Genomic DNA, 57,671 nt, shown 5'->3' with positions numbered 1-57,671 from the left:
GGAAAGAAAGAATTATTGCTGAGACTGGAGCCGGGCAACATGGAGTAGCTACAGCTACAGCAGCTGCTATGTTTGGCCTGGATTGTGAGATTTTTATGGGCGCAGAGGATATAGAAAGACAACAATTAAATGTATTTAAAATGAGGCAATTAGGGGCCAAGGTTACTCCTGTTACTCAAGGAACAGCTACTTTGAGTGATGCTGTAGATGCAGCAATTAGAAATTGGGTTCAGACTGTGGAGAATACCCACTATATTATTGGTTCGGTAGTTGGGCCTCATCCATTTCCAACAATGGTGCGTGATTTCCAAGCAGTTATTGGTCAAGAAGCTAAAAAACAGATCTTAGAAGCTGAAGACCAATTACCTGATTATTTAGTTGCTTGTGTAGGTGGGGGCAGTAATTCTATAGGCTTATTCCATCCTTTTGTTAATCAGGAAGAGGTTGCAATGATTGGTGTAGAAGCAGCTGGAGAAGGTGTTGATACTACCAAGCATGCTGCTACGATGACAGAAGGAAGTAAGGGTATTTTACATGGTTTTAAAAGTTATGTCCTCCAGGATGAAGAAGGTCAGATTCAACCGGCACATTCTATTTCGGCTGGTTTGGATTACCCAGGAGTTGGCCCGGAGCATAGTTATTTAAAAGATAGTGGGCGAGCAGATTATAAATCTATTACTGATGATGAAGCTGTAGAGGCTTTCCAATTATTATCCGAAGTAGAAGGAATCATCCCTGCTTTAGAGAGTTCTCATGCTCTTGCTTATATTAGGAAGTTGGCCCCGGAATTAGATCAGGATCAAGTAATTATTGTTAACCTTTCTGGTCGGGGCGATAAAGATGTTTATACAGTAGCAGATGAATTGGGAGTTGAACTTAATGAGTAGGATTCAAGATACTTTTAGTAGTTTACAGAAAGAGGAGGCTAAAGCCTTTATTCCTTTTTTAATGGCTGGAGATCCTACATTAGAGCTGACCAAAGAGTTAGTTTTAGAAGCTGAAACTCAGGGAGCAGATATAATTGAATTAGGAATTCCTTATGCTACTCCTTTAGCTGACGGGCCAACTATTCAACAAGCAGGGCAGCGTAGTTTGGCCCAGGGGACTAACTTAAGTGATATATTTACTTTAGTAACTGAGATCAGACAAGAAAGTGAAATACCACTTATTCTAATGGGCTATTATAATTCAATTTTTAATTATGGTTTAGAGGAATTTGTTACTAAGTGTGAAACAGTAGGAGTTGATGGGGTGATCATTCCTGATTTACCCTTAGGTGAAGGCCAGGAGTTAAGAAGTTATAGTAACCAGTTGGATATTATTTTACTAGTGGCTCCTAGTAGTCCAGAAGAAAGAATTAAAAAAGTAGCTACTTCTTCGGAAGGATTTATCTATGCAGTATCTACTCTTGGGACTACAGGGGCTAGAGCCGAAGTATCTACTCAGATAGAAGCAGTTGTCCAACAACTTAAAGAAGAAACTACTACTCCTGTAGCAGTAGGTTTTGGTATTTCTACTCCTCAACATGTAAAGGAAGTAGCTGGTTTTGCTGAGGGAGTGATTGTTGGGAGTGCTATTATTAAGCGGATAGAAGCTAATCTGGATTTAGTACCTGAAAGTAGTTATGATTTGGTTAAGCAGGTAGGAGAATTTGTAGGAGAGTTAAAGGAACCATTAAAATAAAGAGATCTAAGTTAGGTATAAAATTTTGAAAATAATGTTAAGCAAGTTGCATTTTGAGTATTTTGTGTTATAATATGACCAGCAGTGTCTATGGGCTGGTCATTTTTTATGTTTAATGTGTTTTGTATAGTAGTTTTGTTAATAATAAGTATAGGTATAATAGAATGGGGTGCTAAGATTTGTTAAAAGATCTATTTAGCAGCAAATCAAAGTATGTAACTGTAGAACAAAACCGACCTTCTCGTCGTAAAGAAGAGGATACAGATAAAAAAGAAATGCCAGATGATTTATGGACCAAGTGTAAAGAGTGTGAGGAAATCATCTTCAATAAAAAGTTGGCTAAGAATTTAAAAGTGTGTCCTGAGTGTGGATTTCATTTTAGGCTAACTGCTACTGAAAGAATTTCTTTATTGGTAGATGAAGGTGTCTTTGAAGAATACGATAGTGATTTAGAACCAGGTAATCCACTAGATTTTCCTAATTATGAGCAAAAGATTGATAAGTACCAGGATAAGACAGGACTCAAAGATGCTATAATAGAAGGAATTGGAGAATTAAATGGTTATCGAACTTCTTTAGCTGCTCTTGATTCTAGGTTTTTGATGGGCAGTATGAACTCAGTAGTAGGAGAAAAAGTAACTAGAGCAATTGAACGAGCTTTAGATGAGGACTTACCGCTAGTAATTGTAGCTGGTGGTGGCGGTGGTGCTAGAATGTATGAGGGTATGCTTTCTTTGATGCAAATGGCTAAAACAAGTGCTGCATTACATAAATTTGACCAGGCTGGAGGATTATTCGTTTCTGTTTTAACTGATCCTACTTATGGTGGAATTTCAGCTAGTTTTGCTTCCTTAGGAGATATTAATATTGGAGAAGCAGGAGCTAAAGTTGGTTTTGCAGGACCAAGAGTAATTAAGCAGACTATTAATCGAGAATTACCAGAAGGTTTTCAAACATCTGAATTTTTAGAAGAGCATGGAATGGTAGATAAAGTAGTTAATAGATCTGAATTGAAAGATTTAATTGATAAAATTATAGATCTTCATTATCCTAGAGGTGACAAATAATGGGTAAACATTTAGATTTCGAAAAACCTCTGATTGAATTAGAAGAAAAGATTAATGAGTTGAATAGTTTCATGAAGAAAAAAGATATTGATTTAAGTGATGAGGTTGAGCGGCTAAAAAATAGGGCTGATAAGTTACGTAACGAAATATTTTCTGATTTAGAGCCATGGGAAATTTTAAAAATTGCTCGGCATCCTGAACGTCCAACAACATTAGATTATATAGATTTGATATGCGAAGATTTTATTGAATTGCATGGAGATAGAGAATTTAGTGATGATAAGGCTCTAGTAGGAGGGATTGGAAAGATAAATAGTACTCCAGTTACCATTATTGGTCATCAAAAAGGAAAGAGTACTAAAGAAAATATTGAGCGTAACTTTGGGATGGCTCATCCAGAGGGATACCGTAAGGCTTTACGATTGATGAAGCAAGCAGAAAAATTTGGGCGGCCTATTATTTCCCTAATTAATACTCCAGGTGCTTATCCTGGTATAGGAGCTGAAGAGCGGGGACAATTTGTAGCAATCGCTGAAAATATGATGGAGATGACAGGAATATCAGTTCCAATTATTATAGTAGTTACTGGTGAAGGAGGTAGTGGTGGAGCCTTAGGTATTAGTGTTGGTGATAGAGTATTTATGTTAGAATATACTTATTATTCTGTATGCAGTCCTGAGGCCTGTGCTAGTATTCTGTGGAAGGATGCAGATGAAGCTGAAGCCGCTGCTAAAGCATTAAACTTGACAGCCAGAGATTTATTAGAGTTAAATATTATAGATGATACGATTGCTGAACCTCCTGGAGGAGCACATAAAAATTATCAACGTAGTGCTCAATTATTGCGAGAGAGAATTTTACAAGAAATTAATAAATTACAAAGCCTTGATACAGAAAAATTATTAGAGAAAAGATACGAAAAATTTAGAAAGATGGGCCAAGTTAAAAAGCAAGCAGAAGAAGAAATTACTGAATAATGAGTACTAAGTATTAGGGAGGTTATATAATGAATAAGATAGGAGTTTTAACTAGTGGGGGGGACGCCCCAGGTATGAATGCTGCTGTTAGAGCAGTAGTTCGGAAAGCCCTTAGTGAAGATGTTGAAGTTATAGGAATCAAACGGGGTTATGCGGGGGTAATTGACGGTGATTTTACTAATCTAACTCGCGATTCTGTTGGAAATATTATTCAGCGCGGAGGAACTTTTTTACGTTCTGCTCGTTGTGATGAATTCAGAACTAAGGAAGGCCGCCAAAAGGCTGCTGAAAAGTTACGTGATGAAGGAATTGAAGGGTTAGTAGTAATTGGTGGTGATGGTTCTTTTACAGGAGCTAAGTTATTAAGTGAAGAAACAGGTATTCAGACTATTGGGATTCCGGCTACTATTGACAATGATATTGCTTGTACTGATGATTGTATTGGTTACGATACTGCTATGAATACAATTATTGATGCTATTACTAAAATTCGGGATACTGCTAGTTCTCATGAGCGTGCTTTTGTAATTGAAGCAATGGGCCGGCACTCTGGATTCTTAACCTTAGCTGCTGGATTGGCTGGGGGAGCAGAATCAATCTTAGTACCTGAAGTGGACTTTGATATGAATGAGGTTTGTGAACAAGTCCAAAAAGATTATGAAGCAGGTAAGATTCATAGTATTATCTTAGTGGCTGAGGGAGTAGAATTTGGTGATATAGATTTTGAAACTAATAGAAATCCTGATGAAAGTCCTGCTTTTGTTGTAGGTAGAGAGATTAATGAACGAACCGGGTTTGAGACTAGAGTAACAATTTTAGGTCATATTCAGCGTGGTGGTACTCCAACTGGTCGTGATAGATTATTAGCTAGTAGATTAGGAACTGCTGCAGTTAGCCAATTATTAGCTGAGGAAAGTAATAAAATGGTTGGTTTAATTCATAATCAAGTAGAAGTAGCTCCTATTGAAGAAGCAATTCAAGGAAATAAAAAGCTAGATATGGAATTATACAAATTAGCTAAGATTTTAACTTAATTAAGGAGGAATTATTAATGAGAAAAACAAAAATAGTCTGTACAATCGGTCCTGCTAGTGATGACCGAGAAACATTATCAGATTTGATTGATGCGGGGATGAATGTAGCCCGACTTAATTTTTCCCATGGTAATTTTGAAGAGCATGGAGCTAAGATAGATAAGATTAGAGATTTATCAGAAGAAAAAGAAGAACCAGTTGCTTTATTACTAGATACTCAGGGGCCAGAGATCAGAATAGGAGAGCTAAAGAATGACGAAGATGTTTTCTTAGAGACAGGCCAAGAATTCACTTTAACAACTGAAGATATTAAAGGGGATAGTAATCGAGTTTCTGTTTCTTATAATCAGTTACCAGAAGATATGTCGATTGGTGATACAATTTTAGTTGACGATGGATTGATTGGTCTTGAGGTTATAGAAATTAACGAAACTGATGTTGTGTGTGAAGTGATTAATGGAGGAAAGTTAGGTTCTAAAAAAGGGGTTAATCTACCTGGAGTTTCTGTTAGTCTACCTGCAATTACTGATAAGGATGCGCAGGATATTAAGTTTGGTATTGAACAAGGAGTAGACTTTATTGCAGCTTCTTTTGTCCGTAAAGCTGCTGATGTATTAGCTATTAGAGAGATTCTAGAAGAACATAATGCTGACATGCATATTATTGCTAAGATTGAAAATCAAGAAGGTGTAGAAAATGTTAATGAAATTTTAGAAGTAGCTGATGGATTAATGGTAGCTCGTGGTGATCTAGGAGTAGAAATCCCAGCTGAAAAGGTACCAGCTGCTCAGAAGATGATGATTAATAAATGTAATAGGACTGGCAAGCCAGTTATTACGGCTACCCAAATGTTAGAATCTATGATCGATAATCCTCGAGCTACTAGAGCGGAAGCTAGTGATGTTGCTAATGCTATTTATGATGGTACTGATGCAACAATGTTATCTGGGGAGACTGCTATGGGAGATTATCCTGTTAAAACAGTTGAAACAATGGCTAATATTGCTATAGAAACTGAAAAATCATTAAAATATAGACAATTATTAGATAGAGAAACATTGAATCCTGCTAAAACTATTACTGATTCAATCAGTTATGGTACTTGTAAGACAGCTTATGAATTAGGGGCTTCTGCAATTATTACTTCCACTAGGTCTGGTTATACAGCTAGAATGGTATCTAAGCATCGACCTTATGCATCAGTAGTAGCAGTAACTCCTAGTAAGCGAGTCTTTCATAAGTTGATTTTATCGTGGGGTGTGAAGCCAGTTTTATCAGATCTGACTGATTCGACTGACGAAATGATTGAAGAATCGATCTCTGCTGCTAAGGAATCTAATTATGTAGAAGATGGTGATTTAGTAGTTATGACTGCTGGTGCTCCAGCTGGTATTCCAGGAACTACTAATTTATTAAGAGTAGAAATTGTAGGAGAAGTTGCCCTTCGTGGTGTAGGTGTCGGTAATAAAGCTGCAAGCGGTAAAGTATGCATGGTACAAAATGCTAGTGAAGCTAGAGAAAAAATCAAACAAGGTGATATTTTAGTAACACCAGAAACAAATGATGATTATCTACCTGCTCTTAAGAAAGCAACAGGATTGATTACCCAAAATCCTGGTTTAACTTCTCATGCAGCTATTAAAGGATTGAAGTTAGATATTCCAGTTATAGTAGGAGTTTCTAATGCAGGAAACAAATTACAAGATGGTGATCTAGTAACAATTGATAGTATTCGCGGATTAATTTATAGAGGAGAAGCTAAAATTTTATAGATTAGAATATAAAAATGCGCAGCATTTAATGCTGCGTGTTTTTTATTTTTAGATTTTGAACTGGCAGACTGCACATAGCACACGACACATGACTCATAACTATTAACTACTAATAAAGAAGGTGATTGATATGGTACGATTATTGTTACTTTTTTCTGTAGTGCCTTTATTGGAATTAGCTTTTTTACTTAAAGTAGGAGAGTATGTTGGGTTCTTACCAACTGTTATTTTAGTAGCGGGAACAGGAATAGTTGGTGTTTCCTTAGCTAGAAAGCAAGGTTTGGCTATTATTTCTAAAGTAAAGCGGAATTTAAACCAGGGCCAACTACCTAAGGATAGTTTATTAGATGGTTTATTAATCTTAATTGGGGGAGTAACATTATTAACGCCAGGCTTATTGACTGATATTACAGGTTTTGTTTTGATTATTCCAGGCACTAGAGAGGGCATTAAAGGGTTGGTTAAACGGAAAATAAAAGATAAAATAATAATTGAAGATTATAATTATAATCAGCGCTGGCAGGAGACTAAAGAAGAACCAAAGGAAGAGGAGATTGAAGAAGATATAATTATAGAGGATTACGAAGAAATAGATGAGGATTAGTTAAATAATCTAAAAGATTTAGCTGACCAGAGAAGAAGAGAGAGTTGGGCCTTTTTTCTCTATTTTCTTGACAAATAGAGAATTCATCTGTATAATTATATTAGAAATTAGTTATATACTTATAAAATTAATCAGTTTTTTTAACACAAATATAACTATATTAGAATATTATTATATTAGAGGAGGAGCCCAAATGTCTTTACTTCCTAAGTTAAAGAGTGAATTATTTAAAGCGTTGGCCCATCCAACTAGAATCCGGATTCTAGAATTATTAAAAGAAGGGGAAAGATGTGTCTGTACTATTTATGAAGAGCTTGAACAAAGTCAACCTAATATTTCTCAGCACTTGAGTAAATTAAAGAATGCTAACTTGGTTGAGAGTAGAAAAGATGGCTTGCAGGTTTATTATAAATTAAAAGGTGAAGGGATTTTAGAGATTTTACAGTTGGCTAAAAATATTATAGTCAAACAAATAGATGAAACTAGAGAAGATATAATAGAGGAGGATTAGAAAATGATTAAAGCGTTGGCTGATTTAATAGTTTATAATTGGTTAGGATTTGATCAGGCTACTCGTTTAGGTGAGTCAGTCCATTTCTTTGTCTATGATACTACTAAGATATTATTTCTATTGTCAGTAATGATTTTCTTTATTTCTATTGTACGGAGTTTCTTTTCTCCCGAGAAGACAAGAGAAGTGTTAAGTCATAAGAATAAATATGTAGGTAATTTTGTGGCTTCAGTAATGGGGGTAGTTAGTCCCTTTTGTTCTTGTTCTACAGTACCAATCTTTATTGGCTTTGTAGAAGCGGGGATTCCACTCGGAGTAACTTTTTCCTTCTTGATTACTTCCCCAATTGTTAATGAAATAGCTTTAGTGATGTTGTACTCATTATTTGGGTGGAAAATTGGTACACTATATTTAGTAAGTGGGATGGCAGTAGGAATTGTTGGTGGGATAGTGATTGGAATTTTAGGATTAGAAGATGAAGTAGAAGAGTATGTATATCAGATAGAAGCTGATGGAGATAATACTGAAGAAGAAGAGATGAGTTGGGAAGAAAGAATTGAGTATGCTAAAGGAGAAGTCAAGGATATAGTAAGTCGGATCTGGAAGTATGTAATTATCGGAATTGGTATTGGAGCCTTAATTCACGGTTATGCGCCAGCAAAGTTATTAGCTCAGTATGCGGGCCAAAATAATCCTTTGGCAGTACTGATAGGAGTTGGATTAGGGATTCCACTTTACTCTAATGCTGCAGGAACGATTCCTATTGCTGAAGCTTTATTGAATAAAGGAGTAGCACTAGGAACTACTTTGAGTTTTATGATGGCTACTGTAGCCTTATCTATACCACAGATGGTGATTTTAAGAAAAGTGATTAAACCTAAATTGATTGGAATCTTTATTGCAGTAGTAGGAGCAGCCATTGTAGGGGTTGGTTATATGTTTAATTTTGTTGATTTAGCTTTTAATATAGCAATGTAGTATAATAGTTGATAATTGACAATTGACAGTTTACAATTAAAAGTCAAAACTGTATAATCTTTTGATTTATAATGGGTTTAAGGAATTTTAATTGTCAATTGTCAATTCTAAATTGTAAATTAATTAATAAAAGGAGGAGATTAATCATGAAAATTACTGTTTATGGTCCAGGTTGTAGTAATTGTGTTAGTTTAGCAGAAAATGCTCAAGCTGCTGTTGAGGAGTTAGGAATTGATGCTGAGGTAGAAAAGGTAGAAGACGCAGCTGAAATAGCTAAAGCTGGTGTGATGAGTACCCCAGGATTAGGTATTGATGGTAAGGTTAAAGTTAAAGGTAGAGTACCTAATAAAGATGAAATTAAAGAATTACTTAAGTAGTTTTTAGTAGAGGGGGCTAGTTGGCCCTCTCTTATTTCTGTAAGTCTTTACTATCACGATATTTTCATAAAGATAATTTCTTTTATAAATACATAAGACCATTGAGATATAGGAAGTTTACCTTTAATCTCAATGGTCTTATAAAACCAGTTATTCCGATGCAGTTTTTAATGCTTCATCATAAGTAACTCTATCTTTAAACTCTTCTAACTTGCCGGTATTCCAGTTCTCTGTAGGAGTAATGAACCCGACGACGCGGGAGTATGTCTGGCATCTAGTTCTTTCTTCATTTTCATTATTATTGCTCATCAAAAACACCTCCTTTTAAAGATTAATTTCTAATCAAGACTTCTTCAACATATTCAAGCAATATGTTTTTAAACTCCTCTAGTTTTGTAGGAGGAAATTCTTTGACCTCAAGAAATTTTGGATCTAAGGTATTTTTAGGTCTGAAATTTTGAATATAATGTTGGTTAGCCCCACTAATTAATTTACCAATTTCATCAATTATTTTATCATCATGAAGAGTGGGCACAACAGTAGTACGAAACTCATAGTCTATAATTGAGTTTTTTATTATTTCAATACTTTTAGATATGGAACTTTCAAATCCTGATTTACCTATAATTAATTCGTTTTTAGAAAAAGGAGCTTTAACATCCATAGCAATATAATCAAGCAGTTCTTGATTGATTAAGTTAGAAAGCAATTCTGGATTACTGCCATTGGTATCCAACTTAACTTTTAACCCTTTATCTTTAACTTGGTTTATAAAATTAAATAATCCTGGTTGTAATGTAGGCTCTCCACCTGTAATGACTATACCATCAATTAATTCTTTTCTGTGGTCTATAAAGTGCCATATTTCATCTAGTGGTATAAAATCTTGTTCCTCCTTAGCAGAAGCAATTAAATTAGGATTATGGCAGTAAGGACACTTCATATTACATCCTTGCGTAAAGATAATACTAGCAATTTCTCTAGGATAATCAATTAAGGTTGTCTTTTGCACACCGGCTATTTTCATAGTATCAATCCTTTATTATTCTTCTTTATAACCTATTTCAGCATCACATTTAGGACAGTATTCATGCTCTCCAGCTAGATAACCATGTTTCGGACAAATGCTAAAAGTAGGTGTAATTGAATAATATGGTAGTTCAAAGTTATTAGCTAACCTACGGACTAATTTTTTAGTGCTTTCATTTGAAGGCATTCTTTCTCCTAAGAAACCGTGTAAAACCGTACCCCCATTGTATAATTTTTGTAATGGATCCTGTAATTGGAATGCTTCAAAGATATCAGTTGTATAATCAACAGGAAGCTGAGTAGAATTGGTATAATATGGATCCGCATTTTCTGTTTTAACGCGTTCTTGATTAGCACAGATAATTTCATTACCAAATTTCTTTTTATCCAAATTAGCAAAGCGATAAGAAGTACCTTCTGCTGGTGTAGCTTCTAGATTGTAAATATTACCTGTTTCTTCTTGGTACTCCACCAATTTATCTCGCATTGCTTCCATAACTTCTATAGCAAATTCTCTACCTGCTGGAGTACTGATATCTTGGCCCATAAAGTTAAGTAAGGCTTCATTCATGCCATTAAGGCCAATTGTGTTAAAGTGATTTTTCCAGTACTCATCGAAACGTTCTTTAACTTCACGTAGATAAAATTTACTATAAGGATATAATCCTCTATCAGTTAATCTTTCTAGCACTTTACGCTTGATCTCTAAACTCTTTTGAGCTAAGTCCATTAGTTCATAAACTCGATCAATAAATTCTTCTTTATCTTCTGCCTGATAACCAATCCGCGGCATATTAAGAGTAACTACTCCAATGGATCCGGTCATAGGATTAGAGCCAAATAGAGCTCCACCACGCTTACGAAGTTCTGTATTGTCTAAGCGCAATCGGCAGCACATACTTCTGACATCTTCGGGATCCATATCCGAATTAACCATATTATTAAAATAAGGAATTCCGTATTTAGCTGTCATCTCCCAGACTGGTTCTAAAACTTCATTATCCCAGTCAAAATCTTCAGTGATATTATAAGTAGGAATTGGAAAAGAGAAAACCCGACCTTTTTTATCCCCTTCTAACATAACTTCAGCAAAGGCTCTATTAAACATATCTAACTCTGCTTCAAATTCTCCGTAAGTTTCGTTTTGGTATTCGCCACCAATGATTACTGGTTCATCTTGCATCATCTGTGGTACATTTAAATCCATAGTTATATTTGTAAATGGAGTTTGGAAACCAACTCTAGTAGGAACATTTAAGTTAAAGATAAATTCTTGCATACCTTGTTTAATTTCTTTATAACTTAAATCATCATAGTGGATAAATGGTGCTAAGTAAGTATCAAAATTAGAGAAGGCCATTGCTCCTGCTGCTTCACCTTGTAATGTATAGAGAAAGTTAACTGCTTGCATTAGAGCAGTATTAAAGTGTTTAGGAGGTGCACTTTCTACTTTAGTAGAGACTCCTCCAAAACCATTTAATAATAGATCTTTTAGATTCCAGCCACAACAATAGACAGAAAGATTGTCTAAGTCGTGAATATGTAAGGAACCGGATTTATGTTCTTCTCTAACTTCTTTAGGATAGATTTCTTGTAGCCAGTATTGAGCAGTAACTTCTGCGGAAATATGATTATTGAGTCCTTGCAAAGAATAGCCCATATTACTATTTTCATTTACTTTCCAGTCACTACGGTCTAAATAATCATCAATTGTATCAATAGCATCATTAAATAATTCTTCCGTATTTCTTAATCTAGCATGTTGATCTCTATAAAGGATATAAGATTTAGCTATATCAGATTTACCTTTATCTATTAGAGTTTTTTCTACTAAATCTTGGATTTGTTCTACAGTAGGAACAGGGTCCGATTTAGCAATAATTTTTAAATGAGATACCACTTCTTGGGTTACTTCTGTAGCTAATTGTTGTCTTTCTTGATTTACTGCTTGACTAGCTTTAATAACTGCTTGTTTAATTTTTTCTTGTTTAAAAGTAACTTGTCTACCGTCACGTTTTTTAATATAATCAATGCTCATTAATCTGCCTCCTTTGCGACAATGACGATTTTATCTTATTTTGGAGTGGATGTCAACTATATATAGTGCATTTATCCTTGAATAACACAATATATAGTAGGTGGAAGAGGATTTAAGCTTCTTTTTCTAGCTCAAACTGTTTTTTTTATTTTATATCTAGAGCAGTATTGATTGTAACGTATCTAGTAAAAAAGTTCAATCTCATGATTAGTATTTTTTTAGAATAATAATATTTATAAGAATTCAATCTTCCTAGTTTATTCTATTTGCGAATTAAAAAGATGAGTGATACAATTAACTTAACTACTAGTTAAATAAAGAAAGGTTGGGTTAATTGATGTCCAAAACAAAACGTAGATTAGGCATTTTATTAATAATAGTTATGTTATTTGCTGCCGGAATGACAGGCTTTTTCTTTCATAAAGTGCAAGCTGATGATCAAATAGTTAACTCACAAGAAGAAACTCAAGAGTTAAATCCACTCAAGAAGTTATATCTTGTCTTAAATGTGGTTAAGAAAAATTATGTAAAGAAACCTGATGTTGATAAGTTAATTACAGGAGCTATTGATGGTTTATTAAATTCATTGGAGGATCCATATACAGTTTATTTTTCACCTGAAGAATACGAGAATATGAAAGAAGAAATTTCTGGTGAGTATAGTGGAATCGGGATTGTAATTACAATGAAGAATAACCAACTAACAGTTGTATCTCCTTTTGCTGGTACTCCAGGAGATGAAGCTGGCCTTCAAGCTGGTGATCAGATTATGGAGATTAATGGTAAAGCTACTGCAGATATGACAATGAAGAAGGCAGTTAGTCGGATGAAGGGGCCAGCTGGTACTGATGTAAACTTAAAAATCAAACGTAAGTTAGAAAAGAACAAAGATGATGCACCAGAAGTGAAGGAGTTGGAGTTAGGGATTACTCGGGCAGAAGTAGAAGTGCCTTATGTAACTTCAGAATTAAAGCAAGAGAAAATAGGTTATATTAGATTAAGCCAGTTTGTAGAAGAAGCAGGAGCTAAAGTTTCCACGCGGATTAATAAGTTACATAAGCAAGGTGCTCAAGCTTTTATTTTAGACTTAAGGAATAATCCCGGAGGTATTTTAACTCAGGCTCGGACAGTGACTAGTAACTTTATAGATCAAGGACCAGTGGTTCATATTAAAGATAGAGCAGGAAATAAAAAAACTTATTCTGTAACAGATAAAATTGATGCTACTGCTGCTCCGTTAGTTGTCTTGACTAATAAAGGTAGTGCTAGTGCTTCAGAAATTGTAACAGGAGCTGTTCAGGATCACAAGCGAGGCACTGTAATTGGGGAAAAGACATTTGGTAAAGGAGTAGTCCAGAGTGTAGTACCTCTACCAGATGGTTCAGCAGTTAAATTAACTACTCAGCGGTATTATACGCCTGAAGATAGATATATTAATCACGAAGGTATTAATCCAGATATAACAGTTGAACAAAATCTTGATACAGAAGAAGATGAACAATTACAAAAAGCAATTAAGGTGTTAGAGCAAAAACTAAACTAGAGAGGAATTAGGTTGATGAGGTGGCAAAAAATAAGTGCTTTATTAGTTAGTTTGTTGTTGGTTAGTCTGGTAGTAGCTTGTACCCAACAGAGTCAACCAGTAACTGACCAGGATAAGCCAGAAGATAAAACAGAGTCTAATATTAAAGTAGATTACGAATCGGAAGTAAGTAAGATAGATAAAAAAGTAGATCAGATATTAGCAAGATTGGATCTAGATCAGTCGCAAGAGTTATTGGTTACAGAAAAAGAACGTCAGAAAGTGACTAATGATTATCAGTTTAGCTGGGATTATAACCATCGTAAGTTAGAAGTCCCTCTATTTGGTCGGCAGGGTAAACTATTATCCAGCTATCGTAAAAAGATCATTAGTCAGTTAGAAGAAGATTTTTTAGTGATTAGTACTAGTTGGCAACAAGAAGAAAAAAACAAACTGACTGTTAAATTAGGCTTAGCAGCTCAACGAGAGTTAGATCTTGTAACTCATAAATTAGAGTTTGTCCAACAACCTCCAGCTGCTAAAATGGCTGTGATTATTGATGACTTAGGTTTTAATCGGGCTGGGACTACAGAGTTATTAAGTATTGAGCGACCTTTGACGTTAGCAGTTTTACCTGGTCGTCCTTATTCTGAATATGATGCTCAATTGGTAGCTGAAGCAGGTCAAGAGTTGATTTTACACCAACCTTTAGAACCGTTAAATGCTGTAGCTGATCCCGGTTCTGGAGCTATAAATACTTCAATGAGTGACCAGGAAATCAAGACTACTTTAGAGGATAATTTGGATCAATTACCAGAAGTTACAGGCATCAATCATCATATGGGCTCTAAAGCATCAGCTAATAAACGAGTAATGAGAACAATAGTAGAAGTCTTAAAAAAGCGAGGACTATATTATGTAGATAGTAGTACTTCTGGTCAGTCAGTAGGTTTTGAGATGGCTAGAGATCATAAGTTATCAACAGAAGTTAATTATCTCTTTATTGATAATATTGACCAGCAAAACAAGATAGAAGAAATGATATTGCGATTAGGAAAGATTGCTCTCGAAAAGGAAGAATTAGTGGTGATTGGTCATGTGAAGAAGAATACAGCCCAAGTTTTAAAAGAGACGATTCCTCAACTAGAAGACTGGGGCATAAAGTTAGTTCATGCTTCTCAATTAGTTGATTGATTTAAGCACCTTACTTTGTTAAGGTGCTTTTTCTTTATGTGTGCTCTGTAGATTATGAAAATAGTAGATGAGAATTCTATCCATGCTGTTTTCGTCGTATCGGTGTGTGAAACCAATAGTAACAGGGTGTCTATCGTGAGATAGAATCTGAAGAGTTTGAGGTGAATAGTCAGCCTAAAACAATATGTGAACCGTCGGTGGCATTTAGTAGTGGCGATTCACCATAAAAATGAAGAAGTCCAATGTCGACTTGGGGGATGCAGGTGGCTCTGGATAAAAAGCGAGATAACGAGAGTGTCCATGTCGAATTACTAGGTGTGATTATGGTTGGGATGGCTATAATAGTTTTCGTAATTGACCAGAGGAGTCTCTAATATAGTTCTGTATAGAAATCTATAGAGATAAATGATGGTATAACCTAAAATGGGAAAGCCAGAGTGAGGATATATTAGAGTTCAGAAGCTATCATAGTAGCGAAAAAAATCAATGAAAGTTGATTACAGTGAAGGATAGTCAGGTTATTGAAGTTAAGAATAGACTGTCAATGATATCTTAATAAGAATGGTTTAGACGCTATTAAAGATAGTGAGCTCTAAAAGAAATATAGACAGGAAATAATAACTGAAAATATGATGAATTTAGGGAATACCATGACTTAAGTAGTAGTGAACTAAGAGGTGCGATTGGTGAGAGCCTAAAGACGTGCTTAGGAGTACTATGAAGATAAGGGTTAAGATATCGAGACAGGAAAGAAAGAACTGGTAAGTAGTGAAATTAGGATAGGTGAAAAAAATTTTCGAACCTTATACAGTCTGAAAGATTTAATCACAGATAAATGGCGAATGCATAAGGCAGGACAAAAAGTGCTGGCTAATGGTGGTTGTGGTGGAATTGATAATGTAAGTATCAATGAATATAGAAATAACTATAAACTGAATATGCAAGAATTATATAGGCAGTTAAGAGAGGATAGATATGAGCCACGACCAGTACTAAGAACGTATATCTCAAAAGAAAATGGAGAAAAGAGACCACTAGGGATTCCAGTAATTAAAGATAGGATTGCCCAACAAGCAGTCAAACAAATCTTAGAAATATACTTTGAGAGATTGTTTTGTGAATGTTCTTTTGGATTCAGACCTAACAGATCAACCCATGATGCAATAGAGAAAATAGAAGAATATAAACAGCAAGGTTACGATTGGGTAGTAGATGCAGATATAAAATCTTATTTTGATACTATAAACCATGATTTATTAATGGATTTTATAGTAGAATATATAAGTGATGGATGGGTATTAGACTTAATTAGATCGTGGCTAACTGCAGGAGTCATGACCGAAGAAGGAAGAAAAGAGACTAAAGAAGGAACACCTCAAGGAGGTGTGATCTCTCCTTTATTAGCTAATATCTATTTACATTACTTTGATAAGAAGATGACTCGAAGGGGATATAAACTAGTTCGCTTCGCTGATGATTTTGTAGTATTGACCAAAAGTAAAGATAAAGCCAAAAGAGCATTACAAGTAACTCGTCAGATAATAGAAAATGAATTAAAATTAAAACTCCATCCTGAGAAGACAGTGATAACAAACTTTTATGATGGGTTTAAATTTCTAGGATTTAGATTTCATCATTGGTATTATAAAAGTCCAAGAGATAGAGCAATAAATAACTTTAAAGATAGAATAAGAGATATAACTAGAAGAAATAGACCTCAGAAATTGGAAATAATAATTGATGAGTTAAATTTAGTACTAAAAGGCTGGGGACATTACTTTAAAATAGGCAATATCAAAACATTATATAGGAAATTAGATAAATGGATAAGAATGAGAATACGTTCTTTCATAGAAGGAAAGAAAGCGATAATTCATCAGAATTATCGCTTATCGAATAAGTTTTTAAGAGAAGAAGGACTAGATTCACTGCTTACTGATGTGCTGTAATCGAGAGTGAAATATACATCTATGGTAACATAGAGTCGCTGACTTACTCTCTGATATGGAGCACCAATAACCGAAAGCTGTATACGGGAAAACCGTTCGTGCAGTTTGATAAGGGGTCCCAGCTGTGAAGCTGGTCCTACTTTATTAGTGTCAGTAAAGTAGTTATTTATCTTAGTAAATAGTTGAATAATATTGATATATTGTGTCACCATAGGTGACACAGTCGTGAGTCATGTGTCGTGAGCTGTGGGCTAAATCAAAATCTTCAAACTCAAAATCAAAACCACTATAACTTTTAAACTTTAGGGATTGAATTAAATTTTGACTTTGAATTGGCTCATGACTCATAACTCATAGCTCACGACTATTGATATAATGTGTCAATGACACATTATATCAATTATACTTCAACTATAAATTGTAGACTGAATAAAGGAGGTAATAGAGATGCCGGAGTTTCAATTAGTATCTGAATATACTCCTCAAGGTGATCAACCTGAAGCTATTGAGCAGTTGACTACAGGAATCAAAAAAGGTATGTCAGAACAGACTCTATTAGGAGTAACAGGTTCGGGGAAGACTTTTACTATAGCAAATGCAATTGAAAAGGTGCAAAAGCCGACTTTAGTGATTGCTCATAATAAAACATTGGCAGCTCAATTATGTAGTGAATTTAAGGAATTTTTTCCCCATAATAGGGTTGAATACTTTGTCAGCTATTATGACTATTATCAACCAGAAGCCTATGTGCCGCAGAGTGATACTTATATTGAAAAAGATGCTTCAATTAATGAAGAAGTTGATAAATTACGTTTATCTGCTACTAGTGCCTTATTTGAACGTGATGATGTAATTATTGTAGCTAGTGTATCTTGCATTTATGGGTTAGGTAATCCAGCAGATTATTTAGATTTAACTTGTCATCTAGAGTCAGGGATGATTAAGGATAGAGATGAGATTGTTAAAGAGCTAGTTAATATCCAGTATGAACGAAATGATATGAATCTCCAGCGAGGAAGTTTTAGAGTCCGAGGCGATACTATTGAAATCATGCCTGCTTATGAGGATAGAGTTTATAGAGCAGAGTTATTTGGTGATCAGATTGATCGGATCAGCCAGATTGATGCAGTTACTGGTGAGATACTAGACAAATTGACTGAAGTAACTATTTATCCGGCTAGCCACTTTGTTAAACCGCAGGATAAAGTTAATCGGGCGTTAAAATATATTGAGCAGGAATTAGAAGAAAGATTAGAAGAATTACGAAGTGAGGGAAAGTTAGTAGAAGCCCAGAGGTTAGAAGAGCGAACGCGATATGATATGGAGATGTTAGCTGAAGTTGGATCTTGTTCCGGGATTGAAAATTACTCTAGATTGCTAGAAGATAGACCACCAGGGTCTCGACCACAAACATTATTGGATTATTTTCCAGATGATTTCTTATTAGTAGTTGATGAATCCCATAAGACTATTCCTCAGATTGGAGGTATGTATGCTGGGGATCGTTCCCGCAAGGAGAGGTTAGTAGAACATGGTTTCAGACTACCATCTGCTTTAGATAATCGGCCCCTAAAGTTTGCTGAATTTGAGAAATTAGTCAATCAAGTTATTTATGTATCTGCTACGCCAGGAGAATATGAATTAGAGGGCAGTGGACAGGTAGTAGAACAGATTGTAAGACCAACTGGTTTAGTTGATCCGGAAATAGACGTGAGACCAATTGACCATCAGATTGATAATTTATTATCTGAAATCCAAGGTGTAATTGCTCAGAATGAACGAGCACTAATTACTACTCTAACTAAGAATATGGCTGAGGATCTAACAGATTATTTGGCTGAGGCAGGAATTAAGGTCCAGTATCTTCATTCTGATATAGATACAATTGAACGATTAGAGATTATTAGAGACCTGCGTTTAGGTAAGTTTGATGTATTAGTAGGAATCAACTTGTTGCGCGAGGGATTAGATATTCCAGAAGTTTCACTAGTAGCTATTTTAGATGCTGATAAAGAGGGCTTTTTAAGATCCACTACTTCTTTAGTGCAGACAATTGGCCGAGCTGCTCGAAATGTAAATGGGAAAGTAGTTATGTATGCTGACGAGATGACTGCTTCAATACAAGAAGCACTAGAGGAGACAAGGAGAAGAAGAGAAGTTCAGTTAGAATTCAATCAACAACATAATATTATACCGCGAACAATTACTAAGCAAGTTCGTGATGTATTACGGCCAGTAGATATGGTAGCTGAATCAGAAGCTGAATATAATAATGAAGAAGAAGCAGAAGAGATGGCTGAAGAAGAGATAGAAGCTAGAATTGCAGAATTGGAGATAGAAATGAAGGAAGCAGCAGAAACTCTTAATTTCGAAAAAGCTGCTGAATTACGAGATAGAATTGAAGAGTTACAAAAGAAATAATAATTTTATGTATCTAATGAGGAGGGGTAATCATGAAAATTGTAGTATTAGATGGTCATGCTTTAAATCCAGGGGACTTAAGTTGGAATCCTTTGGAAGGATTTGGTGATCTAACAGTCTATGATCGAACACCGCAAGAGAAAATTGTAGAGCGAATAGGAGAAGCTGAGATCATTTTTACCAATAAGACTTCTTTAACCAAAGAAATTTTTGCTCAGGTTCCCCAAGTTAAGTATATTGGAGTGTTAGCAACGGGCTATAATGTGGTTGATCTAGATGCGGCTCAGAAGAATGATATTGTAGTTACTAATGTTCCTGCCTATGGTACTAATGCAGTAGCCCAGCATGTATTTGCTCTATTATTGGAGTTGTGCAATCATGTCGGAGAGCATAGTCAAGCAGTTCAAGAAGGGGTTTGGGCCAACTCTCCTGATTTTTGTTTCTGGAATCACCCAGTAGTTGAATTAGCAGGAAAGACAATAGGGATTATTGGTTACGGAAGAATCGGACAGCGGACTGGTGAGTTAGCACAAGCCTTTGGGATGGATGTATTAGTTTATGATAAACAGCAGAATCAGGAGTTAGAAAGTGATACGATAGAGTATGTAGAGTTAGCAGATTTATTACAGAATTCAGATGTGATTAGTTTACACTGTCCTTTATCAGAGAGTACTAAGGGGCTGATTAATAAAGATGCTATTGCTCAGATGAAAGAAGGAGTAATGATTGTTAACACAGCAAGAGGAGGATTAATTGTAGAAGAAGACTTAGCAGCAGCTTTAAATAATGGTCAGGTAGCCGGAGCTGCTGTTGATGTTTTGTCAGTTGAACCTGCTCAGATGGATAATCCTCTTCTCAAGGCTAAAAATACTATTATTACTCCTCATATTGCTTGGGCCTCCCAAGAGTCAAGACAGCGGTTAATGAATATTGCAGTTGATAATTTAGAACAGTTTTTAGCAGGTGATCCAGTGAATGTAGTGGTGGCACCATAGGTGACACAGTCGTGAGCTATGTGCTATGAGCTATCAGCCAATTCAAAACCTTTAAATTCAAAATCTAACCCCTTAAAATTACTATGTTTTAAGGGGTTGAATTAGATCTATGGTTTTGAATTTGATTTGGCTCACGACACACCCTACAGGTCTGGAAAACAGATCTTCCGTAATAAAAACCATTTGCAGACAGCTGATAGCTGTGGCACGAAAGTGCCACACTATATCAATAAAGTTTTACTTGTGTGATGTAGTTAACAGAAAAGTAAAGAAGATCCGGATATAATATAAGTGACGATGATAAAACAGAAATTAATAATTCAAATATAAATTTTGAAGGGAGCGATAATAATGGCTACACGAGAGATTATTAGTATTGATGAGGATAAATGCACAGGATGTGGAGAATGTATTACTGGTTGTCATGAAGGAGCTTTACAGCTTGTAGATGGGGTAGCAAAGTTAGTTAATGAGGAATTTTGTGATGGTTTTGGTGATTGTATTGGTGAATGTCCTACAGGAGCTTTAACAATTGAAGAACGAGAAGCTAAAGAATTTGATCTAGAATCCACTGAGGAGCATGTAAAAGAACTAAGAGGTGAAGATGCTGTAGAGGAAATGATGGAAGCTCAAGAAGAGCATGCTGAAGATCAAACTATAGATCATAATCCTGATCACGGCCACGGTCATCAAGGTGGTTGTCCTGGTAGTAGAATGAGAAAGATGAATAAGTCGCAACCTAAATCAGATCAAGAGGAAGTAGAAGTTGAGTCTCAATTGGAACAATGGCCAATCCAAATTAATTTATTACCAGCTACTGCACCTTATTTTAAAAACGCTGATTTGTTGGTGACAGCTGATTGTGTACCAGCAGCTTATGGTAATTATCATCAAAAGATGTTACCAGGAAAAGCAGTAGCTATGGGGTGTCCTAAATTGGATGATGGGCAGGCTTATGTTGATAAATTAACAGCGATTATAGAAGCTAATGATTTAAATAGTATTACTATAGCGCGAATGGAAGTTCCTTGTTGTGGGGGATTAGTTAGAATTGTGGAGCAAGCGATTGAAAATGCTGAATCTGACCTAGATTTAGAGATAGAAACAGTAGGGATAAATGGAGAATTAAAATAGAATAAATTAATAAAGCTCCCTGAATTCAGGGAGCTTTATTATATATTTATTAATTATCTAGTGAAAGTAGGGGTGTTTGATTTATCTTTAGCACCAGCAATTAATTCTACAGTTCGATTAACGTCTTCAATATCAAACTGGGATAAGTCGCCACCTTCTTGAATTGTATTATAAATCTCATCGAATGTTCTATAGTCAATACCAAACTCTTTTTCGTCTCTATCACTTTCATCTCCTCGGCAACCACCTGTTGGAGGACGATCAATAATCTCTTGTGGAACGCCGATTTGGTCAGCTAATTCCCAAACTTCTGTTTTAGTAAGATCGCCTAGAGGACGCATATCAGTAGCACCATCACCATGTAGAGTATAGTAACCAGCGATGATTTCGCTTAGATTACTAGTACCCATTACAACATAATTTTTCTTTTCAGCTATATAGTAAAGAGTCATCATTCTTAATCTTGTCTGGATATTCTGTTCTGCTGGATTAGGTGTAGGAATCTTAGTCTGTGGCCAATAGTCTCGTTCAGTCTTTTCTATATCAATACTTTGGAACGTACTTTCTAAAGCGTCATTAGCTTCTTCCATGTTTACTTTAATTGTATCTAGGTCAAAAGTTCCAGCTACTTTTTGAGCGTATTCTACATCTTTAGTGATTGTTCCTCCGGCAGGTAACATAACTCCTAGACTATTGTCTGGAAAAGCCTTCTTAACTAAACCTGCTGTAACAGAAGAATCAATTCCACCACTAAGTCCGACTACTGCTCCATCTGCATTTCTTGCTGCAACTTGTTCTCGCATCCAGTCTACTATTTCATCTTCAAGACCTTTTTTTAACATTAGTAAATTAACCCTCCAAAGTAAGTTTCTTCATATGATTACTTATTTTGAGTTTTAGTAATCATGATTATTAACTTTCAAAAGAGATTATAGGGGAATTACCCCCTATTGTCAAGCTATATAGAAAATAATTTAAATTATTTTCTAGTCTATTTTTTGTCCTTCAGGTAACCACTGATTAACGACATCTAGGTTATTATCAACGAATTGAGTTGCTGCTTGTTCTGGTTTAGTACCTTGCTGAATAGAGTTCGTAATACTTCCTAATTGCTCGGTTGTTACTGCAAAGTTCTCTAGAATTTTGGCTGCCTGTGGTAGATCTTTTTTAATTCCTTTTCTACCTAGACTTTTAATCATTTCCGCTTGGCCATAACTTTCTTTAGGATCAGCTAAGAATTTAAGGTCAAAAGCAGACCATTTCCAGTGAGGTGTCCAGCCAGTAACTACAATTGGTTCTTCTTTTTCGATAGCACTTTTTAGTTCAGTAGTCATAGCTGCGCCACTACTTTTAACTAATCTCCAATCTTGTAGTCCATAATTAGGAATTGTTTGCTCGTTAGTTGTTTGCATGATGCCAGCGCCGGGATCGACACCGATAATTTCACTATTGAATTTAGCAGCTTTCTCTTTTAGTTCCGGGATGCTGTCCACATCTACATAGTCAGGAACTACTAAGCCTAATTTAGCATTTTTGAAGTTAGCGCCTAAATCGACTAATTTATCTGAATATTGTTCTAAATAAGATTCATGTGTTTTAGGTAACCAAGCACAGACTATACTATCAATGTCTCCTTGGGCCAACCCATTATACATAGCTCCAGGCTGGAGATTTGATATCTTAGCTTGATAACCTGCTCTATCTAGTACTTCCTGCATTAAATAAGTGGAAGCTTCTGCTGAGGCCCATTGAACATAGCCTAATTCTATTTTCTTAGTAGTCTGTTGTTCTGTCTGATCTTGATTTGTGTTTTGAGCACATCCAGCACCTACTAAAATTAATGACAAGATTGAAATAAATATTACTAGTTTTTTCATGATTAATCCCTCCTTTATATCAGTTATTCACTTGTTTAATCACAATTAAGCCTACGATTGAGAAAAGTCAAAATGATATATTTTCCAATAGCATTATAAGTAAATTTTATGGTAATGTCAAGCAATGATTGATACTTGTTGTACTCACAAATGATTATATTTTTCTGGCTCTTTAATGCTCTTTAATGCTCTTTAATGCTTTATAAAATAATATTATTTGTGCTAATCTGTTGGTAAAAAATATAATTAAAGATAATAATATATTAAAAACCCTGGCTATTAGCAGAGCTAAATACCAGGGAGGAGGTAAGTAAATTAATATTTATTTGTAATTAGAGAATGAATTTATAATTTTACGGATATGACTAATAATTATTTGAGTTGCTTCTTTTGCTGAATAATCGACTCGTTGGTTGATAAATAGAGATAGCATTCCTTGATAAAGCAACCTAATCATTTGATTAATCTCTGTAGCTTCTTGTTTGGTAAAATACCCCTCTTCAATACAAGGTTTAAGCACTATTTGACATCGTTTAGCAAAATTTGATTCCATGATCATGGGAGTTAATTCGGAAGGATAGTTGTCTATTTCTTCGGGAAATAGTGCATAATAATTACGAGTTAAATTATCAGGTCGATTGCCGATATTTTCAGTAAAGACTGCATAATAAAGTTTAGGATGCTTAAAACAGTATTCAAAAAAGCAGTCCCAAATGGCTAAAAATCTTTCTAAAGCATTATCAGCTTGGTCGATATAGTCAGGGAGAGCTTGTAAGTAGTGGGTGTTGATGAATCTTGTAGCCGCAAAGGAGATTAGTTGTTTGCTATTATCAAAATAGTTGTAGATAGTAGCGCTATTATACCCTGCAATTGCTGCTACTTTTCTGATAGTTACTGCTTCAATACCTTCCTCTTCAATGATTTGAGCGGCTGCGTTAATAAATACTTTTAAAGTACGCTTCTTGTTAATATCACACTGTTGAATGTTAATCATAGTTATTAGCTCCTTTAATAATAGTTTGGATCTTCTTTTAAAGTATATAATAGATTTTTTCTTTAAGTCAAGGATGGGAGATTAATCGCATTTTTTATTTAAATTTCTTGTAAAGTGGTGTATAATTAATATGAATTCATTTTTTTAGTAGCGTTATAAATAAAAATTATATTATAATTAAAATTATTTTATAATAACTAAAAGGAGGAGTTAAAATCATGAATAAGCAAGAAAAAGATTTAATTCAACAAGCTCGAGAGAAAGCAGAAGACTATTTTCGCAGGGGTGATTTTTTCTGTTCGGAAGCTGTATTAACTACAGTTAATGAACTAGTAGGAGAAGAAATGCCACCTGAAATGGTGAAATTGGCTTCTGGTTTTCCAGTAGGAATTGGAAAGTCTAAATGTTTATGTGGGGCAGTTAGTGGTGGAGTTATGGCTTTAGGACTTAAGTACGGTCGAACTGAACCAGGAGCGTCTATGCCTGAGGAATGTTTTCCAGCTAGTGCTGACTTACATGATTATATTAAAGAAGAGTATGGTTCTACTTGTTGTCGAGTTTTGACTAAAGATTTTGCTGAATTTGATAGTTCCGAGCGAGCTGAACACTGTATTCAAATAACTGGTGAAGTAGCTGCTTGGGTAATGGAGAGATTTATTAATAATGGACAAGTTAAAGTAGACTAAAGGAGAGGGTTAATGTGATTAAGGCTTTCAAACAAACTCCGATTCCAATAGCAGGTTTGATGCTGGGATTAGCTGGGTTAGGGAATATAATTAGTTCTTATGGTAGTCAATATCGTTATCTAGCAGGAATATTAGCTACATTAATAGCTCTGCTCTTAGTTGGACGGGTTTTCATTGATCGTAAAAACTTTTTTGAGGAGTTAGAAAATCCTGTAGTAGCTAGTGTATCACCTACTTTTGCTATGGGAATTATGGTTTTAGCCACTTATATTATTAAGTTTTCTTATCCGTTAGCCTTATATAGCTGGTATGGTGGTATTATTCTTCATAGTTTATTGATTATCTTCTTTTCGCGTCGTTTTCTATTAAACTTTAGTATCAAGAAAGTATTTCCTAGCTATTTTATAGTCTATGTGGGGCTAGTAGTTGCTAGTGTAACTGCTCCTGCTTTTAATCATTTTCAGTTGGGGCAATTAATTTTTTGGTTTGGGTTTATTAGTTATATGGTTTTACTTCCAGTAGTTATTTATCGGGTGTTTTGGATTAAAGGAATTAAAAAGCCAGCATTACCTACTATTTCTATCTTTACAGCTCCAGCAGGGCTTTGTCTAGCTGGATATATGAATGTTTTTCCAGAAAAAAATCTATTGTTAGTGGGTTGGTTAATACTATTAACTTTGGTTATGGCAACAGGAGTTGTGATTTATCTCCCTAAAATGATTAAAGTTGGATTTTATCCTAGTTTTTCTGCTTTTACATTTCCCTTCGTTATAACGACTATAGGATTAAAATTAACCACAAAATTTTTAGGGGGGCAGTTTGGTAATACTTTACTCAGTTATCCTGCTAGGATAATGGAACTCTTATCAGTTGTTTTAGTTTTATTTGTTTTAATTAAGTATGTAGGTTATTTACAGCAAAATTGGAGACAACAAGATCAGCTAATTCAAAACCTTTAAATTCAAAATCTATCCCTTTAAGTTTACTGTGTTTATAGGGATTGAATTGAGTTATAGCTTTGAATTTGAATTCCTATGAGTCCTTGGGACTCTTCGTGAAGATCTGCTCACGACACATCCTACAGGTCTAAAGAACAGACCTTCCGTAATAAGAACCATTTGCAGATGACAGATAGCTGTGGCACGAAAGTGACACATATTGTACCACTTTAGAGTTGTTTATCTATAATTGGATTAAGAGAGAAAATATTAATAAAAACTATTTTATAAAGGAGGAGTTATTGATGAAAGAGATTAATGCTCAGGGCTTAGATTGTCCAGAACCTGTAGTCAAGACTAAACAAGCTCTTCAAGAAGAAAAGCAGATAGCAGTAACTGTTGATGATCAGGTACAAGCAGAAAATGTGGCTAAGTTAGCGAAAAAAATGAATTGTAAGGTTAGTACTTTAGAGGAAGCTGATCATTATAAGTTAACAATTGAAAAGCAAGATGATACTCAAGTAGAAAACCAAGAGGATAAGCAAGGTAAAGTTTATTTTATTACCAGTAACACCCTAGGAGAAGGAGCAGAAGAATTAGGTAATGTACTAATGAAGGGATTCCTTGGTACTTTATCTAATGTAAATCCTTTACCAAAGAAAATTATCTTTATGAATAGTGGGGTTAAGGTTCCTACTTTAAATCAAGAAGCAAAAGAACATTTAAAGAAGTTAGAGGAGCAAGGAATTAATATTTTATCCTGTGGAACTTGTTTAGATTATTATGGATTAGAAGAGAAATTAGAAGTTGGTAGTATCAGTAATATGTATGAAATATTAGATTCGCTTAATTCTAATTCAGTAGTCGAGATATAATAAATTCACTAGTAAAAGTTGCTAACTAAGGAGGAGTAAATATGAAAAAGCATTATGATATGTGGGAAGAATTAGGATTGGATTTGGATAGGCATGATCAATTTTTAGAACTTTTACCAGAAATATATGGAGACTTATTTGTCAGTCAAGAAAATCGTCCTGAGGCTATGGAGTATTATGATTTTGTAGTTGGAGATATTCATGGGATTAGGGTTAAAGAACTTATGGAAGAAAAAGAACAGGGCAATCCTGTTATTTCCTCTTTCTGTGTATTTGTACCAGATGAATTAATTACTGCTGCAGGAGGCGCTAGTATAGGTCTTTGTGCCGGAGCTCAATTGCCAGTATCAACAGCAGAAAAGGAATTACCAAGTAGTGATTTATGTCCTTTAATTAAATCTTCTCTTGGCTTTAAAATGGATAGAATTTGTCCTTATTTTGAAGTATCAGATTTTGTAGTAGGAGAAACAACTTGTGATGGGAAGAAGAAGGCTTGGGAGATACTAGATGAACATATTCCTACCTATGTAATGGAATTACCACAAACTAAATCAGATGCTGCACGTGAATTATGGAAGTCAGAAATTAAGCGTTTTAAAGAACATATTGAAGAAACTAGTGGTAGAGAAATTAAGGCAGAAAAAGTAGCTGAGGCCATTGAATTAATTAATGAAAAGCGTGATGTGCTACAGCGATTATATGATACTAGAAAAGCAGATCCGGTTCCAATTAGTGGTAAAGATGCTTTATTAATTACCCAGTTAGCCTTTTTTGATGATCCAGAACGATTTATTGAAAAGACTAGTACACTTTGTGATGAGTTAGAAAATAGAATTGAGGCTGGAGAAGGTATAGCAGATGAAGATGCACCTAGAATTTTAGTAGCGGGAACTCCTATGCCGTTACCTAGTTGGAAGATCCATAATTTGATTGAAAGTAATGGTGGGGTTGTAGTTTGTGAAGAGACTTGTACAGGAACTCGTTATTTTGAAGATAAGGTACCAGAAGGTGGAGAAACTTTAGAAGAACAGATTGATAACTTAACAGAAAGAGCAATGAATATTAATTGTGCTTGTTTTACTCCTAATAATGACCGGGTTGATGATATATTAAGATTAGCTGAGGAGTATAATGTTGATGGTGTAATTTATTATAATTTACAATTCTGTCAGGCTTATAATATGGAATATAAAAAGATTTCGCAAGCTTTAAAGGAAGAAGATATTCCAGTTACCCAAATTGAAAGTGACTTTAGTGATAGTGATACTGGTCAGTTAAATACTCGAATTGAGGCTTTCTTAGAGATGATTCAAAGTTAGGTTGTATTATTACTTAAAAAGATGCAAGCTTAGAATATAGAGTAGTATAAAGGTAGATTTTAAGATAAAAGGAGTTTCATAATATTATGAAACTCCTTTTGATAATTAGAAGGCAAAGGAATTAAAGAGAGGATTAAAATGAAAATAATGAAACAATTCAATTAAGTAGATGAAAATGATTATGCAAATAAAGAAAAGAAGGGTTTAGAAATCAGACCAAGAATATTTATTACAGGATATTTATATAAAGATATATAGGATTAGGTTAAAGTTTTTTATAGATTTAGTACTAAGGAGGAATTATATGTATTCGGTAGGAATTGATATTGGATCAGTAGGAACTAAAGGGGTTTTGTTTGATGGAGAAATAGTTGATCAAGTGGTAATGCCTACAGGATGGAGTCCCAAAGAAGCTGGTGTTAATGCTTTAAATAAATTATTAGAAGATAATAATTTAGCTAAAAAGGATATACATCAAGTAGTAGCTACAGGATATGGTAGGGTATCTGTTGACTTTGCAGATAAAGTAGTTACAGAAATAACTTGTCATGCTAAGGGTGGATATTTTTTGGATAGTAGGGTAAGAACTATTATAGATATTGGGGGACAGGATAGTAAAGCAATCAGTATAGATGAGCAGGGAAATGTAATAGACTTTGTCATGAATGATAAGTGTGCAGCAGGAACAGGAAAGTTTTTAGAGGTAACAATTAATTCTTTAGGAGAAGATATTAATCAATTGGATGAACTTACTAAAAATACTGAGCCACAGGAGATTAATAGTATGTGTACAGTATTTGCTGAATCAGAAGTGATTAGTTTATTATCTGAAGGAGCTTCTAAAGAATCAGTTGCGTTAGGAATAGTAGAAGCTATTGCTAATCGAGCCCAGGTATTATTGAGTAAAGTTCCTGTTAATCAGCAAATCTTATTTACTGGTGGTTTAGCTAAAAGTAGAAGAATAAAGAAAGTATTGAGTGATACATTAGGAAGAGAAGTTATTACTTCTTCTAATTCACAGATTGCTGGAGCTTTAGGGGCAGCTATAATAGGGTGGGACTAAAGAAAAGGAGGCAAAGTAAAGTATGATTTATTTTGATAATGCAGCAACTACATGGCAGAAACCAGAAATAGTTTATCAGACAGTAGATGATGTTTTACGTAATAAAAGTGGTAATCCTAGTCGTGGTAGTCATCAGATTGCTTTAGATGCTAGTAGAGTTATTTTTAAAGCTAGAAATCAAGTAGCTAATTTTTTTAATATTTCAGATAGTAGTCAGATTGCTTTTACTAAAAATGCTACTGAAGCAACCAATCTTGTGTTTAAGGGTTTATTAGAAGAAGGAGATCATGTAATAATTAGTAGTTTAGAGCATAATGCTATATCTCGTCCCTTACACCGTTTAGAAGAAGAAGGGGTAATAGATTTAAGAGTAGTTGATACTGAACAGGGTAGGGAAGCTTTTTTAAAGAATATTGAAGCTGCGATTACGGAGCAGACTAAGTTAATTACTCTGACTCATGCTTCAAATGTAACAGGTAATCTCTTACCAATTAAAGAAGTAGGAGCAATTGCTCAGCAACAAGAGGTTCATTTTTTAGTTGATGTAGCCCAAACAGCGGGGATTGTTCCTATAGATGTAGCAGAGTTAAAGGTGGATTTTCTTGTTTTTACGGGACATAAGGGATTATTTGGCCCGCAAGGGGTAGGAGGATTGTATTTTAACTCTGAAATTGAGTGTCGGCCTTTATTAGAAGGGGGCACTGGTGGTAGTTCTAAAGAAAATTTAAACCCCAATCTAGTTCCTGATAAGTATGAAGGCGGTACCTTAAACACTCCTGGGATTGCCGGACTGAAAGCAGGAATAGCCTTTATTGAAGAGACTACTTTATCCCAGATAAGAGACCAGGAAGATAAACTAGTAGAGCACTTAATGATAGGATTAGAAAAATTAGAACAAGTAGAGGTTCTTACTTCTCAAATCGGTCAAACTCGGGTGGGAGTAACTTCCTTTAAAGTAGCAGGAATTGAGCCTGCTACTATAGGGCATATCCTAAATAGTGAATATGATATTGCAGTCCGGACTGGAATTCATTGTGCGCCGTTGGCCCATCAGAGTATTGGGAGTTATAATACAGGAACAGTTAGAGTTAGCTTTAGTTATTTTAATACCATAGAAGAAGTAAAACAGCTTTTGGAAGCACTGCAAGAAATAATCAATAACAAATATTCTTAAACTTTTTAATTAAGACTTCTTGTTGTCTGTTTTGATAATAGGCTAGATAAAATTTACGATTAGTTGATATATCTGTTACTTCTATCCTTTTTATTCTATTATTAGTAGCCGCCTTTTTAGCAGCTAAATTTGAAATGAAAGAGATACCTAATTTAGCTTCTACTGCTGAAATAATAGCTTCGTTACTGCCTAGACAAGCTCTAGTATTGAGACTTTCTTTATCTATTCCATTTTCTTCTAAAGCAGTTAGCATAGCTTTTCTAGTACCTGACCCCTTTTCTCTGAGTAATATTTTTTCTTGTTGGAGTTCTTTGCTAGTAATTTTTTCTTTATTAGCAAATCTATGACTAGAGGGAACAATTAAAACTAGAGAATCTGTAACTATTGGATCAATTTGTAGTTGATTTATAGTTGGTTTAGTTCCTACTACTGCTAAATCTATTTTTTTATTTTTTAATAATTCTATTATTTCTTTACTATCCCCAACTTTCATAGTTATTTCTACTTCAGGTAGTTGATTATAAAATTTAGCTAATAAAGCAGGTAGTAGATATTCAGAGGGGATAGTACTAGCTCCAATAGTTAAGTGACCATATGTTTCTCCTGTGATTTGTTTAACTTCTAATTGTGCTTGTTCCCAATTATTTAATATTTCTTTGGCTCGCCGATAGATTATTTTACCAGCAGGTGTTAATTTTATTTTGCCTTGTTGGCGAGTGATTAATTCTGTTTCTAATTTTTTTTCTAATGATTTTAGCTGCATACTAACAGCTGGTTGGGTGAGGTTTAATTGTTCAGCAACAATAGAATAATTTCCATATTCTATTAATTTAACAAACATTTTTAAAGTTTTTAGTTTCATTATTTTATTCCTTTCTTCGACTTGTAACTTATTTAAAAGTATATAACAAGTTTTCTTAGTAAGTCAAACGCGAATTTATAATTATTGCAACTAAAGACAATTTATAATATCATTATAGTAAAGTTTAGTAAGTATAATTATTAAATATTAATCAAAGGAGGACAAAGATAAATAATGGAGGAAACTAAAAAGAATTATTTAAGACAGATCCCAGCAGTTAATGATTTATTGGCAATGGATTCAACTCAAGAATTGATTACTAGTCATCCAAGACAATTAGTAATTGAAGGGATTAGAGAGAGTACTGATAAATTACGAACTACTATTTTAGAAAGTGATGTAGAAGAATTAAATTCTCTTAAGCTAGATGAAGAACATATTTTAAGTGAGGTACAAGAATATTTAGATAATAAAACTAGTGATCAGTTATTAGCAGCTGTTAATGCTACTGGAGTTGTAGTTCATACTAATTTAGGTCGTTCTTTATTATGTAATTCAGCTAAAGAAAAGTTACAACAGGTAGCTAGCAGTTATTCTACGTTAGAGATTAATCGGGATACTGGAGAGCGAGGTTCTCGTTATGAGATTATAGAAGATTTGTTGATTGAGTTAACTGGAGCTGAAGCTGCTTTAGTAGTTAATAATAATGCTAGTGCTGTTTTATTAGCTTTAGGTAGTTTAGCTCAAGGCAAAGAAGCTATTATCGCTCGCGGACAATTAGTTGAAATTGGGGGCTCGTTTCGGATTCCTGATGTTATGGAACAAAGTGGTGCTCAGTTATGTGAAATAGGAACTACTAATCGAGTTCATTTAGCTGATTATAAAAGAGCTATTAATGAAGATACTGGAATGATCCTTAAAGTTCATACAAGTAATTATAAAGTGGTAGGTTTTAGCAAAGATGTATCTCTTGAGGAATTAGTTGAGTTAGGGGTTGCGAATGATTTACCAGTAGTAGAGGATCTAGGGAGTGGTATTTTAGTTGATTCAACTTCTGCTGGTTTAAGCTATGAGCCGACTGTTCAAGACAGTATTCAAGCTGGAGCTGATGTAGTAACCTTTAGTGGAGATAAATTACTAGGAGGTCCGCAAGCTGGGATAATTGTTGGTGATCAAGAATATATTGAGCAGATGAAAAACGATCCTTTAAATCGAGCTTTAAGAGTAGATAAATTTACTTTAGCAGCTTTAGAAGCTACTTTACAGGAGTATAGAGAATTAGAAAGGGCCAAAAACCGAATTCCTACCTTACAGATGTTAACTGCTTCTAAAGAGGAATTACAAGCAAGAGCAGAAGAACTAATTACTCAGCTTAAGGAGGCAGCTCCAGAATTTCAACTAACAGTTAAGGAAGATATTTCTCGAGCAGGAGGTGGGTCCTTTCCTACAGAAGAGTTATCTACTTATGTAATTGAGTTAGCTCATGAAGAGTTAAGTGCTGAAGAAATAGCCGAGAGTCTGCGACTTCATAATCCACCAATCTTTACTAGAATATCTGCCGGATCTGTTTTATTAGATCTTCGTACCTTACAAGAGAAAGATTTTACTCATTTAGTTGAAGCAGTTCAGGAAATAATATAGTAGGAGGTGACAAGATGACGCAAAATTTGATTATTGGAACAGCTGGTCATGTTGATCACGGTAAGACAACTTTGATTAAGGCTTTAACAGGAGACGATACTGATAGATTAGAAGAGGAACAAGAGCGCGGTCTTTCTATTGATTTAGGTTTTAGTTCTTTAGATTTAAATGATCAGTTACAAGTAGGGATTATAGATGTGCCTGGTCATGAAAAATTTATCAAGAATATGTTAGCCGGGGCAGGAGGAGTTGATATAGGATTACTTGTAGTAGCTGCTGATGAAGCTATTATGCCTCAGACTGAAGAGCACTTGGCTATTTTAGATTTATTGAATGTAAACCAAGGGCTTATAGCAATAACTAAAAGTGATAAGGTAGATGATGAGTGGGTAGAGTTAGTGCAAGAAGAGATTAAAGAAGTGGTTACAGATACTTTCTTAGAGGGAGCTCCGATTATTCCAGTATCAGCTGTGGAAGGTCAAGGGCTTGATCAGCTTAAGGAAGAGATAACTAAAATAACCAAAAAAGTTCCTGCTAAAGATAAACAAGGGAATGTTTATTTTCCAATTGATCGAGTTTTTTCTATTGCAGGCCATGGTACAGTTGTGACAGGAACTTTGATTAAAGGAAAGATTGCCGTAGGAGATAAGTTCGAGATTTATCCGGCGGGAATTAAGGCTAGGGTTCGTAGTCTACAAGTTCATGAAGAAGAAGTTACTACTGCTTACCCGGGCCAACGAGTAGGAGTTAATCTAGCTGGAGTGGATACTGAGGAAATAGATCGAGGGGATGTTTTAGCTACTGCAGATAGTTTAGTTAAGACTGGATATCTTGATGCCCGTTTAGAGTTGTTGCCCACAGTTTCTTTTGTTTTAAAGCATGGAGACCGGATTAGACTTCATTTAGGGGCTAAAGAAGTATTAGGTCGAGTTTATTTATTGGATCAAGAAGAATTATATCCGGGAGAACAGGGATTAGTCCAATTTAGATTAGAGGAGACAGTAGTAGCTAACTTTAAAGAAAGATATGTACTACGCCGTTATTCTCCGATGGCTACTATTGGTGGAGGACAGATTTTAGATTCTAATCCTAGTCAACATCAACGCTTTGAAGCAGAAACTATTTCTGCCCTGCAGATTAAAGAAAATGGTAGTTTAGAAGAAAGGATTGAACTTGCTTTACAATCAGCTACAGATAAACCTGTAGTGCTAGAAGATTTAATTAAACAAACTAGTTTAGCTCGTCAACAATTAGAAGGAAAATTATCAGCTAGTGAGCAAGCTGTGGAATTAGCTACAGGTCAGCAGTCTAGCTGGATCTATAAAGAGTATTATCAACAATTAAAAGAAGAGATAATAGATTACTTGATTGCTTATCATCAACAGTATCATTTACGCTGGGGAAGGAAGAAAGAGGAACTCAGAACTAAACTTAGTATGGATTTATCTTCTAATCAGTATGATTTATTACTAGCTGATTTAAAGGAGGCAGGAAGAATTATTAGGCAGGATGCTAAAGTCCGACTAGCTGACTTTGAGATTGAATTCAAACCAGAGGAAGAAGAACTTAAAAAGGAGATTATGGATCAGTTTACAGCAAATAAATTTAGTCCTCCTGAATTAAGTCAAGTGCTAGAAGAATTTACAGAAGAGGAGTTAGCAACAGAAATCTGTAAATTTTTAATTTCTAATAACAAGTTGGTTAAAGTAGCAGAGGACTTATATTTTGCCGATCAGAGTTTAGAAGAGGCTAAAGAATTACTCAGAAAATATTTAAAGGAAGAAGAAAGAATAGAATTAGCTGAATTTAGAGATTTATTAGCTACTAGTCGCAAATATGCTTTGCCGCTACTGGAATATTTTGATCAGCTAGGGGTTACTCTAAGAAAAGGAGATACTCGAGTGTTGGCGGAGGATTAGTGGCACAGTCGTGAGCTATGTGTCGTGTGCTATCAGCTATTAGCCAATTCAAAATAAGTCCTTTTGATTCTCTGTAATGAATTTGCTCACGAATTACGACAAATAGTGGATGGCTGTAGCACAAAAGAATACTTAACAAGCAATAAAGGAGTGATAGTAATGACTGAAGAAATTAAATTAACGCAATATAGTTCTACTGCTGGTTGAGCAGCTAAAATGGGTCCTAAAGCCCTGTCGCAAGTTTTGCGACAAGTTGAGTTTGGTGGCGAGGATGAAAATTTATTAGTAGGTTTGGATCAAGTAGATGATGCAATTGCCTATCAGACTGCTAAGGAACAAATAGTAATCCAGTCAGTTGATTTTTTCACCCCAATAGTAGATGATCCTTATCTTTTTGGTCAGATTGCAGCAGCTAATGCTTTAAGTGATATTTATGCTATGGGAGGAGAACCTATGCTAGCGATGAATATTGTTGGCTTTCCTTCTTGTTTGGAGCAAGAGGTGTTAAGCCAAATTTTGCAAGGAGGAGCTGATAAAGTGGCAGAAGCTGGGGCAATAGTAGCTGGGGGACATACTGTCCAGGATGATGAACCGAAGTATGGTTTATCAGTTATGGGCCAAACCACTCCTGACCAGTTACTGACTAATGATCAAGCTCAAGTAGGAGATAAATTAATTCTGACTAAACCGCTAGGAATGGGAATTATATCCACTGCTATTAAAGGAGGAGTAATTGATAATGCTGATAGTGTAGTTGCAGCTATGGCTCGGTTAAATAATCAGGCTGGTCAAGTAATGCACGACTTTGGAGTGAATGCTTGTACTGACATTACTGGCTTTGGTCTATTAGGACATGTCTGGGAATTAGCCACTGCTAGTGATGTAGGGGTAGAAATTTTTTCTGCTGATGTGCCAGTTTTTAAGGAAGTAATTGAGTATGCTGCAATGGGCTTAGTCCCTGGGGGAGCTTATACTAATCAGGATTATTTAGAGGATCATGTTAAAATTAGTGGAGATATCAAAGAAGCTGTAGTGGATGTATTATTTGACCCGCAGACTTCAGGAGGGTTATTACTTTCTATACCAGCAGAGCAAGCTACTGAATTACTGTCGGAGTTAAATTCATTAGGTGTTAGTGAGGCTAATATAGTAGGGGAAGTAGTTGCTAATGATAATGCTGCTAGAATTACGGTAAGGTAGAAAGGAGCTAGTAAAAGTGACAGAAAAAGAAGTATTTTATTTAGTAGTGTTTAATTCCACTCATCATGCTTTACAGGCGGAGGAGATATTAAAAGAAAATAATCAGCAGCTAATGATGGTGCCTGTACCACCAGAAATTACAGCAGATTGTGGTCTTGCTATTAAGTTAGATACTAACAATCAGAAAGTTATTAATTTATTAGAAGAAGCAGATGTTGACTTTGCTGGTTATTATAAAGTTATTAAAGAGGGATTGGAAAAGAAGATTAGTAATCTAATGATCTAATAATTAAAGTTTATCCCGAATTAAGGGGGACTAGAATGGAATTAAATACTAATTACATGGATTTAGATAGGTTAAATCATCTGGCAGCCCAAGACATAATGAGTAATAAGCTATTAACTATAGATCAAGAGACAAGTTTGGATGAAACTATATTTTTAATGCTAGGCGATAATGTTACTGAAGCTGTTGTGACTAATGATGATGAATTATGTGGAATAGTAACTTTTAATGATTTTGCTGATTTAATAAATGGTAGTGATAGAGAATCGGTTTTGCGAAAGCCAATAACTTCTTTTATTGATAAAGAAGTTATAACTGTTAATAGTGGTATTAATGCTATAGAAGCTAAAAATATAATGAAAGAGAAGGGGATAGGCAGATTACCTGTCTTAGAGAATGGTCAACTGATTGGGATTATTAGAATAAATAATATTATTAATAATTTATATAATCGATTTGCAGAAATGAATGATATTTTATTTAATATTTTAAATACTCTTCATGAAGCAGTTTGTATAATTGATAGAGAAGGTAAAGTGATTATGTGGGATGATCAGTCTGAAAAATTATATGGTATCAAAAAAGAGACTATAATTGATAAGCAATTAGAAGATCATTTTCCCAATGCTTTATTGCTAAATGCCTTAAATGAGAAAGAAGCAAAAGAAAATGCATATCATAATCCTAAAGAAGGAGTTTATACAATAATTAGTGCGATGCCTTTATTTGTTAATGGTGAATTAGTGGGGGCTGTGTCTACAGATAGAGATGTAACTGAAGTAACTAATCTTTCTTCACAGTTACGCCAAACTAAAAATAAATTAACTAATTTACAACAGAAAGTGAATGAGATTAATGGAGATGATTATCCCTTTAGTGATATTCTGGGGAAAAGTGAAATTTTGCAGCAAAAAATAGAAAAGGCAGAAAAAGTGGCTAGAACAAATACAAATGTATTAATTACCGGAGACAGTGGTACAGGTAAAGAATTATTTGCTAATTCTATCCACCAAGCTAGTGATAGAGAGGGGGCTTTTATTACTGTTAATTGTAGTGCTATACCTAAGGATTTATTTGAAAGTGAAATGTTTGGGTATGTAGAAGGTGGATTTACTGGAGCTTCTAAAGGAGGAAAAGAAGGTTATTTTGAACTTGCTGATGGTGGAACATTGTTTTTAGATGAAATTGGAGATATGCCTATGTTTATGCAATCTAAATTGCTCAGAGTTTTACAAGAAGGTAAAATTAAAAAAATAGGTGCTGAAGAATATATTGAAGTAGATGTTAGAATAGTTTCTGCTACTAATTGTAATCTTAAAGAAATGATTGCTGAAGAAGAGTTTAGAGAGGACTTATTCTACAGATTGAATGTAATAAAACTAAAATTACCTAATTTAAAAGAAAGAAAAGAGGATATTCCTATTTTAATAAATCATTTCATGACTGAATTTTGTGAGAAAAATAATTTAGCTGTTCCAGAACTTACCTCAGAGGTTTTAACAGCTTTAGTAGAGTATAAATGGCAGGGTAATGTAAGAGAATTACAAAATGTTGTTGAACATTTTGTTGTTTTTTCTGAAAATGGGAAAGTAACTTTAGATAGCATTCCTGATTATATAGCTCAAAATTCAATTGGTCAGGAACAAAATAAAATGGATCTTGATCAGGCGGTTAGAAAAGTTGAGATTAATACTATTAAAAAAGCTATGGAATTGGCTGAAGGAAATAAGAGTAAAGCAGCTAAAATTCTTAATATTCCAAGAAGTACATTGTACTATAAAATTAAATATTACGATATAGATTGGAACTTAAACTAATCAGGAAACCTGTCAGTATACTGACTTTTGTCAGAATGCTGACAGGTTTTTATTTTTTTAGGATAATATTTTGTGCATTAAATATACCAAAATATTTCAGTATATTTCCTTTATCATTTGTTATATAATATCGTTGTAGATAGAAGACACTAAATCTTCTAGTAAGTAGTTATAGAGCTGCTTACACTTCTATCTAGATAAAAAAAGTATCTCTGAGTCCTTAACAGGATAGGAGTAGTGGCTATGGACTACCTGAATAGATATTGTGGATTAAATTCATTTTGTGTCTTAGAAGATCAAGCGACTATGAAGTTCTGGCAATTCATTGCCGAGTAGTTCACTAATCGGCTTAAACGCTTTATAAAAAGAAAAGAATAATATTATTTTATGAATTACTGTCAGTCAATTGACAGTTGCTATGTTGGAATGAAATTATTATTTATTTATTGTAGAATAAGAAGTAAAAAAGTAACTTATTCAGGAAAATTAAGGTATTAAAAAAGCAGTAATATCAGATTTCTAGGATAAATAATTATTTTTTAAGTTTATTTTAAAGTTTGGTATGATAATTGCATTAATAAATAAAGTGAAAGATAACACAAGTAAGCTAAGGAGGTGACACAATGAATATAGTACTCTCTTTACAACAACATATTGGAGCTCCTTGTAATCCACTAGTGGCAGAAGGAGATCAGGTTAAGAAGGGCCAACTTGTTGCTGAGCCACAGGGGTTAGGGGCCAATATCCATTCTAGTGTATCTGGTAATGTTATTGAAATAACTGATTCTCATATAAAAATTAAGGCTGATGCAGAACAGCCTGAGGAATATGAAAAGATAGAAGAATCAGACAATATGTTAGAGCTTATTAACTCAGCTGGAATAGTAGGAGCAGGTGGGGCTGGTTTTCCTACTGATGTTAAATTAGATGTAGATTTAGATGGTGGTTATGTAATTGCTAATGCAGCTGAATGCGAACCAGTATTATCCCATAATTTAAAATTAATGAAAGAAAGTCCTGAAGTAATTGTTAAAGGACTAAAATATATAAAAGAAATTACTAATGCAGCTAAAGGATATATAGCTATTAAGCCTAAGTATAAAGAAGCTGTCAAAGAACTGAAGAAAGCTTCTTTAATAGAACAGGATATAGAGGTTAAATATCTGCCTAACATGTATCCTTCAGGAGACGAAAGAGTAGTTATTAGAGAACTTTTAGATGTTGAGTTAGAACCTGGTGACTTACCAACTAAGGCAGATGCAGTAGTCCAAAATATAGAAACTTTAAAGCATATAGTTAATGCAATTGAATTAAGAAAACCATGCATTACTAAGGATTTAACTGTTGGTGGTCGAGTCAAGAAAGATCCAACTGGGACAGTATTTTTAAATGAACCTTTAGGTGCACCTGTTAAAAAGTATATTGATTTATGTGGTGGATATATCCAGCCTCATGGAGAAATAGTATTAGGTGGACCATTTACAGGTCAATCGGGAAGTGAGGATTCGCCAATTACTAAAACTCTTGGTGGAATATTAGTAGGAATGCCGTTTCCCGAAGAAGAAAGAAAAGTTGGAATCTTAGCTTGTGAATGTGGAGGCCAGGAAGAAAAGTTAAGACAAATTGCTGAAGCTATGGGCGCAGAAGTAGTTGCAGCAGAAAAGTGTAAAAGAATGACTGAGGTAGATGGTAGATATAGGTGTGATAAACCTGGTGTTTGTCCAGGCCAGGCTGAAAAAGTATTAGCTTTAAAGAATGAAGGAATGCAAGTTTTATTAACAGGGACTTGCGATGACTGAACTAATACAGTGATGAATGTAGCTCCTCGTGTAGGAGTTCCGGTGTATCATAGTACGGACCATGTCTTAAGAGCAACAAGAAATAAACTTGTTAGAAAATTTAAAGATGAATAAAAAGAAGGGGGAGATTTAATTGTCTATTACGCCAGAAACCGCGGAAGAGCATAAAAATGATTTAGCAGTGGCTTGTTGTAGGACTGAAGAAGGCACAACTATTAGCCCAAGTGATTTAGAGGATCCAAATCTTATTCCAGATTTAGAAGCTTCAGGATTATTAGAAATTCCTGATGATTGTTTAACAATTGGTGAGGTGCTAGAGGCTGAACTAGTTGAGACTATTGATTCGTTAACTCCTTTAACTCCTGAGGTATTAGATGAAGTTAATGAAATTGAAGAAGAAGTGGAAGCAGAGGAAGAAACAAGTGAAGAAGAAACTGCAGAAGTTAAAGAGACCTCTACTAGTCAAGAGCAGACTGCTCAGGTAACTCAAGCAGCAGGTAGTAGTGTTAAAATTCATATTGGTGAAGGAAAAGATATTGATCTTGAAATTCCGGTAGGACTTACTGGAGAGGTTAATTCTAAGTCACAGGAATCGCAACCAGTTTCAGCAACAGAAGAGGCAACTAAAGAGGATGCTACTGGAGAAACTACTACAGATAAAGAAGCTAGTCCAGAAGTAAAAGAAATGAGAAAGTTAGTTAAGAAGCATTTTCAAATTGATCAGATAGAATTCGGACCTGAAACTAAGATTGAAGGAACAACTCTTTATCTGAGAGAAGATATCTGCGCTGATGCTGTAGAGGCAGATGATTTGGTTTGCTCTATAGATATAGATATTATAACTCCTGATAATTATGATGAGTATAGTGAAACAATTATGGATGTTCAACCGATTGCTGCCAAGGAAGAAGATAATGATTTAGGAAAAGGAGATACTAGAGTATTAGATGGAGCTGTAGTAGTTGTAACTGGAACTGATGAAGAAGGAGTTCAAATCGGAGAGTTTGGTTCTTCAGAAGGTATTTTAGAAGAGAATATTATGTGGAATAGACCAGGGGCTCCTGATAATGGAGAATACTTTATTAAAACAGAAGTGGTTATTGAAGAAGAAACTAATATGGAACGACCTGGTCCTTTAGCTGCTCATAAGGCAACTGATTTTATTACGCAAGAAATCAGAGAAGCGTTAAAAGAAGCTGATGAAAGCTTAATTGCTGAAGAAGAGGAGTTAACTCAATATAGAAGACCTAGTAAAGAAAAAGTAGTAATTATTAAAGAAATAATGGGTCAAGGAGCAATGCATGATAATATTATTCTTCCAATGGAGCCAGTAGGAATTTTAGGTGGGGAGCCTAATGTTGATTTAGGAAATGTTCCTGTTGTTTTATCACCGCTTGAAGTACTTGATGGCGGGATTCATGCTCTTACTTGTATTGGTCCAGCATCAAAAGAAACTTCTAGACATTATTGGAGAGAACCTCTTGTTCAGGAAGTAATGGAAGATGAAGACCTAGATCTGGCTGGTGTTATTTTCGTTGGTTCACCACAAGCCAATTCAGAAAAGTTCTATGTATCTAAAAGACTAGGAATGATGGTAGAAGCAATGGATGTTGATGGAGCTTTCATTACTACTGAAGGCTTTGGTAACAACCATATTGATTTTGCTAGTCATCATGAACAAGTAGGAAAGAGAGAAGTTCCTGTTGTAGGAATGTCTTTCTGTGCTAATCAGGGTGCTTTAGTAGTTGGTAATGAATATATGAAGCATATGGTAGATCATAATAAATCAGAACAAGGTATTGAGAATGAAGTTCTGGCCAATAATACTTTATGTTCAGAAGATGCTATTAGAGCGACAAATATGCTTAAAACAGCTATGGCGGGAGAAGAAGTTAAAGATCCGGAAAGAAATTATAACCCTCACGTTAAGGAGAATAATTTAGATTTAATTGAAGAAGAATTAGATACAGAAGTTGAACGAGTTCCCAATGAACAGATTCTTCCTGGAACAGAAGACGAAGGATAAAAGGTGATTAGATGAATTATACAGATAAGATTATTGAAATGCAAGGGATCGTAGTGGAAGTTAAAAGTGGATCTGTTGCAATAGATTTTAAAGGAAGACTAGGACATTTAACTGTACCTAAAAGGATGATTATTTCTGATGGTGAGATAAAAGTAGGGCAAGAAGTTGGTTTGAAAATGAGCTTTGTAGAAGTTCTTAGCCCTGAGCCAAATGAAAAATATGTAAGTAATATTAAAAAGAGAAAAGAAAAGGAGGAAGAATAATGAGCAAGGTAAATGTTGTAGAAGGTTTACAATCTGAGATATTTGTTCCAATTACTCCTCAACCAGTATGGGCATCTGTTGAAAAAGAACTTAAAGATATGAAAGTAGCTTTAGCTACTGCAGCGGGAGTTCATCTGAAATCAGATGAAAAATTTAATTTAGCAGGAGATTTCACTTATAGAGAGATTCCTGGGGATGCTCCAACAAGTAATATGATGGTGTCTCATGGAGGATATGATCAAGCAGATGTTAATAAAGATATTAATTGTATGTTTCCTATAGATAGACTGCGAGAGCTTGCTGAGGAAGGATTTATTAAGGAAGTAGCAGATACCCATGTAGGTTTTATGGGTGGTGGAGGAGACCAGGAGAAATTTAAAGAACATACTGGTCCTGAAACAGCTCGGATTCTAAAGGAAGAAGGAGTAGACGCAGTTTTATTAACTGCTGGCTGAGGTACTTGTCACCGCTCTGCCGTGATTGTGCAGAGAGCGATTGAAGAAGCTGGGATTCCGACGATAATTATTGCTGCTTTACCACCAGTAGTTAGACAAAATGGTTCTCCACGAGCTGTAGCTCCAATAGTACCTATGGGTGCTAATGCAGGTGAGCCTAATAATGTAGAAATGCAACGAGGAATAGTTAAAGATTCACTAGAACAATTAGTTGAAATTCCAAGTGCAGGTAAGATTGTTTCCTTAAATTATGAATATAGTGCTGAAGTATAAATTTAGTATCTCCCCACTAATTAGTGGGGAGATCACCACTACTGATTAAGGTAAGGTGATAAGATGAGTAAAGAACAGCAGATGAGAAGGCTTGTGATTAAGTCCTTTCATATTGAAAAATTAAACTGGAAACCTGAATTTAAAATTGAAGATATGACCCTTACTATTTCTAAGCAAATACTTGATAATTTGGTCACAAGTGAAGATTTAATATCAGATATAGAGGTTGAAATAATTAAGCCTGGTGAACATGATAGATGGACTAATACGATAATGGATCTGATACCTATTTCTACTAAAGTATTAGGGGAACTAGGAGAAGGAATAACTCATACCCTTACTGGAGTATATGTTATGTTGACAGGAGTAGATGAAGCAGGGAATCAAATTGCAGATTTTGGGTCTTCAGAAGGGAAGCTACAGGAGCAACTTCAACTTAATAGAGCTGGGACTCCTGGAGAAGATGATTTTATTATATCATTTAATGTAACTTTAAAAGAAGGAGCCGGACATAAGAGAGTTGGCCCTACAGCTAGTCATAGAGCTTGTGACAAGTTCATTCAACAAATTAGAGATAAGTTAAAAGAGTTAAAAGAACCTACAGAAAAACATGTTTTTCATGACACAATCAACCCAGACAAGAAAAAGGTAGCTATAGTTAAACAGGTAGCTGGTCAAGGTGCTATGCATGATAATTTAGTTTTGCCTAATGAACCAAGTGGATTCAAAGGAGGGCGCTCAATAATAGATTTAGGTAATGCACCTGTAGTTTTAACTCCTAATGAATATCGGGATGGTGCTTTAAAGGCTATGACTTAATTGGAGGTGATTTAGTATGGGAATAGGACCTTCCACCAAAGAAACTACGTTACATCATTTTAGAGATCCTTTATTGGATGTAGTGGATGAAGATGATGACTTAGATTTAACCGGTATAATTGTAGCTGGAACCCCCCAAGATAATGAAAATAAAATGTTTACTGCTCGAAGAGTTGCCAACTGGTTAGAGGCAATGCAAGTAGATGGTACAATTGTTTCTACTGATGCTTGGGGCAATAGTCATATTGATTTTGCCAATGCAATTGAAGAAATTGGCAAAAGGAAACTGCCAGTAGTAGGACTAAGTTTTATAGGGACCCAGGCTGAATTTGTAGTTTCTAATCAATATATGGATACAATAGTTGATTTTAATAAATCAGACCAAGGAATTGAAACTGAGGTTGTAGGAGAGAACAATATTACCGAATATGATGCTAGAAAAGCTCTAGCATTTTTAAAGTTAAAAATGAAGGGGGAAAAATAATGAATTTTAACAAAAGTTTGCATGCTGTTGATTCACACACAATGGGAGAACCTACTAGAATTATAGTGGGTGGAGTGCCGAATATTCCAGGAGAAAATATGGCTGCTAAAAAAGAGTATTTAGAGGATAACATGGATAACGTTCGTACTACAGTGATGCATGAACCTCGAGGTCATAATGATATGTTTGGTTCAATTATTTTATCTCCTACTAAAGAAGAAGCAGATTTAGGAATTGTATTTATGGATGGTGGCGGTTATTTAAATATGTGTGGTCATGGGACTATAGGTGCAGCAACTGTAGCAGTGGAGACTGGTATGGTAGAAGTAGAAGAACCCTACACTAGTGTTAATTTAGAAGCTCCAGCTGGTTTAATTAAAACAAAAGTAGAAGTTGAAGATGGAAAAGCAAAGAGTGTTTCTGTGACTAATGTTCAGTCTTTTCTTTATCAAGAAGATATAGAGATTGAAGTACCTCAGTTAGGGACAATTACTTTAGACATCTCTTTTGGAGGTAGTTTCTTTGCTTTAGTTAATGCTCAAGAATTAGGGTTAGAGGTAGAAGCGTCAAATGCTGATAAGTTAATTGAAATAGGTTTAAAAATAAGAGATATACTGAATGAAACTATAGAAGTAGAGCATCCAGAAAAGAAGCATATAAATGAGATTGATTTAGTAGAAATATATGATGATCAGCCATCGAGTCCAGAAGCAGATAAAAAGAATGCCGTTGTATTTGGCCAAGGCCAACTGGATCGTTCTCCTTGTGGAACAGGAACTAGTGCTAAATTAGCTACGCTGTATGCTAAAGATGAACTTGATCAGGGAGAAGAATTCATTTATGAAAGTATTACTGGAACTAAGTTTAAAGGAGAAATAGTTGGTGTAGGTAAAGTAGGAGAATTTAATACAGTAGTCCCTCAGATAACAGCAAGTGCTTATATAACTGGCTTTAATCATTTTGTTACTGATCCTGATGATCCTTTAAAAGAAGGCTTTTGTCTGAAATAATCCTAAAATTTAATTTTTAAAATCAGAGGAGGCAATAAAATGGTAAATATTGTTCTAGCAATTTTAGCTGGGTTAGGTGGTTGGTTTGGAATTGAATTAGGTAAAGATACTATGAATAATCAAGGAAACTTTGAAGAAGGAACAAGCTGGGGAACAGCTGGAGGAATAGGATTTGTAACTAATTTCTTTGATACTTTAGGAATTGGAAGTTTTGCTCCTACAACAGCTCTTCTTAAGGGCTTTGATCAAATTGAAGATAGATTATTGCCCGGTACTTTAAATGTTTCTTGTACAATTCCAGTTATTGCTGAAGCTTTTATTTTCATCTCTGTAATAGAAGTTGATCCTGTTACTTTATTTGGGATGTTAATAGCAGCAACTGTAGGGGCTTGGATTGGAGCTGGAGTTGTATCTAGCTTACCGGAACAGAAAGTTCAAATTGGTATGGCAATTGCACTATTTATAACAGCTTTCCTTATGTTAGCAGGGCAAATGAACTGGATGCCAGTCGGTGGCGAAGCAATTGGACTTACAGGTGGCAAACTTATAATAGCTATTGCTGCTAACTTTGTATTAGGTGCGCTGATGACTTTAGGTATCGGGCTGTATGCTCCTTGTATGGCTTTAATTTATATGTTAGGGATGAGTCCGCGAGTTGCTTTCCCAATTATGATGGGCTCTTGTGCTTTCTTAATGCCTGTTGCTTCTGTTAAGTTTATTAAAGAAAAAGCCTATAATAGAAAGGCCTCTTTAGCTATTGCTTCTGCAGGATTGATTGGAGTATTTATCGCCGCCTATTTAGTTAAGAGTTTACCATTAGCAATTCTTACTTGGTTAGTAATTGGGGTAGTCTTATATACTTCTATAACTATGTTTAAATCTGCTCTAGAAACTCCAGAGGAAGAAGAAGTTGTTGCAGAATAATTACTAACTAACATTTTTTTAAAAAGACAAGCTCCCCTATTAATAGGGGAGCTATATGCTTAACAAAGTGTTAATTTTCACAATCAAAGGAGGTAATTTATGGCACAAGATACGGAAGAATGGTCAAGTAGATGGGCCTTTATAGCTGCAGCTATTGGAATGGCAGCAGGAACGGGTAATATTTGGAGATTTCCTAGAGTTGCTGTTCAAAATGGAGGCGGAAGTTTTATTATTGCTTGGTTAGTAGCTTTATGTGTCTGGTCTATTCCGTTATTAATAGCAGAAATGGTGATTGGTAGAAAGGCTAGGCAAGGGATAATTGGTGCTTTTAAAAAATTAGGAACTGCTAAGGATACCAGGATGGGAGTCTGGATTAGCTGGGTTTGTATTGCTATTATGTCTTATTATTCTGTAGTAATGGGTTGGACAATTAAATATTTTGGTTTAAGTTTAACTGGCAGTTTGACTACAAATACGCAACAAATTTGGAATAATCTTATTTCCTCTCCTTCCCAAACAATTTTATTTCATTTTATAGCTGTATTCACTTGTACTTTTGTAGTTTATAAAGGAGTTACAGATGGGATAGAGAAGGTTACTAAGCTTTTAATTCCTGCTTTATTTGTGATTTTAATTATTTGTGCTGTAAGAGCTTTATCACTTCCTGGAGCTGAAAAAGGTATTAAATATTTATTTAGTATAGACTTTAATAAGTTGTTAACTCCTAAAATTTGGTTAGAAGCTTTTACTCAATCAGCTTGGTCTACAGGAGCAGGTTGGGGATTTATTATTACTTATGCTGTTTATACTAAAAAGAAAGATGATATTGGGTTAAATTGTGTAATAACTGGTGTCAGTAATAGTGTTGTTTCTATACTTGCTGCTTTAGGAATTGTGCCTACGATTTTTGCTCTTTCTTCTCAGCAAGGAGCTATGGAAGCTATAAATTCTGGTAATACAGGTTTAGCTTTTATTTACTATCCTAAACTTTTTCCTACTATGGCGGGAGGAGAACTATTAGCTATTTTATTTTTTCTAGGAATGATGATGGCAGCATTGACTTCACTGATTGCTATGTTTGAGGTTGCAGTTAAAAACTTAATAGATTATGGTCTGAGTAGACAAAAGGCTGCTATTGTTTCTGGAGTAATGGCCTTTATTATTGGTTTGCCGTCAGCTTATAATATTAAATTTTTAAATAATCAGGATTTTGTTTTAGCAGTAGGTTTATTGATGAGTGGATTATTTGTAAGTTTAATCATTGCTAAATATGGTCCAGAAAAGTTACGGCAAAATGATATTAATACAGAGTATAATGATTTATATATAGGTAGATGGTGGAACTGGTGTATCAAGATTATTCCGGGCATCTTTACAATTATATTTGGCTGGTGGATTTGGCAGTCTATTTCTATGTATCCTGAATCTTGGTGGAATCCATTTAAAACCTATAGTTTAGGAACTATAATTCTCCAATTTGCAATTATTTGGGGAATCATTACTTATCAAAATAATTGGTTTGCAAGTAATTTTATTAATTCAGAGGAAACTGAGGAAGATGAAACAACTGTAGCTTAGCTTTAAACTGCCTTGTGGATATTTATTATCCCAAGGCAGTTCTTTTTATTATTAAGAAATTCAAATATTTTGTGGATATTTTTACTATGATTAGTTATAATAATGTTAAGTGTAACTATATTTTTAGATTTTTAATTATAGGGAGGCTAAATATTATGAAAATGTCACAAATGTACATACCAACTTTAAAGGAAACACCGGCTGATGCTGAAGTGGTAAGTCACCAATTAATGTTAAGATCGGGAATGATGAGAAAATTAACTTCTGGGATTTATAATTATTTACCCTTAGGTTATAAGATAATTAAAAAGTTTGAAGATATTGTTAGAGAAGAAATGAATAAATCTGGAGCTCAGGAAATATTATTACCTGCTTTACAACCAGCTGATTTATGGAGAGAATCTGATAGATTTGATGATTATGGTCCAGAATTGATGAAATTAAAGGATAGACATGGTAGAGATTATTGTTTAGGGCCAACTCACGAAGAAGTGATTACTGATATGGTACGGGATGAGATTAGATCTTATAAAGACCTACCACTTAATTTATATCAGATTCAGACTAAATATCGAGATGAAATTAGACCTCGCTTTGGTGTCTTACGTGGTCGAGAATTTATCATGAAGGATGCTTATAGTTTTGATATTGATGAAGAAGGACTAGATAAGAGTTATCAAGCTATGTATGATGCCTATTGTCGAATTTTCGAGAGATGTGGTCTAGAATACAGACCAATTACAGCCGATACAGGGGCTATTGGTGGTGACGATTCTCATGAGTTTATGGTTTTAGCTGACGCGGGCGAAGATGTTGTAGTTTATTGTGAAGAATGTGACTATGCTGCTAATTTAGAATTGGCTAAATCAGAAGTGGAGTTAGAAGCGACTGATGAACAGCCTAAAGAATTAGAAGTAGTGGATACTCCTAATGCTTCTACTATTGCTGAGGTAGTAGATTATTTAGATCTACCAGTTTCTAAAATGATTAAGGCAGTTTTATATGAGACTCAAGATGATGAAGTCGTGTTAGCTTTAGTTAGAGGAGATTATGAAGTTAATGAAGTTAAATTATCTAATTTATTAGATGTTGTTAATCTGGAGATGGCTTCTGATGAAGTTTATGAGACAGAATTAGATACTGTTAAAGGGTTTACTAGTCCAATTGGTAGAGAGGATAAAGAAGTAAAAGTAATTGCTGATAATTTAGTAATGGAGATTGTAAATGGAGTAGCAGGAGCTAATGAACAGGATCAACACTATATTAATGTTAATCCTAAAAGAGATTTTGCAGTAACCGAAGTTGCCGATATTAGAGAAGTAAAAGAAGGAGAAGCGTGTATTAGATGTGGAGGTACACTAAACCATACTGAGGGAATTGAAGTTGGACAAGTATTTAAATTAGGTACTAAATATAGTGAAGCTTTAGGTGCTACTTATTTAGATGAAAACGGCAAAGATCAACCAATGGTGATGGGTTGTTATGGAATAGGAATTACTAGAACAGTAGCTGCTGCTATTGAGCAAAATCATGATCAATATGGCGTTAAGTGGCCTAAATCTTTAGCTCCATATATGGTTCAGTTACTACCTTTAGGAAATAGTGACCAGGTACAAGGAAAAGCGGAAGCAATTTATGAACAATTAAATTCTGAAGGAGTAGAAGTATTATTAGATGATAGAGAAGAAAGAGCTGGCGTTAAGTTCAATGATGCTGATTTAATTGGTGGTCCTATTCAGGTGATTATCGGTCAGAATTCACTTGAAGAAGATAAATTAGAGGTTAAGTTACGACAGACAGATGAAGAATTAGAGATTGATGCTAATAATTCAGTTGCTAAAATTAAAGAATTAATCACCCAACAAGACTAGAATTAAAGCCCTGTAGATTTTCTACAGGGCTTTACTAATTGTTTATAACTTGTTTTAATAATTAAATTTTTTTAGGATAACTATTTAATACTTGGCATCCATTGTCAGTAACTAGCACTAGATCTTCAATTCTAACTCCAAATTTTTTTGGTAGATAGATACCAGGTTCTACGCTAAAGGCCATACCAGGTTTTAATTTTTGGTTATTCCCTTGTACAATATAGGGGTCTTCATGACAATCCATGCCGATACCATGTCCTGTTCTATGAATAAAGTAGTCCCCATAACCTTGTTCAGTAATATAATTGCGAGCTACTTGATCTACTTCCTGAGCTGTTACTCCGGGCTGAATATACTCTTCTGCTAATTGTTGAGCTCTGAGAACTATTTGATAAACTTCCTTTAGTTTATCACTAGGTTGCCCAAAACAGATTGTTCGTGTCATATCAGAACAATAACCATTGTAAACCCCACCAAAATCAATTACTATAGCCTTACCTTCCTCTATTTCATCTTGCCCTGTAACGTGATGAGGTAAGGCACCATTAGCTCCTACTCCAACTATAGGTTTAAAAGATAAATCCTCCATACCAACTTGTTTGAGTTCAAATTCTAAAGTTGTAGCAAGCTCCTGTTCTGTTTGCCCAATCCAGTCTCTACTATTAATAACTTTTTTCAGTACTTCATCTGTCAATTGAGAAGCTTTAGTCAATAATTCGCGTTCACGTTTATCTTTCTTAATTCTTAATTCAGTAAATATATCATTGATCAATGTGAATTCACTTTTTTGTAATTTCTCTTGTAATGGAAGTAAAAAAACAGCTGGCATTTCATTTGTAACGCCTACTGTAGCTTGTAGTAGTTTCTTGGTTGTTAGTTTTTGGTTTAAAAGTTCTAATGGTTTATCATCTTCATCTTGCCAGAATACTGCTTCTTTAATTGGGGTTTCTTCAATTTGTGATTTATACAGTTTAGGAGCAATAAAGAAAGGTTCTCCTGTTTTGGGTAATACAAGCATAAAGAATCGTTCATGACTTTCACCGGCATAACCAGTCAGATATCTTAGATTAGTAGAGGGAGCAACCAATAAATAATCTATATTTTGCTGATTGATTAATTTTTGTGTTTTTTCAATTCGCTGTTGATAAATCCCCATTATTGCTTCCTCCTTAATTTCCAATTCACTTTTAAACGAGTAAATTAATTACTTTGTTTATTATTCTTGTATTATAAATCAGCTTTTTTGGATGGTGAATTCTTTGCTTCTGAAGTCATTAAAGTTACTATAATTAAGATAATGATGGCTGTTGGTACAGATACTACAATACTATTTACATCAAAGGGTTTTTTAAGTATAATCTCCCAAACTAATGTTACTATAACCCCTGATACCATAGAAGAAATTCCACCAGCTCTAGTTACTCGATCCCATAAGAAGACAGCTAGTACTGCTGGAGTTATTCCGGCAGCATAAACTGTATAAGCATACATCTGAACTGCTAAGATAGTTGGAAAGTATCTAATTAATAAATATGCAATTACACCCAAAATTGGAATTGTAACTTTAGTAGCAACTAACTTCTGTTTGTCAGTTGCATTAGGATTAATATACTCGCCGTAAACATCATAAGTAACACTAGTAGCTGCTGATAAGAGATAAGAGTTACCAGTAGTAATTACAAAACCAGCTACTGCTGCTAACATTAAACCTCCAATTGCTGTAGGAATTACAGTAGTAGTTGAAATTAAAGCCATTCCTGGTTCAATGTTAGGGAAGATAGCTCGGGCTGCAAAAGCAATTACTGCTACTGCTGGATAGATAATAATGATACCTATAAACCAGCCTATAGATCCAACTTTTCCTTCTTTATCTCCTTTAGAAGATGCTAATCGCTGGTACATATTCTGATCGCCTAATAACAGAAAGACTGGGGGGAGAATATAACCAATTAATTGGAGTGGTGACAGACTGCCTAAAACATTAAGATGGGTCTCAGGGACACTAGTTACTACATTATTCCATCCTCCAGCATATCCGAGGACTGAAGGTACTCCTACAATTAAGCTAAATAGGATAATAAAAGCGCTTAGTGCATCTGTTGGCGCTACTGTCATTAGTCCCCCGATAGCAGCCAAAAAGATCATTAAAGCAGCTGAAATAATAGTTCCTAATTCTACTGACATACCAGTGGTAACATTTAATACATAACCTAAACCTTTATATTGATAAGAAACTATTCCTACATAAGCTAATACAATAATGATACTGGATAATATTTTTGCTTCTACACCATATTTATCTTCTAAAATACCCGATATAGTATATTTTCCGTAAGCTCTAATTTTGGGGGCTATCAAGGATAATAATCCAATTCCAATTAATCCCTCTGCACAGAAGAATAATGCTGGACCTAAGCCAAAAGAATAAGCCAGTGAATTACCCCCTCCGGTAACTGTTCCACTTCCACACCAAGTGGCAATCAATGTCCCCATTAAGACTACTGGTCCTAAGGATTTACCAGCTAAAACAAAGTCTTCACTGTTAGATATCTTGCGAGAAAAATAAATCCCCATCAAAATCATAATTAATGCATATCCACCCAAATACCATAAAAAGTTAGGATTATGTGTTACTCCTTCCATTATTACCATCCTTTCTAAATTAAAATTAAAGTTTTCAAATCAAAAAAGTCGCTTCTAGTTTAAAGAACTTTATAATATCCTTTATTTAGACTATCTAAAATAAATTCACAGTACATATTATAGTAAATATTATAAAATTCGTCAATATTTTTTTCATTTAATATAATTTAAGAATTCTAAAAAATTAAAGATTATTTTGTTAAATTATCTAATTGCATAATTAATAAATTTATATAAAATTGATTTTTCTATTTACAAAAGGATGATAATATATTATAATAAGTACTAGAGTAGAAAGTAAAATAAAAAAACAGGGGAATAGCTGTATCCATGGTGGATACCCTGGACTTCAAATCCAGTGGCAGGCAGCTTTAGTTGTCTGTGGTGGGTTCGATTCCCACATATTCCCGCCTTTATAAAGTACAGGACTGTTTTTAAGAACAGTCTTTTTTTATTTTTTTGGGTTAAAATTTTATTTCTTATATAATAATAAATTAGTAACTCCTCTTCAATCCACTGAATAGACTATTAAGAGAAAGGGGAGTTTATTATGAGGTACACCTATGTACCAGTTAAGATTAAGACTTCACGTTTAATCAGGCCAAGACTAGAGGTATTATATCCTAAGGTAGTAGGCATGAGAGACTCATCTATTCAGCGGAAGATAAATCAAGATATCTATAATTTAGTGCGAGAGATGATTAGCGAACAGGGCTATTATGAAAATCCGCAGACAGTAATTGATGCTACTTATCAAATTAAGAATAATCAAAATAGAGTTTTAAGTCTGTCATTAATTAATTATGCTTATGCTGGGGGAGCACATGGCTTAACAATAGTTAAGTCCCTAAATTTTGATTTAGATACAGGAGAAAGTTATCAATTAAGCGAGCTTTTTAAGGTAGATAGTAATTATAAAAAACGTTTATCCGAGCTTATTGCTCAGGATATTATTGAACGCGATATTCCTACTTTAGATGAGTTTACAGGGGTTAGAGAGGATCAGGATTATTATATAGCTGATAAGACATTAGTGGTTTATTTTCAATTATATGAGATTACTCCTTATGCTTATGGGTTTCCCTGTTTTCCAATTGTAGGTTATACAATTGAGGATATCATCGCTGATACTAGTCCTCTAGGAATGACATTAAGATGTTTTTAAAATAGAAAAAATATTTAGGACAGAAGTTGATAGGAAGACTTGACCATAGGAAAAAGTAATAATCTTCTAATGAATATTGAGATATGAAATATTTCTATATAGTAAATTAAATGAAGAATGGGGTAGTAAGAAATTGAGAGTTTAAAATCATCTGTCCCTCTGATATAATAAAGCAAACTAGAGTAGAAAGGATGGAGTAGAATGAAGTATATTAGTACCCGGGCCAACTACCAAGCGGTAAGTGTAGCAGAAGCAATTCAGTTAGGGATGGTTCCCTCAGGAGGATTATTTGTTCCCCAAGAGATACCTACTTTTACGGAAGAAGATATTTATAAATTACAGGATAATAGCTACCAAGAGATAGCCCAACAAGTATTAGCTAAGTTTTTGACTGATTATAAATCAGAGGAATTAAAACAGGCAATTGAGGCTGCTTATAACCAGGATAACTTTGCAGTTGAGGAGATTACTCCAGTAGTTAAATTAGCTGAGGGCCAATATATCTTAGAGCTGTGGCATGGTCCAACTGCTGCCTTTAAGGATTTAGCACTTCAGTTAATGCCTCATTTATTATCAAAAGCAATTGAGAAGGTAAAATTAGATGATGATCTAGTAATTTTGGTAGCTACTTCTGGAGATACAGGAAAAGCTGCTTTAGAGGGTTTTAAAGATGTACCAGGCATTGATATTATAGTCTTTTATCCTGACGAGGGAGTTAGTAAAGTCCAAGAACGACAGATGGTAACTACTAGCGGAGCTAATACCTCTGTAGTAGCTGTAGAAGGAAACTTTGATGACTGCCAAACTAAGGTTAAAGAGATATTTGGTGATCAAGACTTTAAGCAAGTTATAGCCCAAGAAGGTTATCAGTTTTCTTCTGCTAACTCAATTAACTGGGGTCGTCTAGTACCACAAATTATTTATTACTTTGCAGCTTATGCTGATTTATTAAGCAATAATCAACTGGAAGAAGGCGCCAAAATAAATATTAGTGTACCTACAGGAAACTTTGGGAATATCCTAGCAGCTTATTATGCTTCTCAGATGGGACTGCCGGTTAATCAATTAATTTGTGCTTCGAATGACAATAATGTTCTAACTGATTTTCTGAAGACAGGAGTCTATGATATTAATCGCGACTTTAAACAGACTATTAGTCCGTCAATGGATATTTTAATTTCTTCTAATTTAGAAAGATTTTTATTTGAGATGACTGGTCATGATGCTGCTAAAATTAACAATTGGTATCAGCAGTTACAACAAGAAGGTAGGTTTGAGATTGACCTGGAGACACAAGAAAAGATAGACCAGTTATTTAGTGGCGAGTATGCTACTGAAGAAGAGACATCAGAGACTATTAAAGAAGTATTTGAAGAGTATGATTATCCTGTCGATACCCATACTGCAGTAGGAATTAATTGTTATCAGCAGTATCAGGAGAAGACTAAGGATCAAACACCAACAGTGATTGCAGCGACAGCTAATCCATATAAATTTAGTCCTGCGGTACTAAAGGCTTTACAGGGTACAGTTAAGCTAGAGGATGAATTTGCAGTTGTAGATAAGTTACAAGAAGTGACTGGCTTAGAGATACATAGTGGACTGCAAGGTTTACAAGACCAAGAAATCAAAAACTACAGAAAATCGAGTAGTAGCGGACTTAAAGAGGAAATCAAAGATATTTTAGCAATAGAATAGAGTTTAATCAGGGATAGGCTATTTTAGTCTATCCTTTCTTAGTGATTTTTATAGTTTTGAATTTGCACTCCTGTGAGTCCTGATGAATCTCCGTGAAGATCTGCTGATAACAGATAGCACATAGTAGACAGCTAATAGAGCCTTTTAGTTTTGCTGGTCAGTAATCTGGTTGACTAATTGCCGAAAATAAGTTGCGCCCCCTTTTTTAACGTATAAATAACCAATAGTAGAGGTTATGAGTCCACCTAAGGAATCAACAATTAAATCCCACATCGTATCTACTAAGCTTGATTTTTGCATATTCAAGCCGAAATTTAGATCCATGAAAAACTCAAATATCTCCCATAAAGCCCCGACAGAAAGAGCAAAGGTGAAAGAAAAGATAGCAATAAAGAGAGGACTTAGAGTTACTTTGATTTGTTGGCCTTGATTTAAAAGATAGACTAATATAAAGCCAATAAACCCGAGGATAATTCCTGATAGAGCATGTAACATTATATCCCACCACCAGAACTTAAGATAGTACTCTTGTAACTCTCCTAAATAGAGAGAAGCAAAGATGAAGAGTAAAATAATAATCTTAAAGCCAGAAGGGATATAAATGTGGTTTTTTTCGGCAACTATAAATGGTAAGTAGGTTAACAATAGAGTTAGAATTGAAATAAAGAGATTAAACCAGTGTTGAGTTATTATATTACCAATGATTGCTCCTATTAATAACAATCTAAATAAGCGAGCGATGATTTTATGAATTTTATATGTAGTATCTTCCGGGCCAATGATAGACATAGTATTACCTTCCTTTTATTTTTAGCCTTTAAATATAAACTTAAAGAAGTCAGCTACAAATACCTTTACATATATTATTTATTCTAGTGCTTAATTACTTGTTAAGGAGATATTAGTGCTGTTAGGCTTTAGTTTAAGTAATTTATTCATAAAAATAATGACTTAATATACACTAAATTATAAGATTATTTTCATTATTTATCGTATATATTATTCGTAAAGTAAGGGAGATTTGATAATAATTCCTTGGTGAATGACTGCTATGTGCTTTTGTTGTAATTAATAATTATTACTGCTATAATATTAGGCAGAGAGGTGACAAGTAATGACTAAAGATAAAATAGTAGTTAAAGGAGCCGAAGAACATAATCTTAAAGATATAGATGTGGAGCTTCCCCGAGATCAATTAGTAGTGCTGACTGGTTTAAGTGGTTCAGGTAAGTCTTCCTTAGCTTTTGATACTATCTATGCTGAAGGACAACGCAGATATGTAGAGAGCCTATCAGCATATGCTCGCCAGTTTTTAGGTCAGATGGAAAAGCCTAAAGTGGAGTATATTTCAGGTTTATCGCCTTCTATTTCTATTGATCAGAAGACAACTAGTAAGAATCCTCGGTCTACAGTGGGAACAGTTACTGAGATCTATGATTATTTGCGTCTGTTGTACGCTCGAGTAGGAACCCCACATTGTCCTGAGTGTGGGCAGGAGATTTCCTCGCAGACAGTCCAGGAGATTGTAGATCAGGTACTGGAGTTAGAGGAGCGGACTAAATTCCAGGTATTAGCTCCAGTAGTCCGCGGGCGAAAAGGAGAACACCAGGATATCCTAGATCAGGTTAGTCGAGAAGGGTATGTCAGAGTTAAAGTTGATGGTGAGATTAAAGATTTGGCCCAGGAGATTGAGTTAGATAAGAATAAACAACATTCTTTAGAAGTAGTAGTCGATAGATTAATAATGAAAGAGGATTTAAAATCTAGACTGGCTGATTCTATAGAGACGGCTTTGGATTTAGCAGAGGGGTTAGTAATTATTGATGTAATAGATGGTGCAGAGATGTTATTTAGTGAAGAATTTGCTTGTCCAGATTGTCAAGTTAGTCTAGAGGAATTATCGCCCCGGATGTTTTCTTTTAATAGTCCTTATGGAGCTTGTTCAACCTGTGAAGGTTTAGGAAATAAACGAGAGTTTGATCCGGACTTAATCTTAGATTATGATTCTTCCTTAAATGGCGGAGCAATTATCCCTTGGCGGAAGACGAGAAGCCGATTTCAGCCGCGGGCAGTAGAAGCACTAGCTGATAAGTATAATATTGATCGGGACAAGCCGCTGGAGGAAGTAGATCAGGAGTTTATTGAGATTTTACTGTATGGTGATGATAGTCCAGTTAGTTTTCCTTATACTAACCGAAGGGGGACTACTAAACAGCAGACTATTACCTTTAAAGGCTTAATTTCTATTTTGAAGGAGAAATTGCGGAATAAGAGTTCTAATCGGGCCAAAAAGAAACTAGAAAAGTATATGACTGTCCGGGCTTGTCCAGATTGTGGCGGGAATAGATTAAATCCGTCTAGTCTAGCTGTCACAGTTGGAGATAGATCAATTGCAGAGGTAACTGCTATGTCAATTGCTGATTGTTATGAGTTTTTTGCTAATTTAGAGTTAACAGGACAAGACAAGGTGATTGGAAGTGAGATCCTAAAAGAAATCAGACAACGGCTAAATTTCTTAACTGAAGTCGGATTAGAATATCTAACCTTAAATCGCTCAGCTGGTACTCTATCAGGAGGAGAAGCCCAGCGGATTCGGTTAGCTACTCAGATTGGTTCGCAACTAGTAGGAGTTATCTATATCTTAGATGAACCTAGTATTGGGCTGCACCAACGGGATAACCAGCGGTTATTGAATACACTCCAGGAATTGAGAGATATCGGTAATACAGTCTTAGTAGTAGAACATGATGAAGAGACTATTAAAGCTGCTGATGAAATAATTGATAT

General features: G+C 34.8%; 50 protein-coding genes and 1 tRNA gene (2 of these 51 running past the window's edge). 41 read left to right on the top strand and 10 right to left on the bottom strand.

Features of this window, described 5'->3' with window-relative positions; translation table 11 throughout:
* From trpB to ACYQ3D_RS06490, 10 genes are all read left to right on the top strand, one after another.
* Window positions 1–887 carry the 3' portion of a tryptophan synthase subunit beta gene (trpB, locus tag ACYQ3D_RS06535; protein ID WP_459837258.1) on the top strand. The gene continues 307 nt to the left of window position 1, outside the view, so only the last 887 of its 1,194 coding nucleotides appear in the window; its start codon lies off the left edge, out of view; it ends in the stop codon at window positions 885–887.
* Entirely contained in the window at window positions 880–1,683 is an 804-nt protein-coding gene (trpA, locus tag ACYQ3D_RS06530; protein ID WP_459837235.1) for a tryptophan synthase subunit alpha, read from the top strand. Before trpB ends, trpA begins: the two co-directional genes overlap by 8 nt.
* A 179-nt stretch (window positions 1,684–1,862) precedes the next feature.
* Window positions 1,863–2,750 carry an acetyl-CoA carboxylase, carboxyltransferase subunit beta gene (gene accD, locus ACYQ3D_RS06525; RefSeq protein WP_459837233.1) on the top strand — a complete coding sequence of 296 codons (888 nt, stop codon included), beginning with the start codon at window positions 1,863–1,865 and terminating at the stop codon, window positions 2,748–2,750.
* Window positions 2,750–3,727 carry an acetyl-CoA carboxylase carboxyl transferase subunit alpha gene (accA, locus tag ACYQ3D_RS06520; RefSeq protein ID WP_459837231.1) on the top strand — a complete coding sequence of 326 codons (978 nt, stop codon included), beginning with the start codon at window positions 2,750–2,752 and terminating at the stop codon, window positions 3,725–3,727. Before accD ends, accA begins: the two co-directional genes overlap by 1 nt.
* Window positions 3,728–3,756: 29 nt before the next feature.
* Window positions 3,757–4,761: a 6-phosphofructokinase gene (gene pfkA / locus ACYQ3D_RS06515; protein ID WP_459837229.1), complete on the top strand. Its 1,005-nt coding sequence runs from the start codon at window positions 3,757–3,759 to the stop codon at window positions 4,759–4,761.
* 17 nt (window positions 4,762–4,778) lie between these two features.
* A complete protein-coding gene (gene pyk / locus ACYQ3D_RS06510) occupies window positions 4,779–6,533 on the top strand; it encodes a pyruvate kinase (protein WP_459837227.1) in 1,755 nt (584 codons plus the stop codon).
* A 130-nt stretch (window positions 6,534–6,663) separates the two neighbouring features.
* The gene (locus tag ACYQ3D_RS06505; RefSeq protein WP_459837225.1) at window positions 6,664–7,137 is read left to right on the top strand and encodes an FxsA family protein; all 474 of its coding nucleotides are present in this window, start codon (window positions 6,664–6,666) and stop codon (window positions 7,135–7,137) included.
* Window positions 7,138–7,330: 193 nt separating this feature from the next.
* Window positions 7,331–7,648 carry an ArsR/SmtB family transcription factor gene (locus ACYQ3D_RS06500; RefSeq protein ID WP_459837223.1) on the top strand — a complete coding sequence of 106 codons (318 nt, stop codon included), beginning with the start codon at window positions 7,331–7,333 and terminating at the stop codon, window positions 7,646–7,648.
* A 3-nt stretch (window positions 7,649–7,651) separates the two neighbouring features.
* Window positions 7,652–8,626: a permease gene (locus tag ACYQ3D_RS06495; RefSeq protein ID WP_459837221.1), complete on the top strand. Its 975-nt coding sequence runs from the start codon at window positions 7,652–7,654 to the stop codon at window positions 8,624–8,626.
* A gap of 146 nt (window positions 8,627–8,772) precedes the next feature.
* Window positions 8,773–9,003 carry a thioredoxin family protein gene (locus ACYQ3D_RS06490; protein ID WP_459837219.1) on the top strand — a complete coding sequence of 77 codons (231 nt, stop codon included), beginning with the start codon at window positions 8,773–8,775 and terminating at the stop codon, window positions 9,001–9,003.
* A 150-nt stretch (window positions 9,004–9,153) separates the two neighbouring features.
* Here ACYQ3D_RS06490 and nrdD read toward each other — a convergent pair whose 3' ends face one another.
* From nrdD to ACYQ3D_RS06475, 3 genes are read right to left on the bottom strand one after another with little or no spacing between them, the layout of a single operon-like run.
* Window positions 9,154–9,312: an anaerobic ribonucleoside-triphosphate reductase gene (nrdD, locus tag ACYQ3D_RS06485; RefSeq protein WP_459837217.1), complete on the bottom strand. Its 159-nt coding sequence runs from the start codon at window positions 9,310–9,312 to the stop codon at window positions 9,154–9,156.
* A 22-nt stretch (window positions 9,313–9,334) separates the two neighbouring features.
* Window positions 9,335–10,030 (bottom strand): anaerobic ribonucleoside-triphosphate reductase activating protein, encoded by a 696-nt coding sequence (locus ACYQ3D_RS06480; protein WP_459837214.1) that lies wholly within the window; start codon window positions 10,028–10,030, stop codon window positions 9,335–9,337.
* Between the two features lie 15 nt (window positions 10,031–10,045).
* Window positions 10,046–12,070 carry a ribonucleoside triphosphate reductase gene (locus ACYQ3D_RS06475; RefSeq protein ID WP_459837212.1) on the bottom strand — a complete coding sequence of 675 codons (2,025 nt, stop codon included), beginning with the start codon at window positions 12,068–12,070 and terminating at the stop codon, window positions 10,046–10,048.
* Window positions 12,071–12,407: 337 nt separating this feature from the next.
* Here ACYQ3D_RS06475 and ACYQ3D_RS06470 point away from each other — a divergent pair, with 337 nt between their 5' ends.
* The 6 genes from ACYQ3D_RS06470 to ACYQ3D_RS06445 all read left to right on the top strand — a co-directional run bounded on the left by ACYQ3D_RS06470 (window position 12,408) and on the right by ACYQ3D_RS06445 (window position 21,285).
* The gene (locus tag ACYQ3D_RS06470; RefSeq protein WP_459837210.1) at window positions 12,408–13,613 is read left to right on the top strand and encodes a S41 family peptidase; all 1,206 of its coding nucleotides are present in this window, start codon (window positions 12,408–12,410) and stop codon (window positions 13,611–13,613) included.
* Window positions 13,614–13,628: 15 nt separating this feature from the next.
* Complete coding sequence (locus tag ACYQ3D_RS06465) at window positions 13,629–14,786, top strand: divergent polysaccharide deacetylase family protein (RefSeq protein ID WP_459837207.1); 1,158 nt, start codon at window positions 13,629–13,631, stop codon at window positions 14,784–14,786.
* Between the two features lie 842 nt (window positions 14,787–15,628).
* A complete protein-coding gene (ltrA, locus tag ACYQ3D_RS06460) occupies window positions 15,629–16,735 on the top strand; it encodes a group II intron reverse transcriptase/maturase (RefSeq protein ID WP_459835761.1) in 1,107 nt (368 codons plus the stop codon).
* Between the two features lie 447 nt (window positions 16,736–17,182).
* Window positions 17,183–19,156, top strand: a complete 1,974-nt coding sequence (uvrB, locus tag ACYQ3D_RS06455; RefSeq protein WP_459837206.1) for an excinuclease ABC subunit UvrB — start codon at window positions 17,183–17,185, stop codon at window positions 19,154–19,156.
* 32 nt (window positions 19,157–19,188) lie between these two features.
* Window positions 19,189–20,151 (top strand): D-2-hydroxyacid dehydrogenase, encoded by a 963-nt coding sequence (locus ACYQ3D_RS06450; protein WP_459837204.1) that lies wholly within the window; start codon window positions 19,189–19,191, stop codon window positions 20,149–20,151.
* Window positions 20,152–20,502: 351 nt separating this feature from the next.
* Complete coding sequence (locus tag ACYQ3D_RS06445) at window positions 20,503–21,285, top strand: ATP-binding protein (protein WP_459837203.1); 783 nt, start codon at window positions 20,503–20,505, stop codon at window positions 21,283–21,285.
* 53 nt (window positions 21,286–21,338) lie between these two features.
* Here the strand turns inward: ACYQ3D_RS06445 and nadE are convergent, their stop codons facing one another.
* The 3 genes from nadE to ACYQ3D_RS06430 all read right to left on the bottom strand — a co-directional run bounded on the left by nadE (window position 21,339) and on the right by ACYQ3D_RS06430 (window position 24,156).
* Window positions 21,339–22,127: an NAD(+) synthase gene (gene nadE / locus ACYQ3D_RS06440; protein ID WP_459837201.1), complete on the bottom strand. Its 789-nt coding sequence runs from the start codon at window positions 22,125–22,127 to the stop codon at window positions 21,339–21,341.
* 144 nt (window positions 22,128–22,271) lie between these two features.
* Window positions 22,272–23,162, bottom strand: coding sequence for a glycine betaine ABC transporter substrate-binding protein (locus ACYQ3D_RS06435; RefSeq protein WP_459837200.1), 891 nt, complete (start codon window positions 23,160–23,162; stop codon window positions 22,272–22,274).
* 322 nt (window positions 23,163–23,484) lie between these two features.
* On the bottom strand, window positions 23,485–24,156 hold the full coding sequence (locus ACYQ3D_RS06430) for a TetR/AcrR family transcriptional regulator (RefSeq protein WP_459837198.1): 672 nt from the start codon (window positions 24,154–24,156) through the stop codon (window positions 23,485–23,487).
* Window positions 24,157–24,374: 218 nt separating this feature from the next.
* Here ACYQ3D_RS06430 and ACYQ3D_RS06425 point away from each other — a divergent pair, with 218 nt between their 5' ends.
* The 6 genes from ACYQ3D_RS06425 to ACYQ3D_RS06400 all read left to right on the top strand — a co-directional run bounded on the left by ACYQ3D_RS06425 (window position 24,375) and on the right by ACYQ3D_RS06400 (window position 30,211).
* Window positions 24,375–24,842 carry a C-GCAxxG-C-C family protein gene (locus tag ACYQ3D_RS06425; protein ID WP_459837196.1) on the top strand — a complete coding sequence of 156 codons (468 nt, stop codon included), beginning with the start codon at window positions 24,375–24,377 and terminating at the stop codon, window positions 24,840–24,842.
* Window positions 24,843–24,856: 14 nt separating this feature from the next.
* A complete protein-coding gene (locus ACYQ3D_RS06420; protein WP_459837194.1) occupies window positions 24,857–25,801 on the top strand; it encodes a TDT family transporter in 945 nt (314 codons plus the stop codon).
* A 284-nt stretch (window positions 25,802–26,085) separates the two neighbouring features.
* Window positions 26,086–26,655, top strand: coding sequence for a sulfurtransferase-like selenium metabolism protein YedF (gene yedF, locus ACYQ3D_RS06415; RefSeq protein ID WP_459837192.1), 570 nt, complete (start codon window positions 26,086–26,088; stop codon window positions 26,653–26,655).
* 41 nt (window positions 26,656–26,696) lie between these two features.
* Entirely contained in the window at window positions 26,697–27,974 is a 1,278-nt protein-coding gene (locus ACYQ3D_RS06410; RefSeq protein WP_459837191.1) for a double-cubane-cluster-containing anaerobic reductase, read from the top strand.
* Window positions 27,975–28,278: 304 nt separating this feature from the next.
* Entirely contained in the window at window positions 28,279–29,037 is a 759-nt protein-coding gene (locus ACYQ3D_RS06405; RefSeq protein ID WP_459837190.1) for an acyl-CoA dehydratase activase, read from the top strand.
* Window positions 29,038–29,059: 22 nt separating this feature from the next.
* Complete coding sequence (locus ACYQ3D_RS06400; protein ID WP_459837189.1) at window positions 29,060–30,211, top strand: aminotransferase class V-fold PLP-dependent enzyme; 1,152 nt, start codon at window positions 29,060–29,062, stop codon at window positions 30,209–30,211.
* On the opposite strand, the gene ACYQ3D_RS06395 is transcribed toward ACYQ3D_RS06400, so the two are convergent.
* On the bottom strand, window positions 30,192–31,073 hold the full coding sequence (locus ACYQ3D_RS06395; protein ID WP_459837187.1) for a selenium metabolism-associated LysR family transcriptional regulator: 882 nt from the start codon (window positions 31,071–31,073) through the stop codon (window positions 30,192–30,194). The two genes, ACYQ3D_RS06400 and ACYQ3D_RS06395, sit on opposite strands and share 20 nt — an antisense overlap.
* Before the next feature lie 174 nt (window positions 31,074–31,247).
* Between ACYQ3D_RS06395 and selA the strand changes: the two genes are divergently transcribed.
* From selA to ACYQ3D_RS06320, 15 genes are all read left to right on the top strand, one after another.
* The gene (gene selA / locus ACYQ3D_RS06390) at window positions 31,248–32,654 is read left to right on the top strand and encodes an L-seryl-tRNA(Sec) selenium transferase (RefSeq protein WP_459837186.1); all 1,407 of its coding nucleotides are present in this window, start codon (window positions 31,248–31,250) and stop codon (window positions 32,652–32,654) included.
* Window positions 32,655–32,668: 14 nt separating this feature from the next.
* Entirely contained in the window at window positions 32,669–34,573 is a 1,905-nt protein-coding gene (gene selB / locus ACYQ3D_RS06385; protein WP_459837185.1) for a selenocysteine-specific translation elongation factor, read from the top strand.
* Between the two features lie 159 nt (window positions 34,574–34,732).
* Window positions 34,733–35,773, top strand: coding sequence for a selenide, water dikinase SelD (gene selD / locus ACYQ3D_RS06380; protein ID WP_459837184.1), 1,041 nt, complete (start codon window positions 34,733–34,735; stop codon window positions 35,771–35,773).
* A gap of 16 nt (window positions 35,774–35,789) precedes the next feature.
* Entirely contained in the window at window positions 35,790–36,059 is a 270-nt protein-coding gene (locus tag ACYQ3D_RS06375) for a putative Se/S carrier protein (protein ID WP_459837183.1), read from the top strand.
* Window positions 36,060–36,094: 35 nt separating this feature from the next.
* A complete protein-coding gene (locus ACYQ3D_RS06370) occupies window positions 36,095–37,876 on the top strand; it encodes a sigma 54-interacting transcriptional regulator (RefSeq protein WP_459837182.1) in 1,782 nt (593 codons plus the stop codon).
* A 623-nt stretch (window positions 37,877–38,499) separates the two neighbouring features.
* Window positions 38,500–39,789: a proline reductase-associated electron transfer protein PrdC gene (gene prdC / locus ACYQ3D_RS06365; RefSeq protein ID WP_459837181.1), complete on the top strand. Its 1,290-nt coding sequence runs from the start codon at window positions 38,500–38,502 to the stop codon at window positions 39,787–39,789.
* A 19-nt stretch (window positions 39,790–39,808) separates the two neighbouring features.
* A complete protein-coding gene (gene prdA / locus ACYQ3D_RS06360; protein WP_459837180.1) occupies window positions 39,809–41,701 on the top strand; it encodes a D-proline reductase (dithiol) proprotein PrdA in 1,893 nt (630 codons plus the stop codon).
* A gap of 11 nt (window positions 41,702–41,712) precedes the next feature.
* On the top strand, window positions 41,713–41,964 hold the full coding sequence (locus ACYQ3D_RS06355; RefSeq protein ID WP_459837179.1) for a CBO2463/CBO2479 domain-containing protein: 252 nt from the start codon (window positions 41,713–41,715) through the stop codon (window positions 41,962–41,964).
* Window positions 41,964–42,692, top strand: coding sequence for a D-proline reductase (dithiol) protein PrdB (gene prdB, locus ACYQ3D_RS06350; RefSeq protein WP_459837178.1), 729 nt, complete (start codon window positions 41,964–41,966; stop codon window positions 42,690–42,692). The genes ACYQ3D_RS06355 and prdB overlap by 1 nt, the downstream gene beginning before the upstream one ends.
* Window positions 42,693–42,755: 63 nt before the next feature.
* Entirely contained in the window at window positions 42,756–43,511 is a 756-nt protein-coding gene (gene prdD / locus ACYQ3D_RS06345; protein WP_459837176.1) for a proline reductase cluster protein PrdD, read from the top strand.
* 16 nt (window positions 43,512–43,527) lie between these two features.
* The gene (locus ACYQ3D_RS06340; RefSeq protein ID WP_459837175.1) at window positions 43,528–43,995 is read left to right on the top strand and encodes a glycine/sarcosine/betaine reductase component B subunit; all 468 of its coding nucleotides are present in this window, start codon (window positions 43,528–43,530) and stop codon (window positions 43,993–43,995) included.
* The gene (locus ACYQ3D_RS06335) at window positions 43,995–45,005 is read left to right on the top strand and encodes a proline racemase (protein ID WP_459837173.1); all 1,011 of its coding nucleotides are present in this window, start codon (window positions 43,995–43,997) and stop codon (window positions 45,003–45,005) included. Before ACYQ3D_RS06340 ends, ACYQ3D_RS06335 begins: the two co-directional genes overlap by 1 nt.
* A 39-nt stretch (window positions 45,006–45,044) precedes the next feature.
* A complete protein-coding gene (locus ACYQ3D_RS06330; protein ID WP_459837172.1) occupies window positions 45,045–45,929 on the top strand; it encodes a TSUP family transporter in 885 nt (294 codons plus the stop codon).
* 99 nt (window positions 45,930–46,028) lie between these two features.
* A complete protein-coding gene (locus ACYQ3D_RS06325; RefSeq protein ID WP_459837171.1) occupies window positions 46,029–47,507 on the top strand; it encodes a sodium-dependent transporter in 1,479 nt (492 codons plus the stop codon).
* A 155-nt stretch (window positions 47,508–47,662) separates the two neighbouring features.
* Window positions 47,663–49,378 carry a proline--tRNA ligase gene (locus ACYQ3D_RS06320; RefSeq protein WP_459837170.1) on the top strand — a complete coding sequence of 572 codons (1,716 nt, stop codon included), beginning with the start codon at window positions 47,663–47,665 and terminating at the stop codon, window positions 49,376–49,378.
* A 61-nt stretch (window positions 49,379–49,439) separates the two neighbouring features.
* On the opposite strand, the gene ACYQ3D_RS06315 is transcribed toward ACYQ3D_RS06320, so the two are convergent.
* Window positions 49,440–50,534, bottom strand: coding sequence for a M24 family metallopeptidase (locus ACYQ3D_RS06315; protein ID WP_459837169.1), 1,095 nt, complete (start codon window positions 50,532–50,534; stop codon window positions 49,440–49,442).
* A 71-nt stretch (window positions 50,535–50,605) separates the two neighbouring features.
* Entirely contained in the window at window positions 50,606–52,021 is a 1,416-nt protein-coding gene (locus tag ACYQ3D_RS06310; protein WP_459837167.1) for a sodium:solute symporter family protein, read from the bottom strand.
* Window positions 52,022–52,335: 314 nt separating this feature from the next.
* Here ACYQ3D_RS06310 and ACYQ3D_RS06305 point away from each other — a divergent pair.
* The 3 genes from ACYQ3D_RS06305 (at window position 52,336) to thrC (ending at window position 54,884) form a co-directional block, all read left to right on the top strand.
* Window positions 52,336–52,431: transfer RNA gene (locus ACYQ3D_RS06305), tRNA-Sec, on the top strand.
* A 140-nt stretch (window positions 52,432–52,571) separates the two neighbouring features.
* Complete coding sequence (locus tag ACYQ3D_RS06300; protein ID WP_459837166.1) at window positions 52,572–53,186, top strand: DUF3298 and DUF4163 domain-containing protein; 615 nt, start codon at window positions 52,572–52,574, stop codon at window positions 53,184–53,186.
* Window positions 53,187–53,387: 201 nt separating this feature from the next.
* Window positions 53,388–54,884, top strand: a complete 1,497-nt coding sequence (thrC, locus tag ACYQ3D_RS06295; RefSeq protein ID WP_459837165.1) for a threonine synthase — start codon at window positions 53,388–53,390, stop codon at window positions 54,882–54,884.
* A gap of 144 nt (window positions 54,885–55,028) precedes the next feature.
* On the opposite strand, the gene ACYQ3D_RS06290 is transcribed toward thrC, so the two are convergent.
* Complete coding sequence (locus ACYQ3D_RS06290; protein WP_459837163.1) at window positions 55,029–55,673, bottom strand: DUF2238 domain-containing protein; 645 nt, start codon at window positions 55,671–55,673, stop codon at window positions 55,029–55,031.
* Window positions 55,674–55,998: 325 nt separating this feature from the next.
* Between ACYQ3D_RS06290 and uvrA the strand changes: the two genes are divergently transcribed.
* Window positions 55,999–57,671, top strand: the 5' portion of a protein-coding gene (gene uvrA / locus ACYQ3D_RS06285; protein WP_459837162.1) for an excinuclease ABC subunit UvrA. The gene runs 1,144 nt beyond the window's last position; 1,673 of the gene's 2,817 nt are visible here — the first part of the coding sequence; its start codon is at window positions 55,999–56,001; the stop codon falls past the right edge of the window.

The organism is Halanaerobaculum tunisiense (assembly GCF_054657635.1).
Note: the sequence above shows the minus strand (reverse complement) of the source record. Positions and strands in the feature narration are given on the sequence as shown.

Coding starts and splice junctions, on each gene's coding strand:
- trpA (WP_459837235.1), top strand. CDS start 880: ATGAGTAGGATTCAAGATACTTTTAGTAGTTTACAGAAAGAGGAGGCT.
- accA (WP_459837231.1), top strand. CDS start 2,750: ATGGGTAAACATTTAGATTTCGAAAAACCTCTGATTGAATTAGAAGAA.
- pfkA (WP_459837229.1), top strand. CDS start 3,757: ATGAATAAGATAGGAGTTTTAACTAGTGGGGGGGACGCCCCAGGTATG.
- pyk (WP_459837227.1), top strand. CDS start 4,779: ATGAGAAAAACAAAAATAGTCTGTACAATCGGTCCTGCTAGTGATGAC.
- ACYQ3D_RS06505 (WP_459837225.1), top strand. CDS start 6,664: ATGGTACGATTATTGTTACTTTTTTCTGTAGTGCCTTTATTGGAATTA.
- ACYQ3D_RS06500 (WP_459837223.1), top strand. CDS start 7,331: ATGTCTTTACTTCCTAAGTTAAAGAGTGAATTATTTAAAGCGTTGGCC.
- ACYQ3D_RS06495 (WP_459837221.1), top strand. CDS start 7,652: ATGATTAAAGCGTTGGCTGATTTAATAGTTTATAATTGGTTAGGATTT.
- ACYQ3D_RS06490 (WP_459837219.1), top strand. CDS start 8,773: ATGAAAATTACTGTTTATGGTCCAGGTTGTAGTAATTGTGTTAGTTTA.
- nrdD (WP_459837217.1), bottom strand. CDS start 9,312: ATGAGCAATAATAATGAAAATGAAGAAAGAACTAGATGCCAGACATAC.
- ACYQ3D_RS06480 (WP_459837214.1), bottom strand. CDS start 10,030: ATGAAAATAGCCGGTGTGCAAAAGACAACCTTAATTGATTATCCTAGA.
- ACYQ3D_RS06475 (WP_459837212.1), bottom strand. CDS start 12,070: ATGAGCATTGATTATATTAAAAAACGTGACGGTAGACAAGTTACTTTT.
- ACYQ3D_RS06470 (WP_459837210.1), top strand. CDS start 12,408: ATGTCCAAAACAAAACGTAGATTAGGCATTTTATTAATAATAGTTATG.
- ACYQ3D_RS06465 (WP_459837207.1), top strand. CDS start 13,629: ATGAGGTGGCAAAAAATAAGTGCTTTATTAGTTAGTTTGTTGTTGGTT.
- ltrA (WP_459835761.1), top strand. CDS start 15,629: ATGCATAAGGCAGGACAAAAAGTGCTGGCTAATGGTGGTTGTGGTGGA.
- uvrB (WP_459837206.1), top strand. CDS start 17,183: ATGCCGGAGTTTCAATTAGTATCTGAATATACTCCTCAAGGTGATCAA.
- ACYQ3D_RS06450 (WP_459837204.1), top strand. CDS start 19,189: ATGAAAATTGTAGTATTAGATGGTCATGCTTTAAATCCAGGGGACTTA.
- ACYQ3D_RS06445 (WP_459837203.1), top strand. CDS start 20,503: ATGGCTACACGAGAGATTATTAGTATTGATGAGGATAAATGCACAGGA.
- nadE (WP_459837201.1), bottom strand. CDS start 22,127: ATGTTAAAAAAAGGTCTTGAAGATGAAATAGTAGACTGGATGCGAGAA.
- ACYQ3D_RS06435 (WP_459837200.1), bottom strand. CDS start 23,162: ATGAAAAAACTAGTAATATTTATTTCAATCTTGTCATTAATTTTAGTA.
- ACYQ3D_RS06430 (WP_459837198.1), bottom strand. CDS start 24,156: ATGATTAACATTCAACAGTGTGATATTAACAAGAAGCGTACTTTAAAA.
- ACYQ3D_RS06425 (WP_459837196.1), top strand. CDS start 24,375: ATGAATAAGCAAGAAAAAGATTTAATTCAACAAGCTCGAGAGAAAGCA.
- yedF (WP_459837192.1), top strand. CDS start 26,086: ATGAAAGAGATTAATGCTCAGGGCTTAGATTGTCCAGAACCTGTAGTC.
- ACYQ3D_RS06410 (WP_459837191.1), top strand. CDS start 26,697: ATGAAAAAGCATTATGATATGTGGGAAGAATTAGGATTGGATTTGGAT.
- ACYQ3D_RS06405 (WP_459837190.1), top strand. CDS start 28,279: ATGTATTCGGTAGGAATTGATATTGGATCAGTAGGAACTAAAGGGGTT.
- ACYQ3D_RS06400 (WP_459837189.1), top strand. CDS start 29,060: ATGATTTATTTTGATAATGCAGCAACTACATGGCAGAAACCAGAAATA.
- ACYQ3D_RS06395 (WP_459837187.1), bottom strand. CDS start 31,073: ATGAAACTAAAAACTTTAAAAATGTTTGTTAAATTAATAGAATATGGA.
- selA (WP_459837186.1), top strand. CDS start 31,248: ATGGAGGAAACTAAAAAGAATTATTTAAGACAGATCCCAGCAGTTAAT.
- selB (WP_459837185.1), top strand. CDS start 32,669: ATGACGCAAAATTTGATTATTGGAACAGCTGGTCATGTTGATCACGGT.
- ACYQ3D_RS06370 (WP_459837182.1), top strand. CDS start 36,095: ATGGAATTAAATACTAATTACATGGATTTAGATAGGTTAAATCATCTG.
- ACYQ3D_RS06355 (WP_459837179.1), top strand. CDS start 41,713: ATGAATTATACAGATAAGATTATTGAAATGCAAGGGATCGTAGTGGAA.
- prdD (WP_459837176.1), top strand. CDS start 42,756: ATGAGTAAAGAACAGCAGATGAGAAGGCTTGTGATTAAGTCCTTTCAT.
- ACYQ3D_RS06340 (WP_459837175.1), top strand. CDS start 43,528: ATGGGAATAGGACCTTCCACCAAAGAAACTACGTTACATCATTTTAGA.
- ACYQ3D_RS06335 (WP_459837173.1), top strand. CDS start 43,995: ATGAATTTTAACAAAAGTTTGCATGCTGTTGATTCACACACAATGGGA.
- ACYQ3D_RS06330 (WP_459837172.1), top strand. CDS start 45,045: ATGGTAAATATTGTTCTAGCAATTTTAGCTGGGTTAGGTGGTTGGTTT.
- ACYQ3D_RS06325 (WP_459837171.1), top strand. CDS start 46,029: ATGGCACAAGATACGGAAGAATGGTCAAGTAGATGGGCCTTTATAGCT.
- ACYQ3D_RS06320 (WP_459837170.1), top strand. CDS start 47,663: ATGAAAATGTCACAAATGTACATACCAACTTTAAAGGAAACACCGGCT.
- ACYQ3D_RS06315 (WP_459837169.1), bottom strand. CDS start 50,534: ATGGGGATTTATCAACAGCGAATTGAAAAAACACAAAAATTAATCAAT.
- ACYQ3D_RS06310 (WP_459837167.1), bottom strand. CDS start 52,021: ATGGAAGGAGTAACACATAATCCTAACTTTTTATGGTATTTGGGTGGA.
- ACYQ3D_RS06300 (WP_459837166.1), top strand. CDS start 52,572: ATGAGGTACACCTATGTACCAGTTAAGATTAAGACTTCACGTTTAATC.
- thrC (WP_459837165.1), top strand. CDS start 53,388: ATGAAGTATATTAGTACCCGGGCCAACTACCAAGCGGTAAGTGTAGCA.
- ACYQ3D_RS06290 (WP_459837163.1), bottom strand. CDS start 55,673: ATGTCTATCATTGGCCCGGAAGATACTACATATAAAATTCATAAAATC.